This is a genomic window from Agathobaculum sp. Marseille-P7918, from assembly GCF_900625105.1.
Lineage (GTDB): Bacteria > Bacillota > Clostridia > Oscillospirales > Butyricicoccaceae > Agathobaculum.
The window spans coordinates 1-57,341 of the sequence record NZ_UYYD01000006.1; the positions used below are offsets into that span (position 1 = coordinate 1).

A 57,341-nucleotide genomic window follows, 5' to 3' on the forward strand; every position below is an offset into this window, starting at 1 on the left:
TTTTTACTGGAGTTCCGACTTCCAGCGATTTACCAAGAGTAAAAAACTCTTAGAATTTCAGGTTCGCACTACACTTGATATAAAACCAAGTTAAGCTTTCTCGTTGTTTAATTTACAAGGTACAATCTGCTGAAACAGAGAATTTTCAGAACTTTTCGAAGCTCTTAACCGTTCTCGGTGACAGCTTATTTAGTATATCAGATTCGAAGCAGTTTGTCAAGAAGTTTTTTCTTTTCTTTCCAAACTTTTTTCGATCGCGCCACCCCTCTCGGAAGCAGCTTAATTAGTATACTACCCCCACCGCCCTTTGTCAACATATTTTTACAAAAAAGTTTGATCTTTTTGTGAGAGAAAAAGCCGCCTGCTTTTGCAAGCAGACGGCTTCTATTATCTTATGTCGATTCCACTGACACTTACTTCATCAGTTCCGCCAGTACCATAACCTTATCTACGTTTCCTTCTACTTTGATCTTGCCCTCAGCCATTGCAACCTGCGGAATCAGCTTACCATTGAGGATCTTCTCCAGATTCGTAAGCGTACCGGAAACACAGGCATCACGGTCAATATACTCATAAGGCATAACGGACAGCACACCGTTCAGGATCTCGATGTAGAACACACCCGTAACCTTGCCGGTCAGATTGAACTGAACCGCTACCTTACCCTGCGTTCCAGCAATATCCGCTTTGCTAAGCTTGTTGTAAATTTTACCAATCAACTGATCCACGGTCATTGGAATCGCCCCCTGCTCGTATTTGTAATTCTATTATACTTTTTTTTGAAAAAAAGCAAGTATCTTCTAATACTTTATCATGCAAAATATATGAAATTCCTCTACTTCAGCTTTTGCGGATAAACTGATGATGACAATGCGGGCAGGTGATATTGATTTTCCCGCGGCCGCGCGGCACGCGCAGACGCTGTTTACATTGCGGGCACTTGTAGTACCGATGGGTTTTTCGATCCTGAAAACGCAGCTTCATATTGTGCAGACGGACGGAAATCGGCCCCCATTTGCGCAGGAACCACTGGTTTTCCGCATAGCGCGCCTGAATATTGCGGGAAAACATGCGGAAATAGCACAGAATAAGCAGTGCGAGAATAAATACCCCCATCCACTGCCATCTGGTGATCCACTCAACCACAATCAAAATAATGCCAAGCAGCAACAGCGCTTTGTTCAGCTGATCGCTGCCATATCGGCCGGCCATAAAACGGCGCAAAAAGTCCATTACTCGATGTCTTCCTTTCCAACATGCGCGAACATCAGCGCAAGCATTTCGTCCCGTCCGTTGCCTTTTTCCGCGGAAAACGGGATCACCGGCACTTCTTCCGGCAGCAGCAGTGTCTGACGGATTTCCGCCAGGTTTGCTTCCAGCTGACTTTTCTTGATCTTATCGAGTTTGTTCGCAATCACGACCCACGGCTTTCCGGAAGCCCGGAACCAATCCGCCATAGTTACATCGTCCCGCGTCGGCTTGTGACGAATGTCCACGATCTGCACGCCCATCGTCAGGAGATCCATGGCAAAATAGCTCTCCATCAGCGCACCCCACCGCTGCTGTTCGGCTTTGGAGACGCGTGCATAACCATACCCCGGCAGATCGACCAGATACATTTTCCGGTCGATCAGGAAGTAGTTGATGTGGATGGTCTTGCCCGGCTGCGCACTCACGCGCGCAAAGTTTTTCCGGCCCAGCAGCTTGTTGATCACCGAGCTTTTGCCGACATTGGACTTGCCCGCAAACACGATTTGCGGCAGTGCATCCCGCGGAAAATCGCTTTCCTTAACCGCCGAGCGCAAAAACTCCACGTTGTGCAGGTTGAGCACCGGTTTCTGTTTTTCCATCATTGCATCACCGCCGTTGCCGCTGTATCTGTCTGATGCGCAACCGAACCCCGCGACGACTTTTTGCGCTTACGGGGCCGGCGCGTGAAATCAATCGCGGTTTCCATCACGGTATCCATGTGCGACGCCGTGACAAACTGCAATTTCTCGCGCACCACCGGCTCGATATCCTGCAAATCCGCCTCGTTGTCCTTCGGGATCACCACCGTGCGGATGCCCGCGCGGTACGCCGCCATGGTCTTTTCGCGCAGGCCGCCGATCGGCAGCACGCGCCCGCGCAGTGTCACCTCGCCCGTCATCGCCACATCATGGCGCACCGGCGCTTCGGTCAGCGCGGAAACCAGTGCCGTCGTGATGGTAACGCCCGCCGACGGGCCATCCTTGGGCACCGCGGCTTCCGGGAAATGGATATGCAGGTCGTTGTCCTTGTAGAACATCGGGTCGATCGACAGCTCGCTTGCGCGCGAACGCACAAATGTCACCGCCGCCTTGGCGCTTTCCTGCATGACCGTGCCCAGATTGCCGGTCACCTCGATCTTGCCCGTGCCGGGCACGACCGCAACCTCTACCTCGAGCATTTCGCCGCCGACGCTCGTCCACGCAAGGCCGTTGACAATGCCGACCTCGTCCTTTTTCGTGACCACGTCGTCCTTGTACGGCGCAACGCCCAGCAATTCTTCCAAATTCTTTTCCGACACCGTCATCCGGCGTCCGCCGTCCGCGATGTGCTTGGCCGCCTTGCGGCAGATCTTGGCCAGCAGCTGTTCCAGACGGCGCACACCCGCTTCCCGCGTATACCGCGAGATCACCAGGCCAAGTGTCTTTTCGGAAATGACAAGCTGTCCCTTTTGCAGTCCGTGCTTGGCCATCTGCTTGGGCAGCAGATGATGCAGCGCGATCTGCCGCTTTTCCTCCTCGGTATAGGAGGACAGCTCAATGACCTCCATACGGTCGAGCAGCGGACGCGGCACGGTGGACAGGTCGTTCGCCGTGGTCAAAAACAGCACATCCGACAGGTCAAACGGCAGTTCGATATAGTGATCGCGGAATGCAACGTTCTGCTCGGTGTCCAGCACTTCCAGCATCGCCGAAGCCGGGTCGCCGCGGAAGTCGTTGCCCATCTTGTCGATCTCATCGAGCAGGATCAGCGGATTGGACGTGCCCGCGCGGCGCAGCGCATCGATGATGCGGCCGGGCATCGCGCCGATATAGGTCTTGCGGTGGCCGCGGATATCCGCTTCATCCCGCACGCCGCCCAGGCTCATGCGCGCGTAATTGCGCCCCATCGCCTCGGCAATCGACTTGGCGATCGAAGTCTTGCCCACGCCCGGCGGGCCGACCAGACAGAGCACCTGACCGCGCAGGTCGGGCGCCAATGTCTTGACCGCCAGAAATTCCATAATGCGCTCCTTGACCTTTTTCAGGCCGTAGTGATCGCGGTCGAGAATGGCCTGCGCTTCGGCCAGATCCAGCCGCTCTTCGCTCTTCTTGTTCCACGGCAAGTCCAACACCGTGTCCAAATAGGTGCGCACCACGCCCTGCTCCGCGGTCGAGCCGCCCAGCTTGGCAAAGCGGTCCACCTCACGGATAAGCTTGTCCTCGCACTCCTGCGGCAGGTGCATGTCCAGCACGCGCTTGCGGTAGCTTTCCGCCTCGGCGGCAGCATCCTGCTCGCCCAGCTCGGTCTGAATCACCTTGATCTGCTCGCGCAGATAGTATTCCCGCTGGTTTTTGTCGATCTGAGTTTTCAGTTCATCCTGAATTTCGTTTTCGATCTTGAGGATTTCGGTCTCCTCGCCCAGCAGGCGAATGACCATCGCCAGCCGGCGCGTGACGTTGAGTTCCTCGAGAATCTCCTGCTTGGCTTCCACCTCGACCGGCAGGTTCTGCGCGATATAGTCCGCCAGCCAGCCCGGCTCGCCGCCCTCAGCGACCGTCAGCTCCACGTCCTGCGAAATGCGGCTGGCGTTCTGCGCATATTCCGCAAAGCGCTCCTGCGCCGTGCGGACAAGCGCCTGCGCGCGCCGTTCGGTCACGCCGATGACATAGTCGCTCAGCTCTTCCACCTCGGCATAGATGCAGTCGTCGTCCTTTTCCGGCGCCGTAAACTGATGCGCCAGCGCACGGCTGCGGCCTTCCACGAGCACGCGGATATTATCGCCCGGCAGGCGAAGAATCTGCCGCACCATGCAAACCGTACCCATCTGATACAGATCGCCCGGCGAAGGCGCGTCCGTTTTCAGCTCGCGCTGCGCCGTCAAAAAGATCATCTGGCCGTTCTTCATCGACGCTTCGAGCGCACGAATCGACATCATACGCCCCACATCAAAATGAATAATCATATGGGGGAAAGCGGTCAAGCCGCGCAGCGGCAGCACCGGCAGGCGCTTCAGCTCCGCCCCAGTTGTTTCCATCATACATTCTCTCCTAACACGCGGAAAAATTTTAGATAGAGTCAGTATAGTATATTTTTTATCTTTTGTAAAGCGCCGGCATGCGCCAAACGACAAAAAACGCGGGTGAAACCAACGGTTCCCCCACGTTTTTGTCATAACTTATGCGCTTTTTGTCGGTTTTGACCGGTTTTCGCTCTTTTTGGAAGGCGCAGCCCCCGCCGGGAGCGCAGCGCGCCCGCCGTGCTCGATCAGCGGCTCCCCTTCCCCTGTCACCGTATCCCGGGTGATGACCACACGGCTGACCGTCTGATCGGACGGGATGCGGAACATGATATCGGTCATCACGCTTTCCAGCACGCCGCGCAGACCTCGCGCGCCCGTCTTTCGGGCCAGCGCGGTCTTGGCGACCTCTTCCAGCGCGTCCGGCGCAAATTCCAGCTGCACACCGTCCATGGCAAGCAGCGTCTGATACTGCTTGACAAGCGCGTTCTTGGGCTCCTGCAAAATGCGCACGAGCGCCTGCTCATCCAGCGTATCCAGCGAAACCACCGCCGGCAGACGGCCGATCAGTTCCGGAATCAAGCCGTATTTCATTAAGTCGTGCGGCTCGATCTGCGCCAGCAGCTGGTCGGTCTGATCCTCCTGCTGGCTCTTGACCTCCGAACCGAAGCCCATGCCGCGCTTACCGATGCGCTTCTGGATAATACCCTCGATCCCGTCAAATGCGCCGCCGCAAATGAACAGAATGTTGGTCGTATCGATCTGGATAAACTCCTGATGCGGGTGCTTGCGGCCGCCCTGCGGCGGCACGTTGGCCGTCGTGCCCTCAAGCATCTTGAGCAGTGCCTGCTGCACGCCCTCGCCCGATACGTCGCGTGTGATCGAGGGGTTTTCGCTCTTGCGGGCGATCTTGTCGATCTCATCGACATAGATAATGCCGTGTTCCGCCAGCTCCACATCAAAATCCGCCGCCTGAATCAGGCGTAGCAGGATATTTTCCACGTCCTCGCCCACATAACCGGCTTCGGTCAGGGTGGTGGCGTCCGCAATTGCAAACGGCACCTGCAAGGTCTTGGCAAGCGTCTGCGCAAGCAGCGTCTTGCCCGAACCGGACGGGCCAAGCATCAGGATGTTGGACTTTTGCAGTTCCACTTCGGTATCCGGATGATAAATGCGCTTATAGTGGTTATACACCGCGACGCTCAGCGCGACTTTCGCGCGCTCCTGCCCGATGACATACTCATCCAAAACCGCCTTGAGTTCCTGCGGCGTGGGCAGGTTATCCGGCTCGATGACCGCCTGCTCCGACCGATCCTCCGGCGCAAAATCCAGTTCGTCCTCCAGAATGCTGGTGCATACGCCGATGCACTCATCGCAGATATACACGCCGGGGCCCGCAATCAGCTTGCGGACACGTCCCTGCGGTTTTCCGCAAAACGAACATTTCAGCGTCTTATCATCATCAAAATTCGGCATTTCGCACCTCTACCCTACAAATCTTCAATGCTTATCGAATACCTTGTCGATCAGGCCGTACTCGGCTGCTTCCTGCGCGGTCATAAAGTTATCGCGCTCGCAATCGGCGGTGACCACTTCGACCGGTTTGCCGGTATTTTCCGACAGGATCTTATTCATGCGCTTCTTGATGGTCTCGAGGCGCTTGAGATGGATGGCCATATCGGTGATCTGGCCCTGCGTGCCGGCGGACGGCTGATGGATCATGATCTCAGCATTGGGCAGCGCAAAGCGCTTGCCCTTCGCGCCGGAGGACAGCAGGAACGCGCCCATGGAGGCCGCCATACCGATGCAGATGGTCGATACATCGCACTTGATATAGTTCATCGTGTCGTAAATCGCCATGCCTGCCGTGACCGAACCGCCGGGGCTGTTGATATACAGCGAAATGTCCTTATCCGGGTCCTGCGCTTCCAGATAGAGCAGCTGGGCCACAACCAGCGACGCGGTCGTATCATTGACCTCTTCGCACAGCATCACGATGCGGTCGTTGAGCAAACGGGAATAGATATCGAACGAACGCTCACCACGGCCGGTCTGTTCGATGACCATTGGGACTAAACTCACTTGGGAAAACTCCTTTCAAAAAAGCTCGATGGAAGCATATCGCTTCCATCGAGCAGCATATGCCGGCGCCTTACGCCGGACACATGCCCATCGCAGGAAGGCCCCGTCCTTGTCCGGGACCTTCCCTTGCTCTCAGGGTATCAACGTCATACACCGGTCGCGGCTCTGTCACATCGCGGTCATGGACACGATGGTTTTGCTTCACGCCGGAATTATTCTGCGGTCTCCTCTGCAGCTTCCTCGTCCGCCTTCTTCTTGGTTGCCTTCTTGGCCTTGGCATTCTTCTTGAGGAACTCGAGCGCGTTGGAGATCTTCAGATCGTCGCGCAGGGCGTCAGCCGCAACGATGGACTTGACCTTCTCGACGTCCATGTTGTACTGCTCCGCCATCTTAGCATATTCCTCTTCCATTTCCTTGTCGGAAACTGCGATATTCTCCAGTTCCGCAACCTTCTCGAGTACCAGACGGGACTTGACCTGACGCTCCGCCTGATCCTTGAACATTGCGCGGAACGCGCCCAGCTCGGTGCCGGTCATCTGCAGGTACTGCTCAAAGGTCATGCCCTGCATCTGTACGCGGTAACGGAAGTCCTGTACGATGGAGTCGATCTGGCTCTCGATCATGGCCTGCGGGATGTCCGCCTTCATGTTCGCGATCACAGCGTCCAGCACCTTCTCTTCAAAGGCATGGTCAGCCGCTTCCTGACGCTCCTTCTTCAGGCGATCGGAGATCTCCTTCTTCAGGTCGTCGAGGGTTTCGCAGGTCTCGGAAACGTCCTTTGCGAACTCATCGTCCATCTCAGGCAGGATGGTCTCTTCCACCTTGTGTACCTTGCACTTGAACACGGCTTCCTTGCCGGCCAGCTCCTTGGCATGGTAATCCTCCGGGAAGGTTACGACAACGTCCTTCTCGTCGCCCGCCTTGCAGCCGATCAGCTGATCCTCAAAGCCCGGGATGAACGAGCCAGAGCCCAGCGTCAGCGAATAGTTCTCCGCCTTGCCGCCTTCAAACGCTACGCCGTCCACAAAGCCCTCAAAGTCGATGTCTACGGTGTCGTTCTTCTTGGCCTTGCGGTCCACGGTCTCGGTGCGCGCGTTGCGCTGCGCCAGACGGTTGAGCTCTGCCTTGACATCCGCCGCGAGAACCTTTACGGTCTCCTTCTCGACCTCGATGCCCTTGTACTCGCCCAGTTCAACTTCCGGCTCTACCGGAACCTTGGCGATGATGGTCAGGCCGCCCTCTTCCGCCGGATCGCCCAGATCGACGTCCGCACGGCCGACCGGCTTGATGCCGGACTTCTCAACGGCCATTTCCATAGCCTCAGGATATATGATATTGAAAGCCTCTTCAAAGAACACGCCTTCGCCGTACAACTTCTCAATCATCTTGCGGGGTGCATGGCCCTTGCGGAAGCCCGGAACCGTGATGTTCTTGCCGGTCTTCTTGAACGCCTTGTCCTTGGCAGCCTCAAACTCCGCCTTGGTGATCTCGATGGTCAGAGCAATGACGCTGTGCTCCTGCTTTTCCGTGTTTTTCAGTTCCATGTTGCCAAACTCCTTACTTCAATACTTCTATTGTATCTAAAATATTCTACCAGATAATTTTACAGATTTCCATAGTTTTTTCTACTTTTTCAAAAAAACCGGGGTAAAATCCACATGATCGCCCGAAACCAGCCGCCACTCGATCCCGTCGCGCACCCCTTCGACCGCCCAGCGCAGGCTTTCCGAGTGCAGATGGCCGTAAATACAGCGCGAAACGCCGTATTTTTGCATCAGTTCGATCATCGGACCGCACCGGAAATTTGCGTAAAGCGGCGGATAATGCAGAAAACAGATGATTTCCTCGGGTTGCTGCGCCGCGCCCAGCTTTAAGGACGCTTCCAGCCGCAGCAGCTCGCGCCGGAAGATCTTTTCGTTGTGCGGGTCGGAAAAATCCTCTTCAAATGGCCAGCCGCGCGTGCCGCACAAGGCGGTGTTCCCATAGAAAAAGCAGTTATTGTGCAGGAAATCGACCGAGGCAAAGCCGTTCTCATCCAGAAAACGGTGCATTTTCGCCGCCGTTTCCCACCACAGGTCGTGGTTGCCCTTGAGGATGAGCTTGCGGCCCGGCAGCGACTCGATCAGGGCGAAATCGCCCTTGGCCTCTTCGAGGCTGATGCCCCACGAAATATCGCCGCCCAAGACAACCGTGTCCTCCGGCCCGATGAGTGCCCGCCAGTTTTTGATGATCTTTTCCGTGTAGCCCTGCCATCGTCCGCCGAAAATATCCATCGGCTTTTGCACGCCCGTCGCCAGGTGCAGGTCGGCCAGCGTATACAGTGCCATGCTTACAGATCCTTCAGCAGCTCAACGGTTTGCAGGATCTCGGACTTGTCCACCACGCGGTCAAAGCGCGGCTGCTTGCCCGCAAGTGCCGCCAGCGGCGCGGGCGCCGGCACACCGGTCAGCTTCGTCAGCACGTCCAGCTGGGTCACGTCGTCCTTTTCGAGCGTGCCGCCGAGCGCTTCGATGACCGAGCGGCAGAACTTGAACGGCGACGCCGTGGACGCGATCACGGTCGGCGTCTGGTCGCCCGTGCGTGCGCGGTAATCCTCATACACGCGCACCGCAACCGCCGTGTGCGTATCGCACAGGTAGTGCTCGTTCTCCCACAGCGCGCGGATGGTCTGCGCGGCCTGCTCGTCGTCGCAGCAGCCCGCATCAAAATCCGCCGCGATCGTTTCAAATACCGACGCCGGCGCCTGATACTTGCCGTCCTTGGTCAGGCGCTGCATCAGGTCGCCCACGAGTTTGTCGTCAAAGTCCGAGGCGAAAAACAGCAGGCGCTCCAGGTTGGACGAGATCAGGATATCCATCGAGGGCGAAGTGGTGGTGTAGAACGCGCGGTTTTTATCGTAAACGCCGTCCTTCTTGAAAAAGTCGGTCAGCACGTTGTTGCGGTTGGACGCACAGATGAACTTGTTCACCGGCAGGCCCATGCGGCCCGCAATGTAAGCCGCGAGGATGTTGCCGAAATTGCCGGTCGGCACGCAGATGTTGATTTTTTCGCCCATCTTGACCGCGCCGGACTTGACCATATCGCAGTAAGCCGAAACGTAATAGGCGATCTGCGGCGCGAGGCGGCCCCAGTTGATCGAGTTGGCCGAGGACAGCATCATGCCGTCACGGTCGAGCTTTGCGCGGGTCTCCTCATCGGTGAAAATGCGCTTGACCGCGCTCTGCGCGTCGTCAAAGTTGCCGTGAATGGCAACGACTTCAACATTTGCGCCTTCCTGCGTGACCATTTGCAGCTTCTGCATGGGCGATACGCCGTCCACCGGGTAATACACCATGATCTTGGTGCCTTCCACGTCGTGGAAGCCGTCGAGCGCCGCCTTGCCGGTGTCGCCCGAGGTCGCGACCAGGATGCAGGCCGTGCGCGTCTCGCCGGTCTTGCGCAGCGAAGCGGTCAGCAGGTGCGGCAGCATCTGCAGCGCCATGTCCTTGAACGCACAGGTCGGGCCGTGCCACAGCTCGAGCATATGCTTACCCTCGCCGAGCGAAACAACCGGCGCCGTGTCCTTGCCGCCGAACTTTTCGTCCGCATACGCCTTTGCCGCATACTGCGCCAGCTCCTCGCCCGAAAAATCGGTCAGGAACTTGCCGAGGATGCGCGCCGAGCGGCCCTTGTAGTCCAGATTCGCCAGCGCGTGCCAGTCCTCCGCCGTCAGCGTGGGGAATTCCGTCGGGCAATACAGGCCGCCGTCCGGCGCGATGCCGTTTGCGATCGCATAGGCCGCCGAAACCTTGCGGGACTTATCCCTTGTGCTTACATACTCCATTGATTTAACCTCCGCCGTATTTGATGGTATTTACAGCATTTTTTGTAAAAACGCATAGGCATTTTGATAAAACAGTCCATCGACCACGTCCTGCCGGTATCCCAGCGCCAGCATGCGGTTGGCGAGCTTATCCATATCGCCCAGACCGTCAATGCCCACGGGCAGCTGGTCGCAGCCGTCGAAATCGCAGCCGAGCGCCACGGCTTTTTCGCCGTACATGCCGAGGAAGCGCTCGATGTGGTCGATCGCGTCGTCGAGCACCGAGTCGCTCTGCCGCACCAGAAACGGGGTATACAGATTGACGCCGACCAGCCCGCCCCGCCGCACGATCTCGGCAAACTGCGGATCGGTCAGGTTGCGCGAATTGCGGCAAAGCGCACGGCTGTCGCTGTGCGAGGCGACAAACGGGCCGTCCATCGTCTCGCATACGTCCCAGAACCCACGGTCGGACAAGTGGGACACGTCTACGATGATTCCCCGATCGGCGCAGTCGCGCACCAGCTGTTTGCCCGCCTCGGTCAAGCCCTCGTCCTGATCGATCGCGGAAGAGCAGCCGAAGCGGCTGCGGTAATTCCAAGTGAGCGTAATCAGCCGCACGCCTGCATCATAAGCGACATCCAGCGCGTCCGGCCGGTCGGGCAGCAGCTCCGCCCCTTCGATCGACAGGAAGGCCGCCGCCTTGCCCGCATCCGCTGCCGCTTGCAGGTCCGCGGCCGAGCGGCAGAACATCAGCCAGTCGGCATTGGCTTCAAACTCGCGGAACGCGGTTTGCAGCATACGATCGAGCCGTTTGTCCGCCGGCGTGTCCAGCAGACAGTCCCGCCCGCGCGCCTGCGCCTGACTCGGTGCGCGCGCCCCGCAAAACAGGGCAAAAAACTGCGCGTAGTGTTGGTATTGCTGCGCCGCGGCGTAATTGACATGCAGGTCGTTCTCCCGCAGAAGCTTGCCGGTTTCACAGCATTCATACAGGGTGTCGCAGTGCAAATCAAACAGCTTCATTCTCACCCTCCAAACGCGTTTTCCAGATGGCAAATGCGCGGCGCTTGTGCCGCGCCCTGTTCGCCGTAGACCTCGACCACGTCAAAGCGCGGCTGCTTGCCGGTTGGATGCTGCCGCAGCCAGAGCGCGGCTGTCGCCGTGATGCGCTGCTGCTTTGCCGGCGTGACAAACGCGCGCGCCGGTGCAAAACGGTCGTTTTTGCGCGTCTTGACCTCGACGAAAACAATATATTCCCCGTGTTCGGCGATGATGTCGATCTCCCCGAACCGGGTGCGAAAATTGGTTTCCCGCGTGCGGTATCCCTTGCGCTCCAAGTAGATCCGCGCCGCGTTCTCCCCCCACGCGCCGTTCATCGCGGCGCCTCAGGATGTTTTTGGTAAAATTTCTTGAGAAACGTGCGCCGGTGGATCGGACACGGTCCATGCGCGAGCAGCGCCTCGTCATGGGCGCGCGTCTCGTAGCCCTTATGCTTTTCAAACCCGTAAACCGGATAGCGCTCGGCAAAACGGCGCATCAGCCGGTCACGCGTCACCTTGGCCACAATGGACGCCGCCGCAACGCTCGGGATGCGCGCATCGCCCGACACCACACATTCATACGGCAGATGCAGCCCTTCCGACCGGTTGCCGTCCACATAGACGAAATCCGCCGGGTGCGGCAGTCCCTCAACCGCCTGCTGCATGGCGCGGTAGGTCGCCTGCAAAATGTTGATCTCGTCGATCACCTTTTCGTCCACCAGCGACACCGACCACGCAATCGCGTTCTCGGTGATCTCGTCAAATAGCGCTTCGCGCTTTTTTTCCGAAAGCTTTTTGGAATCGTTCAGGCCCTCGATCACAATGCCGGCCGGCAGGATGACCGCTGCCGCGCACACCGGCCCCGCAATTGGACCGCGCCCGGCTTCATCCACACCGCACACGGCAGAATAGCCCTGCGCCCACGCTTTCTCTTCAAATTCCCATGTCATTGCGGATACTCCTCCGGCGTCTCCAGCGTGATGCGCCCCAACACACCGCCGCGGAACTCGTCGAGCAGGATGCGCGCCATGCGCTCGGTGTCGATCTCGCCGCCGCGCAGCAGGAAACCGCGCCGCCGTCCGGCCTGCATCAGCATATCATAGCCCGGGAAATCGCTTTGCTCCGGTACCGTCACGCCATACCGCTCGCGGATGGTCTGCGGCGCCTGCACGGCCAGCAGCTCCATCAGCTTGCAGCCCAGCGTTTCCACATCCAGAATATCATCGCGGATCGCACCCGTGCAGGCCAGCAGGATGCCCACGCGCTCATCGTCAAACTTGGGCCACAGAATGCCCGGCGTGTCCAGCAGGTCGATGCCACCTTCCACGCGGAACCACTGGCTGCCGCGCGTCACGCCCGGTTTGTCCGCCGCCTTGGCGGATTTGCGGCCGAGAATGCGGTTGATAAAGGTCGATTTGCCGACATTGGGAATGCCCACGACCATCACGCGCACCGCCTTGCCGACCAGGCCCTTTTCGTTCCACTGTGCAATCTTATCCGCCAGCAGCGAGCGCACCGCGTTTGCAAACGCCTGTGTGCCCTGCCCCTTGCGGCTGTCGGTCTCGATGACCGCCATCCCCTGCGCACGGAAGTGTTTGACCCACGCCGCAGTCTTTTCCGGGTCAGCCAGATCGATCCGGTTGAGGATCATCAGACGCGGTTTACCCGCGGCGATGTCGTCCATATCCGGATTGCGCGACACCTGCGGGATGCGCGCGTCCACGACCTCGCACACCGCGTCCACCTGTTTGATATATTCCGCCATCTGCCGGCGGGTTTTTGTCATATGGCCGGGATACCATTGAATATTCATCTTATCACGCTACCGATCCAAACTCACTAAACGGGAAAACCACGCTGAGCACATGTCCCAGGACATAACGCTCATCCACCATGCCGAGGCTGGACCACCGGCTATCGGTCGAGCCGTTGCGGTTGTCGCCCAGCACATAAATGCAGCCTTCCGGCACGGTCTGCGGATAACTCAGATCGCCCATGCGCTCAAGCGTGTTGATCTTCTCCAAAATATACGGCTCATCGAGCACCTCGCCGTTGACGATCACGTCGCCCGTCACCGGGTCGATATCCACCGTGTCGCCGCCGGTCGCGATCACGCGCTTAACGATCGGCTGGTCGCTGTAAAAGCCTTCCTTGCGCACAATAACAATATCGCCCTTTTCCGGCGTGTAGCCCAGATTGCTGACCAGCATGATGCTGTGATCCTGCAAGGTCGGATACATGGACGTGCCGTCCACCCCGATCAGGCGCACGAAAAAGGTGAATACCACAACAAAAAATATCAGCACAGCCATCAGGGATTCGCCCCAGCTGAACAGCTCGCTGGAAAAACGCCCCTCAGCTCTCTTTTTCTCCTCGGTCTGTACCTGCTGCATGATGATTCCTCCAAAAAGATAAACATACGGTTTTATTATAGCGGCATATTCCCCTCCGCGCAAGACCAAAAACGTACAGATGCAAAAACGGGGAGCTGACGCTCCCCGTTTTTGTTGTTCGGTTGTAAAAAGATCAAACCTTCTCGGCAACCTTGGCAGCCTTGCCTACGCGGCCGCGCAGGTAGTACAGCTTGGCGCGGCGAACCTTACCGCTGCGCACAACCTCGAACTTTGCTACGTTCGGGGAGTGTACCGGGAACGTCTTCTCAACGCCTACGCCGTAAGAAATACGGCGAACGGTAACCGTCTGGTTAACGCCGGCGTGCTTCTTGGCAATGATAATGCCCTCGAAAATCTGAATACGCTCGCGGTTGCCTTCCTTGATCTTCGCGTGTACCTTTACGGTATCACCGATCTTGAGCTCCGGCAGGTCGCTCTTGAGCTGCTGCTCGGACAGTACTTTGACCAGATCCATCTTTCTGTCATCCTTTCGTCTTAGACATTCTTGCCCTATTTTCCCTACAAATAAGCAGAGGAATGCCCGTGTTACCGAAATATAATACCACAATCCCTTGCGCTTTGCAAGTGTTTTTTCCGGATAAAAACCAATATTTTCACATGTGCTTGTATTTTCCTCAAATCATAGTATACTGGTAGTGGACTCTAATTGTAAAGGGGCAATTACCATGTGGGCTTATGAAAGTGTATTTTACCAAATTTACCCGATCGGGTTCTGCGGTGCGCCGCGTGTCAACGACGGCATCACCGTCCCGCGCATCCGCAAGGTAGCGGACTGGGCCGAGCATATTGCAAAACTCGGCTGCAACGCGGTCTATTTCTCCCCGATCTTTGAATCCGACAGCCACGGCTACGACACGCGTGACTTCCGCAAGATCGACTGCCGTCTGGGCACCAACAAGGATTTCGCTGCTGTCTGCCAGACCCTGCATGAAAACGGCATCAAGGTCGTGCTCGACGGTGTGTTCAACCACGTCGGCCGCGGCTTCTGGGCATTCCGCGATGTGCAGGAAAAGAAATGGGATTCCCCCTACAAGGACTGGTTCCACATCTCCTTCGAGGGCAACTCCAACTATAACGACGGCTTCTGGTACGAAGGCTGGGAAGGCCATTACGAGCTGGTCAAGCTCAACCTGAAAAACCCCGCGGTTGTGCAGCACATTTTCGACTGCATCCGCCTGTGGGTCGAGGAGTTTGACATCGACGGCCTGCGTCTGGACGTAGCCTACTGTCTGGACAAGGACTTCATCCGCCAGCTGCGAGCCTTCTGCGACAGCTTCGGCCGCGACTTCTTCCTCGTCGGCGAGCTGCTGCACGGCGATTACAACCAGTTCGTCGGCGACCAGATGCTGCATTCCTGCACCAACTATGAGTGCTATAAAGGCCTGTATTCCTCGATGAACAGCCTGAACCTGTTCGAGATCACGCATTCGCTGCTGCGTCAGTTCGGCCCGGAAAACTGGACGCTGTACCGCGGCAAGCATCTGCTGGACTTTGTGGACAACCATGACGTCACCCGCATCGCGTCCATTTTGCAGAACCCCAAGCACCTGCCACTGGTTTATGCGCTGCAATTCGGCATGCCGGGCATCCCCTGCGTCTATTACGGCAGCGAATGGGGCGCCAAGGGCGAAAAGCATCAGGGCGACGACGCGCTGCGTCCCTCGTTCGACCAGCCCGAGTGGAACGATCTGACCGACTGGATCGCGGCGCTGGCCAAGGCGCACCGCGAGAGCAAGGCGCTGTGCTACGGCGACTTCAAGCAGGTCGTGCTGACCAATAAGCAGTGCATCTGGGAGCGCATTGCCGAGGGCGAGCGCGTGCTGATCGCGGTCAACATCGACGACCAGCCCTATGTGGCACATTTTGACGCCAAATGCGGGCAGGCCGTTGACCTCATTACCGGCAAGCTGCACGACTTCGGCGGCGGCAGCGAGCTGCCCCCCTATTCGGCTTTCTTCTGGAAGTGCGAACGATAATCACACAAATCAAAAAGGCGGCGCCCGCAGGCGCCGCCTTTTTTCTATTGCCTCATTAAATATAGTCCACCACAAGGATGAAAACCTGCCCATCGCTCATCGTGATGGTAAACTCAACCAAGCCGCCCGTCTGACGGAACTTCTCAAGCGCCGTCTTGGTCAGGGTCAGCGTGTGGGTCGCGGTGGTGTAATCCTCTCCCGCCTGCAATGCCGTCGTCTCACCGCCCCTGGAAGCGATTACACTTTGAATCGTCAGGCTGGTCAGCGGCAGCGAAATGCTCGCCTCCACCGGCGCGAAAGTATTATACTCGGCCACCTCGGTCTGCACGCCGGACGGTGTGGAATCCGTCACGGTCAGGTTAAAGGTGCTGACCTTGCCGTTTTTCAGATCCGCCGAGACCGTATAAGTGCCCGCGCGCAGCTGCGCCAGCACGCCGCGGCGCAACACCAGCGAGCGGTTGGCACTGTCGAACGAAAAATCGACCTGCGAGAAGCCCAGCACCACGTTCAGGATATCGCTCTCCGCCGTGACGCCGTCCAGCTTGACGCGCACATCCGCAAAGCCCGCGGAACGGTAATACCGGTCAAACGAAACGGTCTGCACCTGCACATCCGATGCCGAATCGGTCACCGAAAGGGCAATGCTCTCCCGCTTGCCGTTGGACAGGGTCAGCGAAATCGTATAATTTCCTTTGGACAGCGAGGTCAGATAAGACGGCGAAAGGATGATGCCGGAGGCGGTCTTGGTGTACTCCGCAGAAGCGGAAAGCGTCTTGCCGCCGCAGGTGACGGACGAAACCGTCACGCCGGCCGGCACGCTGACCGTCACACCGGTTCCCAGCGCGGACGGATTGGCCAGATCCACCGAAATACTCTTGGGCACCACGCCGGCAGAATTGGAATCGGTCACCGTCTGTCCGCCGATGGTTGCCGACACACCGCTTGCCAGCGTATAACCGGACACGGTCACGCTGCTGGCAAAGCTGACGCCGTCCGTCTGGATATCCGCCTGATAGACCGAACCGTACCCCGTGACCGACGCCGCTTTCTGCACGGTCATATGATAGATCTGGGTGCCGGCCGTCGTGCTGACCGTGGACTCGCCGGCAAGCGTCAGCTCCTCCACATCCGCGTCCAGCGTCAGCGAAACGCGCTCGCTGCCGTTGACGACCACATTGGCAAACCCGTCATCCTCCGCGGAGGTCAGCGCTTTTTCATATAACGTCGCCGCGGACTGCACTTCGGTCTGCCCGATGCGAGCAGCGCCCGTTGCAGTGACCTGCAGCAGGCGCCCCATGGGTGACGACACGATCATGTGATCGCTCGACGTATTCATCATTGTCACCGTACCGCCGGACACGATGATAGAACCCTTGACCGTGACATTGGTCAGAGTCACCGCGTCCGATCCCAGACCTTCCGTGATGTACAGATCGCCCTCGACCGTCGCGTCGGACAGCGTGCAGCTTTCCGAAATCGTCACGTTGGTGGTATCGGTTTTGAGATCCGCGCCCGTATATGCCTTACCGGACACAGACAGGGATGTACCCATATAATAGTACAGGATTTTCGCTACTTCGCCGCGCGTTACCACGCGGTCCGGCTGGAACGAACCGTCCGTATAGCCTGCCAGGAAGCCCTTGTCCGCAGCAGCCTTGATGTAGCCTGCGCTCCATCCGGACACCTCGTTGCGGTCGGTAAACGGCAGGTCGGAGGGCGAAATGTTGCCGGGGTCCGCCTTGAATAGACGGCCGATGATGACCGCGGCCTGTTCGCGCGTCACTTTGCCTTCCGGGTCCATCTTGTTGTTTCCCACACCGTTGATGTAACCGTACTTGGCTGCAATCTGAATGGTTTCATAATACCATGCGTTAGACTTGACGTCGCTGTAAGAGATCGTCGCCTTTTCGGTAAAATGGAACGCACGGTTGATGTATCGCATGAATTCCGCCCGCGTCATATCGCGGTCCGGCTCATATTTTCCGGTTGTCGCGCTGGGATTGATCACGCCCTCCTGATCGAGGTACTCGATGTACTTTTTCGCCCAATGCCCGTCCAGATCAGACGCGGCCGAGGCGAACGGAAGCATCGTCATCAGCATGACCATGCACAGCAAAGCGGATAACAGCCGTTTTTTCATATCCATACAACCCCTTATTGATGCTGTCAATAGTATACCATACACAATTCAAATTGACAACCACCATTCTTTTCATGCGTTTTTAACAAATTCCAGAAACAGCCGTCCTTTTTTGCTTGTTCCGCCGAACGCAGTGATCCGCGCGCGGCCCAAACCGCGCACCGTCAGCTTATCCCCCTCTTCGATCAGCCGTTCGGGCTTGAGGCAGGACGCCTGATTGACGAACACCAGCCCCTTTTCGATGCGCTCCTGCGCATGCTTGCGGGACAGGCCGAACACCAGCGCGATCACGCTGTCCAGCCGCGGCGAGGCCACCGAACCGCTCCCGGCCGTTTCCTTGGCCGGTGCGAAGCGCAGCGCCTCGAGCGGCTCCCGCGTCAGCGACAGCTGCTTGCGTCCCGCTTTGGCAAAATGCAGCAGGATAAACTCCGCCATGTCCTCGAGCACCAGAATATCCGCGCCCTCGTCGTGCACCAGAATATCGCCCACGACCGACCGGTCGATCTGCAGCCCCATCAGCGCGCCCAGATAGTCCCGGTGAGTCAGCGTATCCTCCTTGCTCTTGTGCGCGCGCAGCAGCGCCAGCGGCGCCGCCTGCTTGGCGCTTTCCGCATCCAGATAGTCCGGGTAAAACAGATAGATGCCCCGCTCGGCATCTTCATACCCGCCCCAGAACAGCGCATGCCCGGTCGCGCCGCACAGCCGCACCGCGTCCGCACACAGCGCACGCTCCCCCATGCTCAGAAACTTGGTATGCGTCAAATAGCCACGCGTCATGCAGGTCTGCTCCTTGTCCAGCAGCCCAGCCAGCAGCAAACGTTCCTCGCCGGTCTTGCCCAGCGCTTTTACGATTTCACTCTTGCTTTTCAAGCCGTTTTATCCTCTCATGCCCTAAGATTTTTCCGAAACTATTGTACTATTTCCCGCTTTCGTTTACAATAGTATTATTGTTCTTCAAGGAGGCAGGTACGATGGCGGTCAAGGACGCGGTATTACAGGCACTCGAGCAGGCGCGCGGCAAGCGGCTGTCCGGCGGACAGCTGGCACAGCAGCTGGGCGTATCGCGCGCCGCGGTGCACAAAGCCATCGGCGCGCTGCGCGCAAGCGGCATGGCGATCGACGGCGTGCCCGGCGAAGGATACCGGCTCGCGCCCGAGGACGACAGCCTGACGGCTGCCGGTGTACAGGCGCTGCTGGATACGCGGTTTGTCGGCCGCGACATGGTCGTCCTGCCCAGCCTGAGTTCGACCAACACAGTCATCAAGGAACGCTATCTCGATCGGCCGCACGGCTTTGTCCTGCTGGCCGAAGAGCAGACCGGCGGGCGCGGCCGTCTGGGCCGCACCTTTGTCTCGCCCGCCGACACCGGCGTCTACGAGACCATCCTGCTGCATCCCAGCCTGCCCATCGGCCATATTCAGCTGGCAACCATCGCGGCAGCGGTCGCTGTGGCCCAAGCGGTCACGCAGACCGCAGGCTTCTCCCCGGAAATCAAATGGGTCAACGATGTGCTGCACGAGGGACGCAAGCTCAGCGGCATCCTGACCGAAGCGACCATCGAAGGCGAAAGCGGCACGGTCAGCTCGCTGCTGGTCGGCATTGGCGTCAATTTGCGGCCCAATCCCGCGTGGCCCGAGGACGTCCGCGCGATTGCCGGTGCGCTCAGTGAGTTCGGCCGCACCCCGCGCCGCGCCGAGATCGCCGCCGCCGTGCTGAGCCAGTTCGAACGCGCCTACTCCCTGCTCGAGCAGGACCGCGCGGACGAATTACTAAGCCAATACCGCAGCCGTCTGTGCTGCCTTGGCAAGCCGGTCCGCGTGATCAGCCCCGCGGAAACCTATTCGGCCGACTGCGTCGGTTTGGACGGAAACGGCTTCCTGCTCGTGCGCGACGCGGCCGGACAGATCCGCACGCTGTCGAGCGGCGAGATCAGCATTCGATTCTGATATCATTCGACACTATATTATATAATGTAAGGAGTATCCCCTATGTTTCAAACCGCCGCAGGCGTCACCGTCCCGTTTCCGGACCAGCTGCGCGAACAGTACCAGCTCGACGGCGACACCATCACCTGCAACCTGAGCTTTGAAAAGCTGTCCGACTTCATCCACGCCTTTTACGCGTCGCTGACCGAACCGCTGTTCCTCGCGATCCATCCGGACGCGGAGCAAGACGAGGTCTGGTATCTGGACAACATGACCAAAAAGCAGCTGACCATGATTCTGGACGGCTACGGCGAGCTGCTGCTGCAGGACGGCCTGTCCGCCTTTGCCATCGGCTCGCTCGCCACCGAGGAAGAGCTGTTTGTGCAGAAGTATAAGGTGCTGTCCATTTACAGCCCGGACATCCGCCGTGTGGAAAAGCTGCTGGCCCGCTTTGAAGTGCCGCGCACGGACGAAATCGTCACCGCGTGGGACACCTTTTCCGAAAAGCACCCCGGCGAAGCCCAGCGGCTGGAGATCGCAGGCATGACCGTGCCGGACGTGATCGCCGACCTGCAAAAAATCGGCATGTATAAAGGCTGACGCGACTGCGTCAGCCTTTTTCTCGGCTCACAGGAACAGGCTGACCGCCGCGCGGCGGCGGTACCCTTCCTCGAGTTCGGATTTATGATATAAGTAGCCGGGGTCATCGTAGTATTTCGCGCCCTTGGGACACTTTTTGACGCATGCCCCGCATTTGATGCAGATGCCGGTAAACTCCCGCACGTTTTCCGGATTGATTGAGCCCATCGGGCAGAGTTTTGCACACAGGCCGCAATCGTCGCACGCCTCACTCGTCTTGGGCTTGACCTTGCGGATGTCGATGGAGTTGCCCGCGCGGTCGCGCGGCTGATAGTACGTCCGCTCGTCACGCCCGCGGCCGGGAACGGTAATCGGCTGCGTATCCGCAGTAATCTCTGCGGCGCGCGCGGCAATCTCGCGCCCGAACTGTGCCGCCTTGTCCAGATCGTCCGCATCCGGCCGCCCGGCGGCAAGCGTCGTGGAAAACGAGTGCTCGCCGACAAAGGCCGCCGCGGCAAACGGCACAAAGCCGTTGTCCGACAAGATATCGCGCAGCTCGATGAGCGAATCGTCAAACGCGCGGTTGCCGAACGTCACGACCGGCACGGCTGCCGCGCCGTGTCCCTCGACCGTCGCGAGGTATTTAAGCAGCACATTGGGCACGCGCCCCGCATAGGTCGGCGTGCCGAACACCACCAAATCATCTGCCGTGAAATCCGGCGCGCCCTGCCGCGCCTGCGGCAAGGTGAAATCATATTCCTTCAGCGGCACCGCCAGCGCCTGCGCCGCCTGCTGCGCAACCGCGGTCACCACCCGTTTGGTGGTATCCGTTGCGCTCCAATACATCGCCCATACCCGTTTTGCCTGCATGTACCGCGCCTCCCTTGTTCTGTATAAGGCCAGTATAGCAGATGCGCGCGCCGCCGTCAAAGCCGGGCTGGGCAGTGCATAAAAAAACAGCCGCTTTTGCGGCTGTTTTTTTGATCCTCAGATTTCCATGATGATCGGCAGCACCATCGGGCTGCGCTTGGTCTTTTTGAACAGATAATCGCTCACATCGCCCTTGATGGCAGACTTGAGGCTGTTCCAGTCGCGCAGGTTTTCCACTGCGCAGCGGTCGAGCGCCATCTGTGAAATATTGCGCAGCTCTTCCATGAGCGCTTCGGCTTCCTTGACATACACAAAGCCGCGAGAGACAATATCCGGACCGGCGATGACCACGCCCGTGGTCGCGTCCACCGTGACCACGATGACCAGCAGACCGTCCTCAGACAAATGCTTTCTATCACGCAGCACCGCGGTGCCGACGTCGCCGATGCCCAGGCCATCGACCAGCAGGCGGCCGGACGGCACCGGATTGCCCAGACGGGCGGAATTTTCGCTGATCTCGACCGGACGGCCGATTTCCGTAATCAGCACATTTTTCGGATTGACGCCCATTTCGCGCGCCAGACCCGCGTGCCGCATCAGCATACGGTATTCGCCGTGCACCGGAATGAAGTATTTCGGCTTGCACAGGCCCAGCATGAGCTTGAGGTCCTCCTGACAAGCATGGCCGGATACATGGATGGCAGCAGAGCGGTCGTAAATGACCTCCGCGCCCTGCTTATACAGCTCATTGACCATATTGTTGATCGACTTCTCGTTGCCGGGGATGGCAGAAGCGGCGATCAAGATGCGGTCACCCGCATTGACCTCGACCTGCTTGTGGCTGCCGTAGGCCATGCGGTACAGCGCGGACATGGTCTCGCCCTGCGAACCGGTGGATACAATGATCAGCTGGCTGCGCGCATAGCGCTTGATCTCGGAAATATCGATCATCACCTTGCCGGGATCTTTAAGATAGCCCAGTTCGCCCGCCACTTTGGAGATCTTCTCCATGCTGCGGCCGCAGACTGCGACCTTACGCCCTGCCTTGGCAGCGATATCCAGAATCTGCTGCAAACGCGACACGTTGGAGGCGAAGGTGGCGATGATGATGCGCTGGTCGCTTTCCATGATGAACTTCTCCAGCGATTTGCCGACGATCTTTTCGCTCGGCGTATAGCCCGGCCGCTCGACATTGGTCGAGTCGCTCATCAGCGCAAGGATTCCCTTCTTGCCCAGCTCACCGATGCGGACCAGATCGATCATTTCGCCCGAAACCGGCGTCAGGTCGATCTTGAAGTCGCCCGTGTGCAGGATCGTGCCAAGCGGTGTGGTGATGGCGATCGCCACCGAGTCCGCGATCGAGTGGTTGGTGTGGATAAACTCGATCTTGAGACCGCCCAGCTTGATCGTATCGCCCGCGCGTACACGGTTGAGCTTGACCTTGTGCGGCATTTTATGCTCGCTCAGCTTGGTTTCGATGATGCCGCACGTCAGCCGCGTGGCATAGATCGGCGCATTGCATTCGCGCAGCACATACGGAATCGCACCAATGTGGTCCTCATGGCCGTGCGTGATGACATAGCCGCGCAGTTTGTTGAGGTTGCGCTTGAGGTAGGTGGTATCCGGAATGACCAGATCCACGCCCAGCATGTCGTCGTCCGGGAACGCAACGCCGCAGTCGATCACAACAATATCGTTTCCGTACTCGATCACGGTCATGTTCTTGCCGATCTCGTTGAGACCACCGAGCGGTATAATCTTCAGTTTTTCTTTCATAATGGTTTTATCACTTTCCTTTATTCATCAGATTTGGTCCATGTAAACAATGACGCAGGATTCTCCCTGCATTTTTCCAAGACAGACCTGCCATCCCGTTCGTCCGTCTTTTTTCACAATTCTATCTCTGCGTTGCAGTCCGGTCTCACCGTCTCAGGCGGCGCATCCCCGCGCAGGCTGCAAACACTTAGATTAATGATACCATATTCCCCATGCGGTGTAAAGTTTTTTTGCAAGACAGCAAACAGTACCCACAGCACCACACCTATATAATATAGTATTCTCCCGCGGCCGTCCGCTTATACCGCATTGGGTTTGTCTTCCCCACCCACTGCTTTGGTTACACAAAACGCGTTTCGCCCTTCCCCACCCGACATCGAAAAATGTCATTTTGTAACCGTTCCTTGTGCACAAACGAGTTGCGAGGCGTAAAAATCGACCGTTTTTTTCATAGCTCTATACAGATATTCTACGGATAAGGAAAAACAATTATGCAGATTGAACAAAAATGCAAAAAAGCGTTTGACAAATCCACGAATGTAAAGTATCATAGGTTACAGATCGGAAACAGATCGACAACAAAACAGTAACAACCTGAAAACAAATCGGTAACAACCGATGCCGCGCATCCGCGGGTTTTCACGACGATTTAGGAGTGTAACACATGTTCTTTTCTATGCGCAAGCATGCATCCAAGCTGATTGCCGCAACGCTGGCCATCGGCACGCTGGCTTCGATCAGCGCCGCAGCGCTCGATCAGCCGGTTGCGATGCTCTCTTCCAACCTGAATGCATCGGTCGGTACGGTCCTGACCTCCGACGAAATCAGCACCGCTGAGCAGGCGCTGGCCAAGGCAAAGGCGGAGGCAGAAGCCAAAGCGAAGGCAGAAGCGGAAGCCAAGAAGGCTGAGGCTGAAAAGGCGGCGGCGCAGCAGTCCGCTTACAACGATTTGCTGACCGCTCCGGTATCCGCAAAAACGGTTGCCTATTCCTCCTCTCTCCTGGCAACCGATTCCATTAAGAGCAAGGCGACTTCCCTTGGCAACTACAAGCTGACGTTCTATTGCCCGTGTGCCACCTGCAACGGCGTTGCCGGTGCCAAGACCGCTTCCGGCACGACCCCGACCGAAGGCCGCACGATCGCAGTAGATTCCTCGATCATCCCGCTGGGCAGCCGCGTTTATATTGAAGGCTACGGCGTCTTCATTGCTGAGGACACCGGCGGCGCGATCAAGAACAACAAGATCGACGTTTTTGTTTCCTCGCACAGCCGTGCATACGAACTGGGCGTCCAGTACGCAAACGTTTACCTGCTGGGCTGATCCCAAACGGATTTCAAGGACTATGCTTGCATAGTCCTTTTTCTTTTGTTATGATAGGGGTACTAAGGAGTGACTGTACCATGAACGCTGCCGAACGGCGCATCAAAATCACCCATCTGCTCACGCAGGCAGAAGGACCGCTTTCCGCTACCGCACTGGCTGCCCAATGCGGCGTCAGCCGGCAAATCATCGTCGGCGATGTTGCACTGCTGCGCGCCGGCGGACTTTCCGTGCTGGCCACGCCGCGCGGTTACATTCTGGAAAATACCGCCTCCGCCCCGGTCCATGCCGAACGGCGTGTGGTTTGCAAGCACGGCGACGACCGCCTGCATGAGGAACTCTATACCGTGGTCGATCTGGGCGGCGCACTGATCGACGTCACGGTGGAACATTCGGTCTACGGGCAGATCTGCGCCCCGCTGCATATTTTCTCCCGCTATGACGCGGATATGTTCTGCAACAAGATCAAATCCCCCGCCGCACGCCCGTTGTGTGATCTGACCGGCGGCATCCATCTGCATACGCTGCGCGCACCGGACGAGGCCACGCTCGACCGGGTGGTGCAGGGACTGAAGGACAAGGGCTTCCTGCTCACGGATGAAAAATGAGCCGCGTGCCGCGGCAAATGACCCAAAGGAAAAGGCCGGCGAAACCGCTGTGGTTTCGCCGGCCTTTTGTTATCTCTCTTCGGTATTCGCGCGATAGGCCGCAAGCTGCGCCTCGTCCCATACTTCCAGATCGCGCACGCCCGCCCGGCCTTCCACATGATGCCGGAATTCATGCCGCAATACTTTGCGCATCTCTTCGGTCAGCGCCCGCTCATCCAGCGTGCCGAACACCCGCCGGAACGAGCCGTAATACAGCACGATATAGTGTCCCATTGCCACGTCCGTGCAGTATTCCCCCATCACATACAGATCGCCGTGCCGGTCCTCGGGATGCAGTCTGGCGCCCGGCTCCACCACGATGCCGCCATTGAGCCCATCAAAAAAAGCGGGCGGCAATTCTTCCGCAAGCGAGTCCAGTATCTCTTCAAAGCGGTCAATCGAAATCATCGGGATCTTCCTTTCCTGTTCACTATATCATAAATTCCTGTTCCCAACAACCGCTTTTTTATTTAACATGTGTCTTGACACTTGTTTTATAAAGCTGTATACTCTTAACCGTTGTGAAAACAAACAGAAAGGAATCGATCTCCCATGACCAAGAGCAAAAGCCTGTACCATCTTGTTTTAGCCGGCGTATTGTGCGCCATCGGCATCATCATCCCCATGTTTTCCCCGATCAAGATCACGCTCGACCCAATGAGCTTCACGCTGGCCAGCCACGTCGCTATCTTTTTGGCGCTGTTCATCTCGCCTTCCGTCGGCATTGCCGTCTCCCTGGGCACGACGCTCGGCTTCTTCCTCGGCGGCTTTCCGCTGCCCGTTGTGCTGCGCGCGCTGACCCATGTCATCTGGGCGGGATTGGGCGCCTTCTATCTGCAAAAGCACCCCGAACTGATCGACTTCAAGCAGCTGGTTCCGGCCCGCGGTGCCAAGCTGTTCGTCTTTGGCGCAGTGCTGGGCATCATCCACGCGCTGGCCGAGGTCTGCGTCTGCATCCCGGTCTACTTCGGTCAGGGCCTGTCCGGCGCAGAAATCGTGCGCATCATCCTGCTGCTGGTATTCGTCGGCTCGTTCATCCATTCGATGGTGGATTACGCCATCTCGCTGCTGATCTGGAAACCCACCAGCGGCACCCTGCGCAAATCCGTCAAAACCGCTTGATTGCTCCCCAGTAAAAAAGCCCGCCAGATGGCGGGCTTTTTGTTTTCCTTACGACACCTGCGCGCCGCCCCATTCAACCACTGTAAACCCTTCCCTCTGAAAAGTCTCCGGAAAGGTCTGTGGCTCGATCTCCTGCGGTTCTTCCAGCGGCTCCCACGCCATGAACACACGCAGGACACTGTCCGGCTCAGGAGCAATCTCCAGCCGAGCAGCCTCCGTATAGCAACCTGTCTGGAACGAAATCAAATTATATGGGTGATTCTGCATTTTCGGCAGCCAATAAACGATAAACTCGTTATATTCCTTCGGCGTCAGACCAATGGCCGCAAGCGTTTGCCGCAGGAAGTCTGCTGTATCCTTCCCCGCCACACAAAATCCCTTGGAAAAGTCATATTCGGTGTCCGAAACGCCCTCCCAAAACAGATAGGAATACTCGTTGCCGTCCGCATCAAACAGCGTACCATCCGGATAAGCGGTCACGTTCCAACCGTCCGCATAGTCCGGATAGGTAACGGTCAGTTCACCACTGTAATCCAGCGTAATGCTGACATCGGTTTTCTCCTCCGGATAAAGATAGATGACCGGTTTGGCAGTTACTCCTTCCTCCGTATTTTCATCACAGCCGCACAGCACAACCCCGATCAATACAGCAAACACCAGAGCTGATACCGCATTTTTCCGCTTCTTCATATCGTATCCCTCCTTTTGTCTGGTTTGACGCAGCCCGCTGCCCAATGTTCCCAAACAAGCAGAAAGCCGCGCCCTGCCGGCGCGGCTTTCCACTTCTCTCTCTTTTCTCTCTCAAATGGGCTTGTTATTTTTTCAGGCGGTTGACATACTCCAAAATGATATCCGTCGAATACTCTACGCCCAGACGGCCTGCATTGATGCACAGGTCGTAATGATCGCACTTGCCCCACACCTTGCCGGTGTAGTAGTTATAATAAGTAGAGCGCTGCTTATCCATCTTCTCGAGCGCGGCCTGCGGGGTCTTACCCTCGATCTCATAGTCACCACAGGTCTGGATGCGCTTGACGCGATCCTCGATCGAGCCGTGGATGAAGAAGTCAAACTTATTCGGGAAATCACGCAGCACATGGTCCGCGCAGCGGCCGACTACGACGCAGGCGGAATCTTCCGCCATCTCGCGGATGATATTGGACTGCGCCAAATACAGCTGATCGGTCAGGCTCATGCCGTTGAGACCCACCGAACCGAACATGGTCAGCGAATACAAAAAGCTGTTGGTTGCGCGCTTGTCGAGCTGCTCGAAGAGTTTTTCGTCAAAACCGGTTTTTTTCGCCGCACGGGTGATCAGTTCCCGGTCATAAAACGGAATGCCAAGGCGGAGCGCGAGTTTCTGGCCGATTTCCCTGCCTCCGGTACCATATTCACGGCCGATCGTGATAATCAGATTGTTATTCATAACGCACCCTCCCTACTGACTTATATTATATTATACAAATTGCATAACACTTTGTGCTTTCAGTATGCACTATTTTATGCTTTTTGTCAAGGTGGTTTGAGAGTTTTTTTGCAACGGTAAGGGTTATATCTCATTTGCGAGAGAAAACGAAAAAAAGCGCTGCGAACCGGTTTTCGCAGCGCTTTTGGTTGTTATTTGATCAGCATCGGGCCCACCGCATTGATGTTGCCCGCGCCCATGGTCAGCACAAGGTCGTTCGGTCCCGCCTCCCGGCGCAGGTACGCGGCGATCTCTTCAAAGCTGTCCAGCGCGATGGCGCCCGGCACTTCCTTTGCCAGATCGGACGAGTAGATCCCGATCGTGTTCTGCTCGCGTGCCGCATAGATCGGCGCCAGCACCGCCTGATCGCACAGGCGCAGCGCTTCGACAAATTCGGGGAACAGCGCCTTGGTACGCGAATAGGTGTGCGGCTGGAACGCGCACAGGATACGGTCGAAGTGCATCTCACGCGCGGTGAGCAGCGTCGCCTTCATCTCGCTCGGATGATGCGCATAGTCATCGACCACGGTTGCGCCGTTCGGCATCTTGCCGACCAGCTGGAACCGGCGCGAAGAGCCGGTGAACTTGTTCAGGCCGCGCTCCGCCGCCGCGCCCGGAACGCCGAGGAATTCCGCCGCCGCGCAGCACGCCAGTGCGTTGAGCATGTTATGCCGTCCCGGGACGGACAGTTCCACTTTTGCATACGGTGCGCCGTCGATCAGGACGGTGAAGCGGTAATAGCCGTTGACGTCGCTGATATCGACCGCGCGCACATTTGCGCCTTCATTCAGGCCGAACGTGCGGATACGGCGATCCAGACCGTCCACGCAGCGCATGGCATGCGGGTCATCCCCGTTGACGACCACCAGACCGTTCATCGGTGTCAGTTCGACAAAGGCGCGGAAGGAATGGATGATATCATTGATATCCTTAAAGAAATCCAGGTGATCCTCCTCGACATTGAGCACCACGGCGACCGTCGGCGCAAAGGACAGGAACGAATTGCAGTACTCGCAGCTTTCCGCCACAAAGCATCCCTTGCCGCCAATACGCAGCGTGCCGCCGATGGCGGGCAGGTTGCTGCCAACCATCACGGTCGGGTCCATCTGCGCTTCCATGGTCATCAGCGTCATCATCGAAGTCGAGGTGGTCTTGCCGTGCGTGCCAGCCAAGCAAACCACGTTCTCATAGTCGCGCATCAGGTGTCCCCACGCTTCCGCGCGCTCCATCACCGGAATGCCGAGCGCATGCGCGCGCGCGATTTCCGGATTATCGTCATGCACGGCGGCGGTGCGCACGATCAGCGACGCGCCTTCCACGTTCTCCGCCTTGTGCTCATATACGATTTTGGCGCCCATCGCTTCCAGACGGGCCGTGACATCGGTTTTCAGCCGGTCCGAGCCGCTCACCGGCACATCCAGACTGAGCAGCAGTTCCGCCAGCGAACTCATCGACACGCCGCCGATGCCGATCAGATGAATTCTTTCCTTATTTTGAATATAGGGCTTGATAGACAGGGCCATTTCCCCAAAGCCTCCCATTTTGAACTTTTTGCCGCGGGCCGGCCCATCGCCGCACCCACAGCCTTGCTATTTATTCTTACCAGACAAGGTATATTATAGTATAGTTTTGTTAAAATGAAAATAGTCAAACAAACCAAAATCCCCGCGCATACCAAAAAAGGAGTGCATCATGGAAATCACCGACATCAAATTCCGCCGCATCGAACCCGCCGGCAAACTCAAAGCGCTCGTCTCCGTCACGTTTGACGGCGTTCTGGCGGTCCACGACATCAAAATCATCGCCGGGCACGACCGGCTGTTTCTTGCCATGCCGTCCCGCCGCATGCCGGACGGCCGCTTCCGCGATATCGCGCATCCGGTCGGCGGCGCGCTGCGCGAGACGCTCGAGCGGCAGGTGCTGGATGCATATCGCACGCTGCTGCTGCAATAACCGGCGTGGGAGGCGACGGTTTGGTTTGCATTTTCCTTGCCGATGCGGTAAAATAACTCTTGAACAAGGAGAGAAACCGGTTATGAGAGTTTTGATTTTATCTGTCACCGCAGGCTACGGCCACCACGCCACCGCCAAGGCGATCGGCGATATGCTGACCAGCAAGGGCGCGGAAGTGCACACGCTGGACGTATATGCCTATATCAGCAATCTGATCAAGAATACCATTGATAAGGGATATCTGTTTTCTTCCAAGCATATGCAGACGCTGTACCGTCTGGTCTACCAGCTGGCGGAAAACAACGGCGCCAGCTATTTTTCCAGCGCCCCCAGCATCATCAACATCATCAATGCGCTGGGCGCATCCAAATTCGCCAAAGTGCTCGCGGGCTATGCGCCCGACGTCATCATTTGCACGCATGTCTTTGCCGCGCAGATGGTGGACGAGCTGAAAAAGCGCAAAAAGCTGGACGATATCACCACCATCGGCATCGTCACCGACTACACCCTGCACCCCTATTGGGAGGATGTGCCCCGCGTGCAGTATATCGTCACCGCCAGTGAGCTGCTCACCTATCGCTGCATCAAGCGCGGCATTCCGGAGCGCCGCATCCTGCCGTTTGGCATCCCGGTGCATCCGAAATTCAATCAGGCCCTGTCGCGCGAGGACGCAGCCGCCCAGCTCGGCATCGACCCCAACATGCGCACCCTACTCCTGATGGGCGGCAGCATGGGCTATGCCGACCATGTCAAGATTCTGGAAAAGCTGACCTCGATCGGCATTCCGCTCCAGCTGCTGGTCGTCTGCGGCAACAACAAGAAAATGCAGCTGCGCGTCGAACAGTTTGCCTCCCGGTATGAGGGCGACTGCGTAGTCAAGCCTTACGGCTTTGTGCACAACGTGGAAGTGATGATGAGCGCATCCGACTGCATTGTTTCCAAGCCGGGCGGACTGACCGTATCCGAAGCGCTTGCCAAAAACCTGCCCATGCTGCTGGTGGACCCGATCCCCGGCCATGAAGAACGCAACGTGGAGTTTTTGGTCAACAACGGCATGGCAGCCCTGATTACCAAGCACTTCCCCATCGACGAGGCCGTCTATCAGCTGTTCCGCAACCCGGTGCGGCTGCAAACCGTGCGCCAGACCATGCAGGCGATCGCGCATCCGGATGCCACCGAACGGTTGGCCGAATTCGTGCTGCACAGCAAGTGATCGCTCAAACTTTACCGATATTAGCCAAAACGGCGAAGGACGAAAACGTCCTTCGCCGTTTTTTTTCGAACCGGTCACTGCATCAGCGGCGCCAGCACCTTGGCCATCAGCGCAATCATCTCGTTTTTCGGGACCGGCTGGGGTTCCGTGATCCATTTTTCCAGCATGCCTACCACGCCCATGGCCACAAACCGCGCCACATAGACGTCCTCTACGCTGCGGTACGGCATGCCTTCCAGACGGCATTCCTCCAGCACCCCGATCAGCTTTTTGCCGAACCCTTCCACACCGCTTCCCTTGATCAGCGCGGTGACGATTTCGCGGTTTTCCTCCAGATAGTCCACCGCCCGGCTGAGCACCGGCTGCAAGGTGGCGGTTTCACTGGGCCGTAAACCGGCAATCATGCCGCGGAAATCCGCGATCATTTCCGCCTCGATCCGCTCACGCAGATCATAAACATCCCGATAATGAGCATAAAATGTGCCGCGGTTGATGTCTGCCTCCCGCACGACGTCGGTCACGGTAATGCTTTGAAAATCCTTTTGCTGCATCAGCCGCGTCAGCGCCTGACGCAGTAATTTTTTTGTCCGCCGGATCCGCTTGTCTTCCTGTTGCGGCATAGCCGATTCCCCTCCATCCTTTTCTTGCATTAAATCAACAATAGACAGTTATCTGTCTGTTTCCAGTCATAATAACTATATTTGATTGTTGTGTATGTTATCCTTATGTCTTATACTATATCACGAAATAAAATCGTACACAATATCTATTATCAGGAAAGTTGGTGTTTATTTGAAATCCGAAGGCCACCGCCCGGTTGACCTGATCATACATAGGCGCAAAGAGATCGAAAAGATCTTCCTTGTGCTGGTGGTGCTCAGTCTGCTCTGCATCCCCATGGTCGGCGTCAACTACGATTTAACCAAATACCTGCCGGACTCTTCCCCTTCCGCGCAGGCCTTGGACATCATGCAGGAGGAATTCACCTATCCCGGTATGGGACGGGTTATGCTGCAGGATGTCACCTTATATGAAGCAAAAAACATCAAAGACCGGATCGCCGACGTAGACGGCGTAGACATGGTCATGTGGTGTGATACCACCACCAACATCTACGGATCGAGCCTGTTTATCGACTATTCCAGCATTGAGGACTATTACAAAGACGGCAACGCCTACATGGACGTCATCTTTCTGGAAAAGGACTCCTCTTCTCGGACGCACAAAGCCGTCAAAGAGATCGAGCAGATCGTCGGCGACCGCGGTCTGGTGGCAGGCTCCGCGGTATCGGACACCAACCTCGGACCTACGATCAACGCCGAAGTCGCGCGCGTGATGGTTCTGGCCGTCATCATCATTTTCCTCATTCTGACGCTGACCACCACGTCCTGGTTTGAACCTGTGCTGTTCCTGTCCGTGCTTGGCATCGCCATTATCATCAACATGGGGTCCAACATCATCTTCGGCGAGATCTCGTTTCTTTCCAATGCGGTCGGCGCGGTGCTGCAGCTTGCCTGCTCGATGGACTATTCCATCTTCCTGCTGCACGCCTTCACCGAGGAAAAAGCAAACGGCATCGCACCCGAACAGGCCATGGCCAACGCACTGCGCACCGCGTTCTCCTCGATCGGCGCCTCCGGCGCCACCACGATCGTGGGCTTTCTGGCGCTGGCGCTCATGCGGTTCGGCATCGGCCCGGATATGGGCTTTGTGCTGGCCAAGGGCATTGCCCTCAGCCTGCTGACCGTGCTGCTGCTCATGCCCGCACTGATTCTGCGCTTCCAGAACGTCATCGCCAAAACGCAGCACCGCTCGTTTATCCCGCGGCAATGGCGCGGCTTCGGCGAATTTGCCTACAAGCTGCGCAAGCCCGTGCTGGCGATCGTCGCCATCCTCATCCTCCCCTGCTATGTTGCGCAGGGCATGGCGGACTTCACCTACGGCAACGAGGCGGTCGCCAACTCCCCCGGCACAGCGGTATATGATGCCGAACAGCAGATGAACGAAACATTCGGCCAGAGCAACATGATGCTCGCACTCATCCCGCTGGACGGAAACGTCACAGAAAAAGCCATGTGCGAAGAGCTTGGCGATCTGCCCTATGTCAAATACGCGCTCGGCCTTGCGTCCGTCCTGCCGGACGGCATCCCGGAAGACTTCCTTCCGGAAAGCGTCACCAGCATGATGCACGGCGAAAACTGGGCACGCGTTATCATCAATGTCCGCTCGGCCGGCGAAAGCGACGCGGCCTTTTCCTACGCCGATGAGATCCGCGCGATCATCGACCGCTATTATCCGGACGCACAGACCTATCTGGTCGGCGTGACGCCCTCCACACAGGACATCAAGGACATCATTGTACCCGACAACCAGCTGGTCAATCTGGTGTCCCTGCTCGGCGTGGCGCTGGTCGTGGCGATCACCTACAAATCGCTGCTGCTTCCGATCGTGGTGCTCATCCCGATCGAATGTGCCGTATTCATCAACACGGCCATGCCGTATATTTACGGACAGCGCACCATGTTCCTCGGCTTCATCATCGTCAGCTGCATCCAGCTGGGCGCCACGATCGACTACTCCATCCTGCTGACCGGCAATTATCTGGATGCCCGCGCGCAGGGCGACAAAAAGGAGGCCGCGATCCGCGCGGTCACGGTCAGCGCGGAATCCATCCTGACCTCGGGCATGATCCTGATGACCGTGGCTTACGGCCTGTACTTCCTGACCTCGGTGGAAGCGGTCTCCGGTCTGGGACAGCTGATTGGCCGCGGCGCGCTCATCTCCATGATCCTGGTGCTGTTCCTGCTGCCCGGCTGCCTGATGCTGTTTGACCGCTGGATCGTCAAGCCGGACTACGCGCAGAAGAAACACGCCAAGATGAACAGCATCCGCAGCAAAAAGCTGATTCTGCCGGTGCTGAGCGAACTGCACCAGCAGCGGCAGCGGCTGGTGGCGCAGATCCGCGAAAACCGCCGCGCGCGGCACCGCGAGATGCGCCAAAAGCTGGCCCGTCTGTTCTCTTCGCACCGCGGCAAACCGCAGTCCCCGAAACAAGACCAGACGCAGCCCCATGACAAGGAGGAACCCCACGATGAAGATCAATAAAATCCACCGTCTGACGGCTGCCGCACTGGCGATCCTGTGCGTACTGCCGCAGGCGGCGCAGGCCGCCGCGCCGACCATCCAGACGGACGAAGCGGTCTATATCAATCTCGATTACTACGGCACGCCCGAAAACACCCGCATCGTCAAGGGTGTGAGCCTGAACGGCCACACAGAATTCACCGATTACGGCAATTATTCCGATGTTTATAATATGTCCACGCTGGATGAGCCGACGCTCGGCGAGGGCGAGGTTTCGTGGGCGCTCACCGACGACAGCTTGCAGCGCTTCTATTTTGAATGTGTCCCGGACAGCAGCACCTCGATCCAGCTGCCGTGGAATTTCGACGTGTCCTACAAGCTCAACGGCGTACCGGTAGAAGCGGAAAAATGCGCGGGCGCCAGCGGGCTGATCGAAATGAACATCCATGCAGTGCCCAATGACGCGGCCGGCGAATATTACAAAAACAACATGATGCTGGTCTGCGCCACCGGTATCGACATGAGCAAGATGCTCTCGATCGACGCGCCCGGCGCGCAGGTACAGTCCATCGGCACTTACAAAATCGTCATGTTCATGGGACTTCCGGGCGAAGAAAGCACCTTCACCGTGCGCATCGGCGCAAACGAGTTTGAGAGCATGGGACTGGTGTTGTTCATGGCGCCCGCCACCCTGTCCTCCCTGGATATCCTGTCGGATATGCGGGATATCAAGGACCGGCTGGGCAGCTCGGGCGACAGCTTATACGAAGGCCTGAGCAGCATGCTGAACTCCATGCAGTCCATGCAAAGCGGCCTGGGCGCACTCTCCAGCGGCATTTCCGGTATCAACTCTGTGCGCCAGCAGCTGATGGCCGACCGCGGCACAATCGATCCGCAGATCGACACTGCACTGTCCTCGCTGGAAATGCTGGCCGGAAAAACCGACTCCCTGATCCCGGAGCTGAACTCTATGAAAACCACACTGACCACGCTCAGTGCGACCATCAACAGCATGCTGGGCACGATCCAAACGTCCTCCGAAGATATCCGGGACTACCAGCAGCTGCTCAAGGATCTGAACACTACGCTGGGCAATCTGGATGATCTGGTCGAAGACTTGCAGGACACTTCCGGCGATAACCTGCTGCGCATCCACCAGCTGCAAAGCACGGTGGAAAAGGTCAAGCAGGATCTCAAGACACTGCAAACCCATCTGAGCACGCTGCGCGAAAAGGCGGATGCGCTCAGCGGACAGATCGCCGATCTGCAAAAGATTCTGGACAGCGCCAGCCTGAGCGAACCGCTGCGCTCACTGCTTTCCTCCCTGCTCGAGAGCGCGAACCGCTCGCTTTCCACCGTCAAGCAGAGCATCCGGGCGCTGGAAGACCTGATCTCCGACAGCAGCGGCCTGCTCGGCACCTCAGACGCGATTCTGGACGATCTGGAAGAGATGTGCGATGTGCTGGAGGACTACAACGGCCTGCCGCAAGATCTGATTGGCGAAGGCAAGGACCTCACGGTGCTGGCCGACCGCACACTCGAACGAGTCCATCAGCTGATTGCAGACGTCCCTGCCCTGTCCGCGTCGCTTGATGAGATGACGGAGAACGCCACCTCTGCCGCAGACAAGTGCAACGAACTCTTCACCGCGCTGACCAAAACGCTCACTTCTGCCAACGACCTGCTGCAAACCGCGACGGACAACCTGCGCGCAATGCGCGACAAGTCGGACGCCAGCCTGCAAACCTCGCTGAACGGCCTGATCGACGTGCTCGACCGCGCCTCTGCATCCGGCAGCTCCTCCAGCCTGCAAAACGCCAACGACTCGATCCACGGTGCGATCAGTGACGCGGAAAAGGATCTGGAAGAGGACACCAATGTGCTCAACATCGATGCGGAAGCCGCATTGCAATCGGTGACCTCCTCCCAAAACCCGACGCCGGCCAGCTTGCAGTTCATCCTGCGCACGCAGGAAATCTCCGCGCCCTCGGAAGAGGCATCGGCCGCCTCCGATGATGCGGATGCGGATGTGGGCGTATTCGCCCGCATCGGCAACATCTTCAAAAAGCTGTTCTCCGCCGTCTATGGTGTGTTCGCTTCAGATGAGGCATAACAAGAAAAGCGCCGCGCTCTTCCGAACGCGGCGCTTTTTGCTGCCGATCAAACGTTATGCATGTTCCGGGATCTGCTCGATCTGCGTCAGATACTTCTGCTGATAATAGCGCAGCTTTTCTGCAAACTGCGGCGTGGATTTATACTCCTGCTTTGCATAGGCATGCGTGTCAAATTCCTGCGCACCCTCGCCCAGCTGGATGGTATAAATCGCAATGTTCGAACAGTGGTCGCTGATCTTTTCCAAGTCGTGTACGATATCCAGGAAGTGAATACCGGTCTGCATGGTGCATTCGCTGCGGCTCAGACGCTCGATATGACGGCTCTTGAGGCGCTCCTTGAGCGTATCGACCACTTCTTCAATCGGCTCCACCGTACGCGCTACCGATACCGAGCGGGTCACATACCCTTCGACCGTCAGGTCGAGCGCTTCGCCGACCGCGCCGCACATCGCGTGCAGTTCCTGCAACGCCGCGGGCGAGAACGACATATCCGCCTGCCGGAATTCATCCACCCGGCCGAAAATATTCTGCGCATAGTCGCCGATCTTTTCAAAATCCGACAGCGAGTGCATCATCTCCGCCAACTGACGGCGCTGGTCCACCGAACGGATGTTGTGGATGTTGGTCAGATAACGGCCGATCTCCACCTCCGCGCGGTCGAGAAAGCTCTCATGCTCCCGGAAGATATCTTCCTTGGGCATCGCATCCTGAAACAGAGGGTCGGTCGCCAAGCGGAAATTCTGCTTGGCCGCGTCGCCCATATCCGCGATGCAGCGCTGCGCCTGCTCAAGCGCCAGCGACGGCGTGGTCAAAAAGCGCGGCTCGAGCTTGGCCAGCGGATCTTCCTGCACTTCGCCGGAAGGCACGCTCCAAGTTGCCAGCTTGACGAGCAGCTTGGTAAACGGCAGGAACAGGATCGTACAGGTGACATTGAACAGCGTGTGGAAGTTTGCAATGCCGCCCTTGTCGATCGCGCTGTCCCAGAAAGAAAATCCCACCGTATATTGGACGGCATACACTGCAACCAGGAACACAATGGAACCGATCAGATTAAAATAGAAGTGAACCATTGCGGTACGGCGCGCGTTCTTCGAGCCGCCCAACGAGGACAGAAACGCCGTGATACAGGTGCCGATATTCTGACCCAGAATAATTGGAATCGCGGCGGCATAGGTGATCGCACCCGTGGTGGACAGTGCCTGCAAAATACCGACCGACGCCGACGAGGACTGGATGATCGCGGTAACGCCCGCGCCGACCAGCACGCCCAGAACCGGGTTGGCGATGGTTGCAAACAGCTGCGCAAACTGCGGCAGATCCGCCAGCGGCGCCACCGCGCTCTCCATCACCGACATACCGATGAACAAAATACCAAAGCCGGAAAAGATATCCGCGATATCGCGGGTGCGGCGCTTCTTGGCCAGCATCATAATGATGACGCCCGCCAGCACGATGATATACGCCAGATTCTTGGGCTTGAGCATCTGCATGAACAGGTTTTCGCTGACCGCTCCGCCGCTGTCCAGACGCAGAATCTGCGCGGTGATGGTCGTGCCGATATTCGCGCCCAGAATGACGCCGACCGACTGCTGCAGCGACATGATGCCTGCGTTAACAAAGCCGACCACCATGACGGTCGTTGCCGACGAAGACTGGATCACCATCGTGACGACCAGACCCATCAGCAGCGCCTTGAACACGTTGCCGGTCATTTTTTCCAGTGTCTTTTCCAATTTGGAGCCTGCCGCACGCTCCAAGCCTTTTCCCATTGTCGTCATGCCATAGATGAACAGCGCCAAACCGCCGATCAACTGCACAATTGACAGCGCATTAAACTCCATGGGTTTCCTCCGTTTCACATCTCTCTTACAATTCTCTTACGTTCCCCATACATTTCCCAGTATACTGTTTTCACTATTCTCTGTCAACGATAAAAAAACCGAAGGGAGTCTTATTGTGTGAAAATCCCGTTAATATTAGTCTCAAGCGGACGGTTTATGGACACATTGTCCATGTGGCGCAGACAGTCTGAATTATATGCCGACTGCCTGTCCGCCGCGGGCGGCGCAGGCGTTTTGTGCAGCGGTGGCGACACCGATGCGCTTGCCGACCGCTGCGACGGCCTGCTGCTGGCCGGCGGCGGCGACCTGCATCCCGCGCGATACGGTCAGGATCGCACCTGCGATTTTCTGTCCATCGACCCGGTGCGCGACGCGGAGGAACAAGCCTTGTTCGAAGCATTTTACGCGCGCGGCAAGCCGGTGCTCGGCATCTGCCGCGGCGTGCAGGCGATCAACGTCTTTCTCGGCGGCACACTGCGGCAGCATGTGGAAGGCCACGCAAACTGCTGTCACGCCGTCCGCTGCACCGGGCAGCTTGCCGACCTGCTCGGCGATGCACTCACCGTCAACAGCTATCACCATCAGACCGTGGACCGCATCGCAGCCGGCCTGACAGCCGCCGCCTGCGCGCCGGACGGCGTGGTCGAATCGCTTGTCCACCAGTCTGCCCCGCTGCTCGGCGTGCAATGGCATCCGGAACGCATGGTGGCCTCCGTCTGTGACGACGTGACCGGCGCCGATCATCTGCCGTTGTTCCGCTGGCTGTGTGCACGCTGCTGACACCCGTATCCCAAAGCGCAAAGGAGCAGGGCCAACGCCCTGCTCCCCTTTTGTTCCATTCTGTTCAGCGGTTGAGCACCCAGACAGCGGCATTCAGATAGGCGGCAAACAACAGCCACAGCACATACGGCACCAGCAGCCAAGCCGCGGCGCGGCTCACCTGCCGGAAGGCCACGATCGTCGCCAGCACCAACACCAGCAGGAAAATCAGCCACACCAGCGAAGCGCCATACAGTCCCGCCCGGAAAAACAGCAGCGGCCAGACAAAATTGACGGCAAGCTGCACGCCGTACAGCGTCAGCGCGCGCTTTTTATCCGCCTGCGGCGCGTCCGCCCGAAAAACCAATACGCTGGCAATGCCCATCAGCAAATACAGCACCGTCCACGCCACCGGAAACACCCACGGCGGCGGCGCGAGCGGCGGCTGCACCAGCGCGCCGTATGTCGCCATGCTGCCCATGGTCAGCCAGGCGGCCAGCCCGCCGACCGCCAGCGGCAGCGCAAGCCCTGCGATCCAAATTCCAAGCAACGCTCTCCCTCCCTTTACGGTCAGGATATGGTGCTGCGTCCGTTTTTATGCATCCAAGGACGGTTACAGCAAACCCAGCGCCATCATTTCGGTGATGGTCAGCGCGTTTTCCTCATCCTCTCCATCCTGCAACGGGCGCAGCTTTGCGCCGCAGTTCGGACAGGTGTCATATTCATCGTCAAAGGCTTTGCCGCAGTATTCGCAGAATTTCATACTTACAACTCCTTTTGCTGATAGGTGTGTACACTGACGGCGTAGAAAACTACATAGACCGCAAGGCAAACCAGCAGCACCGCTGCCATCGGCAGGCCGAGCGGCATGGTTTCCAGCCGATGAATTCCCTGCCGAAGCATCTCCACCATCCCGGGAAGGATATCCAGTTTGACAATTGCCGCCATGGATAAAATCGGCACCCAGACTACCGCCACCAGAATATACCGCGACTTTTCCACGCCGAACTTAAACGTGATGACGAGCATCAGCCCCATCATCAACAGGGCGATCACCTCACCGCAAAACAAACTAATCAAATTCTCTGTCAGGGAAGCCGACGGATTGACCATCGAATAGGCTACCGTCATCGCCGCCGCCAGCACGCACAGCACAAGATTAATCAGCAGTCCCATCAGGTACTTGCTGCCGACCACCTCGCGCCGCAGAATGGGCAGCGAAAGGCTGAGCTTATCCCAGCCGTAAGCCTGGTCGGACGCACACAGCGTCGCGGGCATCATAATACTGAGCATGACGATAATCATGTTGAAAAACATGGCCCCACTCCACGCGAACCCTGCAAACGCAAACACCACCAGAATAAACAGCATCGACCGAATAGACTGCCGGAAATTCAGCCAATCGGCATACAGCATCGCTTTCATCTTGCTTCCTCCCCTCTCGTCAGGAACAGCATCACCTGTTCGATGTTGACCGGTTCGACCGGCCAGTTTGCCGGCACGCCGGTGCGGCGCACCAACGCTTCGCAGCCAAACGCGCCCATGCGCTTGCCGCGCACCGCCGCCGGGTCGAGCGCGGACAGCTGTTCCGCCGTGCAGCGCAGCACACCGTAGGTATCCAGCAATTCATCCCGCGGCTCAGACAAAACGATCTGCCCCTGATGGATGAACGTGATGTAATCCGCAATTTTGTCCAGATCGCTTGTGATATGGCTGGACAGCAAAATCGAATGGCCGTCATCCTGCATGAAATCATAAAACAGGTCGAGCACCTCATCCCGCACCACTGGGTCCAAACCGCTGGTCGGCTCATCCATCAGCAGCAATTCCGCCTCATGCGACATCGCCGCGGCAATATTGACCTTCATGCGCATGCCTTTGGAATAGTCCTTGATCTTTTTGTCCACATCAATACCAAACCGTTTGAGAAAGCCAAAGAACTGCTCGGAATGCCAGTTTTGATACGCCTTTCCCATCAGTACATCCACCTGACGGGCGTTCATCGTGTTGAGAAAGCAACCGTCCTCCAGCACCACGCCGATGCGCTCCTTGACCGCGCGCTCGTCCGCGAGATTGTCCTGCCCCAGCACGCGGATGCTGCCCGCGTCGCGGCGGATCAGGTTGAGGATCGCTTTGATCGTTGTGGTCTTGCCCGCGCCGTTTTCGCCGATGAATCCCATCACGCAGCCGCCCGGCAGCGTGAACGTAACATCCCGGAGCGCAAACCCCTCGTATTGTTTGCACAGCCCCTTGATCTCCAATGCGTTTCCCATCAGATCCCCTCCTCAAATACCGCTGCCGCGATCTCCAGAAACGCATCCTTTTCCAAATTGCCCAGATGCGCCGCCTTCGCAGCCTCTTCCAGATGCGCTTCGACCCGGCGCAGCTGTTCCTCCTTCAAAAGTTCCACGCCCACCGGTGCGACAAAACTGCCGCGCCCGGTCTGGCTGATGATAAATCCCTCGCGCTCGAGTTCTTCATAAGCGCGTTTGGTCGTGATGACGCTGATGCGCAGCTCTTTCGCCAGCAGCCGCATGGACGGCAGCGCTTCGCCCGGCTGCAGCTCGCCGCCGACAATTTTCGCCTTGATCTGCCGCACGATCTGCTCATAAATCGGTGTACCATCCACGTTCGACAGGATGATGTCCATTGCATCCTCCCCTTCCATATCGTATATACTCATTATATACAATATTTACACCATGTCAACCCTATGGCGAATTATTTTTTGCAGACAAAACGCCGGCCCGGCGTTTGCCGGGTCGGCGTTTCCTCCCACATGTTCTGTTGTTCTGCTCTTGTTACGGCTGGATGACAAAGACGATCTGCACCTTGAACAGGTCGCCGTCCACCGAAACCGCAAACGTACCGCCGCAGGCTTCGACATAGCTCTTCGCGATCGCAAGCCCAAGGCCGCTGCCCTCGGTCGAGCGCGCCGCGTCGCCGCGGACAAACCGCTCGGTAATCTCGCTTGCATCAAAGTCCATCGCATAGTTGGCAATGTTCTTTAGTTCGATCACCGCGTTGTTTCTGTCCTCCTTGACCGAAACGAACACGCGCGTGCCGGGCATTGCGTACTTGACACAGTTGCCGATCAGATTTTCCATCACGCGGGACATCTTTTTGCCGTCCGCCCAGATCGGCACCTCGTGATCGGGCATATCCACCTTGAGCGTCAGTTTGCCGTCGCCGATCGACCGATCCTGCTCACCCAGCGCCTGCCGCACGAGCGTACAGGCATCCAGCCGCTCGCACAGCATCTGCTCCGCCCCCGACTGCACCTTGGAGATATCAAACAGGTCGCTCGTCAGGTTTTTCAGCCGCATCCCTTTCTGATGGATGATTTTTGCGTAGTCGTTGGCCTCTTCCGGGGTCAGATGTTCCTGACAAAGCAGGTCGGAATAATTGAGGATGGAGGTCAGCGGGGTCTTGAGGTCGTGGCTGACGTTGGTGATGAGCTCACTTTTCATGCGCTCGGCGCGGATCTCGTTTTGCAAAGCAGCCTGCATACCGTCGCCCAGCGAGTTGATATCGTCCGCCATCGCGGCAAAAACCCCGGCAGGCATGTCGGTCAGCTTATAGGTCAGGTCGCCGCCGCGCAGACGCTTGAGTGCGTCTACCACGCGGTCAAAGCCGTCGATGCGCTTGAGTAAGAACCACGCCGATACAATGAACCATGCAATCCCAAGCAGCAGCGGCGTCCACTCGCCGTCTATGCCGAACCACGTCGCAAAGATTGCCAGAAGCGCGGTATATCCGAAGAAAACAAGCATCACATTTCGGGTCTTATAATTTGCAAACACCTTGCGCCACAGGCTGTCCTTGCCTCGCCCCACGCCATGCCGGGCATTGCGGAACAGATTGATTACCCAGCGGAACAGTCGTACCACTGTACGCCAGCACCAGCGAATCGCCCGCAGAATAAACGAACGCTGGACAAAGGAACGGTTCTTCAGGTTGCGCACGAGCGAGAGGATCAGCTCCATTACCAGGGCAAACGCGCAGACCAGCAGCACAGTCAGCAGCTTGGTCATCAGCGCCATGGTGTGACTGTCGCGGAACAAGGCCAAATCCAGGCCCAGTGCCACGAGCAACGCAGTGCCGATCGTCACGCCGATGATGATGCACACATTCAGTTCGACAAACATCCGGTCGATCAGCACCAGATGCACTTCCTCGTCCTCCGGCCGACGGCCGGTGACAAACAGCAGGTAAATAAACGCCACCAACGCTACAAAGAAAACAGCAATGCTTTTGGTCAGCGCGCCATTAACGATATCGCGCCCTTGTTCCCACGAATTCTGCATAACAGAAACCTGCTCACCAGTCAGGCGCAGCAGGATGCAGTCGTCATCCGCCAGCTTATTCCGAAGCCCCGCTTTTTCTAATCGGGTCTGATCCTCCCAATAATAATCATACGCGCTCGTCCAATCGGACAATTCATAGCTGTAATCCGAAATATCCACATTGCCGTACCAATCTCCCGGCCGGATCACCACATAATACGGCGCGGTTTTCAGCCCCGCCTCGGTCAGATTTGCATTGCTGATAACATTTCCGCCGATTTTGGCATAATAGTCACCGCAAAAATAGGCGCTCAGGGATTCCGTGACATCATCTTTTTCATAAGGATTCAAAAGCATCCGGTTCAGCGTCGAAAGTGCTTCGCCAAATTCGTTTTTGAGCGTACGCGATTCCGCAAAGCTCGACTCGAACTGGTAAAGCACCGCGCCCGGATCCCCGCTTTTTTCATAGAACCACTGTGCCGCGTTGCCCAGTGTCAATCCAGCCACCGCCACACAGACAAGGCACAGAATAAACGCCGCGCCCTTGAGGATGGGCGACCGCATCACCTTTTTCATGTTCCCTCGCTCCTCTCTATCTTATAGCCCACGCCCCACACGACCTTGAGATAGCGCGGCTCCTTAGGGTTGATCTCGATCTTTTCGCGGATATGCCGCACATGCACCGCAATCGCGTTGTCCGACACCACCTCGTCATGCCACACCTGCCGGTAAATCTCCTCGGTGGAGAACACCTTGCCCGGATGGCGGCACAGCAGCTCGAGGATTTTATACTCGAGCGGCGTCAGGCGCACCGCCTCACCATCCACCGTCACGGTTTTGCTCTCGGTGTCCAGCACCAGTCCGCGAATGGCGATCTGCTTTTCGGTCACCTGCATCGCGCCCAGCTGCGTATACCGCCGCAGCTGGCTCTTGACGCGTGCGACCAGCTCGGACGGGTTAAAGGGCTTGGTGATATAATCGTCCGCGCCCGCCGTCAGGCCGAGGATTTTATCCGCGTCCTCGCTTTTGGCCGAAATAAGGATGATCGGAATATTCTTGCTCTCCCGCACCTTGAGCAGCGTTTTGATGCCGTCCAGTTCGGGCATCATAATGTCCAGCAGCAACAGATGCACCGTCCGCGTCATTATGATATCCAACGCTTCCAGACCGTTGTATGCCTTCTCCACCGCGTAGCCGTCCGCCTGCAAAAAGATCGCGATACTGTCTACAATCTCCTTATCATCGTCTACCACCAACACGCTCAGTTTCTCCATGGTGTCCCCCCTCCTCTATGGTTCTATAATAACAAAGGATTCTGTTGATTTTCCTCATGAAATTCTTAAGATTTTCTTATGGTTTGCACATAGCAAAAAAGAGACGCCATATTGGCGTCTCTTTTCTTTTTGGAGGTACCACCCAGAATCGAACTGGGGATCAGGGAGTTGCAGTCCCACGCCTTACCGCTTGGCTATGGTACCAAATATGGAGCGGCTGACGAGGCTCGAACTCGCTACCTCCACCTTGGCAAGGTGGCGCTCTACCAGATGAGCTACAGCCGCATATTATGGTGCCTCCGGGCGGAATCGAACCACCGACACGGGGATTTTCAGTCCCCTGCTCTACCGACTGAGCTACAGAGGCAAATTTTCTTCAACCGGTTTGGATTGAAGAAATGGCGACCCGGATGGGACTTGAACCCACGGCCTCCAGCGTGACAGGCTGGCGCTCTAACCAACTGAGCTACCGGGCCGAATCGCCGCCGCTGTAATCATCAGCGGCAGGATTAATTATATCGAAACAACAGCCAAATGTCAACTGTTTTTTTACGATTTTTTTATTTTTCTGCGTGCGTCAAAAGTTGACGTAACTCTTGCCGGGTAAATGTGTAAACTTTATCGCAAAACTGGCAAGTTACCTCACTTTTTTCCTGCTCTTCCGCCATTTTGGAAAGTTCGTCTTTTCCCATGCTGATGAGCGCGCGCTCCACCTTTTCCCGGCTGCATGCGCAGCGGTAGCCGATCGGGTCGGTCTGTAAAAAGTCCACCGCGAAGCCGTCCAGCACGGTCTGGACAATCTGCTCCAGCGTCATGCCCTTATCGAGCATGGCGGTCATCGGCTCGATCTTCGCAAGATTGGCTTCCAGACGGTCGATATCCGCGTCCTTGACGCCCGGCATCAGCTGCACCAGCCAGCCGCCGGCACATTTGACCGTCCGGTCGGTGTCCACCAGCACGCCCAGCGCGCACGCGGACGGGATCTGCTCGCTCTCCGCAAAGTAACGCGTCAAGTCCTCGGCGATCTCACCGTTGACCAGCGCGACTGTGCCCGTCACCGGGTCTTTCAGGCCGATGTCCTTGATGACCATCAAATAGCCGCGGCCCACGCCGCCGCCCACATCCAGCTTGCCGTCCGCACGCAGCGGCAGCTCACAGCCCGGGTTTTGCAGATAACCGCGCACCCAGCCGTCCGCCTCGCCGACGCACACAATCGTGCCCAGCGGGCCATTGCCCTTGACCTGCACGGTCACCGAACCGTCGTCGGTCTTGAGCTGGCTGCCCATGATGGCGGTCGCGGTCAGCGTGCGGCCGAGCGCCGCGGTCGCAACCGGCGTGGTATCGTGGATCTGCCGCGCGCGCTCGACCAGTCCGGTCGTCACGGCGGCGGAAATTTGAATGCCCGCATCGCGGGCGATTGCGCGAAGCAAAGTATCGCTCATAAACTATTAATCTCTCTTTCGTGCGGTAATATAGACCCGGTCCTCCCCGCCGCGCACGGGCGAGAACGACTGGTCTCCATAGGTTTTGATTTCGGTAAAACCGGCTTTTTCCAGCATCGCGGTCAGTTCCGGAATAGTATACACCCGCTCCTCATGCGTCTCCTGCGCGCGCGTCCATGCATCGCCGTCGCGTTCAAAGATATCGAACTGATAGGCGCACAGGCCGTCCTCGACCGCCGCCTGCCAGACGCAGAACACATCCTCATCCTCGCGCACATAGCTGTTGCCGTCGATGCGCGCAAACTTTTCCGGCGTATTGATATCGAACACAAACAGCCCGGTTTTCGGCTCGAGAAACAGGTGCACCCGGTCAAACGCCTTTTGCAGCGTCTCGGGCTCGGTCACATAGTTGATGCTGTCCAGACAGCACAGGCACACGTCCACCGTGCCGTACAGGTCGAGCTGCTCCATGCGCTGATTGAGAAACAGCGGGCGCGGCGCACAGTCGATCGTGTTCTGCATGGCCTGCATGAGCATCTCGGGCGACGCGTCCACGCCGATCATGTCATAGCCGCGCTGGGCAAGCAGACGCGTCAGCGTGCCCGTGCCGCAGGCCAGATCAAGCACGAGCTTGGGCGCCACGCCTTCGCGCGCAAACAGCGCTTCAAAGAAATCCGCCCAGTGCTCATAGCCCACGTCATCGGTAAAGCGGTCATAGTATGCCGACAGGGTCTGATAACTATTCATCGTCTTCCTTCAACCGGTCGAGCATCTTGCGATAGCCATCCGAACCGTATACCAAGCATTTGTTGACGCGGCTGATCGTCGCAGTCGATGCGCCGGTTTCCTGTACGATATCGCTGTAAATCCTGCCTTCGTCCAGCATGCGCGCCACCTGAAACCGCTGCACCATGGCGCGAAGCTCCGCGATCGTGCACAGATCCTCGAAAAAGTCATAACAATCCTCTATGGTTTGGAGTTTCAAGATGCCGCGGAACAGGATATCCATATCTTCATCTTTCAGCTTTCGATTCAAAACGATCCCTCCTGCATTCCTCATTGCGCTTTGATGCATCTATTATAGCACAGCGCTTTCATAGTGTAAAGTATGAAAACAGCAATATCCCATAATTTTGGAAGGATTTCCCGCTGAAACACGAAAAAAACGGACCGCATCGCAAATGGATGCGGTCCGCTGTGCATTTGAAACTATGCCTTAGGCCTTGCCGTTGCAGCCCAGAACGTGGATCAGCTTGTGAGCGACCATGTCCTTGACAGCCTGACGTGCGGGCTTGAGGTACTGACGGGGATCGAAGTGATCCGGATGCTCGTCGAAGTACTCACGGATGGTAGCGGTGATAGCCAGACGGATATCCGAGTCGATGTTGATCTTGCAGACGGACAGCTGAGCAGCCTTGCGCAGCTCTTCCTCCGGAATGCCGATCGCATCGGGCATCTTGCCGCCGTGCGCGTTGATCATATCAACGAACTTCTGCGGAACAGAAGAGGAACCGTGCAGAACGATCGGGAAGCCCGGCAGACGCTTGGAAACTTCCTCCAGAACGTCGAAGCGCAGCGGAGGCGGAACCAGGATGCCCTGCTCGTTGCGGGTGCACTGCTCGGGGGTGAACTTGTAAGCGCCGTGGGACGTGCCGATGGCGATAGCCAGCGAGTCGCAGCCGGTGCGGGAAACGAACTCTTCTACTTCTTCCGGATGGGTGTAGGAAGAATCCTCAGCGGAAACCTTAACGTCGTCCTCAACGCCGGCCAGGGTGCCCAGCTCAGCCTCAACGACTACGCCGTGCGCATGTGCGTACTCAACGACCTTCTTGGTGATCTCAACGTTCTCGTCAAACGGCTTGCTGGAAGCGTCGATCATAACGGAGGTGAAGCCGCCGTCGATGCAGGACTTGCAGGTCTCGAAGTCCGGGCCGTGGTCAAGGTGCAGCGCGATCGGAACATCCGGGCACTCCTGAACAGCCGCTTCAACCATCTTTACCAGATAGGTGTGGTTGGCGTAAGCGCGCGCGCCCTTGGAAACCTGCAGAACAACCGGTGCATGCTGCTCCTGGCAAGCCTCGGTGATGCCCTGTACGATCTCCATGTTGTTTACGTTGAAAGCGCCGACAGCATAGCCGCCGTCATAAGCCTTCTTAAACATCTCGGTAGTAGTAACTAATGGCATAGTAAACTTCCTTTCCTAACAAACAAATTAGCCTAAGCTGAATTCTTCCTATATTTTATCAGTATGTTCCCATAAAATCAAGTCCATCATCAAAATTGGAACCATTTTTTGCTTTTCTGCCGAAAATGCCGGGCTGCATGCAAAAAATTCTGTTATGCATTGATTTTGAGGCGGTTTTATGATAACCTTATATTGCAAGAAAATGCAGTGGGCAAACCCTGTATTTGAATTTGTTAGGAGGTTTATCATTATGAGTGAACTGAAAGGCGCTTGCGTCATCGGCCAGTCGGGCGGCCCGACTTCGGTCATCAACTCTTCTGTTCTCGGCGCGCTGGAGACCGCGCTGGACAACCCGTCTATCACCCGCGTATTCGGCATGGCACACGGCATCAAGGGCCTGCTGAACGACGAACTGTACGACATCGACAAGGAAGACCGCGACGAACTCGCGCTGCTGCGTTATACCCCGTCCTCTGCGCTCGGCTCCTGCCGCTACAAGCTGGCTGACCCGGATGTGGACGACACCGATTACAAGCGCATCCTTGAAATCTTCAAGAAGTACGACATCCGCTATTTCTTCTACAATGGCGGCAACGACTCCATGGACACCTGCAACAAGGTTTCCAAGTATATGATGAAGTCCGGCTACGAGTGCCGCGTCATGGGCATTCCGAAGACCATCGACAACGACCTGTTCGGCACTGACCACTGCCCGGGCTTTGCATCCGCTGCCAAGTATATCGCCACCTCCTGCATGGAAATCTATCAGGATGCGCGCGTATATGACACCGGCATGGTCTGCATCGTCGAGATCATGGGCCGTCACGCCGGCTGGCTGGCGGGTTCCGCCGGTCTGGCAACCGCGATGGGCGCCGGCCCGGATCTGATTTACCTCCCCGAGACCGACTTCGACATGCAGAAGTTCCTCGCGGATGTAAAGCGCATCTACGAAGAGAAGGGCAACTGCCTGGTTGCGGTTTCCGAAGGCATCCACTACGCGGACGGCTCCTTCGTATCCGAGGCCAAGACCTCTGCAACCGACGGCTTCGGCCATGCACAGCTGGGCGGCCTGGCTGCGATGCTCGCAGACACCGTCAAGAACGAGCTGGGCTGCAAGGTTCGCGGCATCGAGCTCTCCCTGCTGCAGCGCTGCGCGGCTCACTGCGCTTCCAAGACCGACGTGGACGAGTCCTATATGTCCGGTAAGGCTGCGGTTGAGAACGCTGTTGCCGGCAAGACCGACTTTATGCCGGGCTTCAAGTGCACCCGCGACGAAAACGGCTACAAGTGCGAGATCGAGCTGCTGCCGCTCTCCGAAGTTGCCAACACCGAGAAGAAGGTTCCGCGCGATTGGATCAATGAGGAAGGCAACGGCGTAACCGAGAAGTTCATCGAGTACGCAATGCCGCTGATCGCCGGCGAGAACGTAGGCCCGAAGGTGAACGGCCTGCCGCGCTTCGCTCAGCTCAAGAAGATCAAGGCGGAAGCGTAATCTTTCCTTTGCATCCAACCGCGTCTTGCGGCGCATTCATGACACAAAAAACGGGCAAAGCCGCAAGGCTTTGCCCGTTTGTCTTTTATAAGGTGGGATAGACATGCGCAAACCCAGTTCGACAACCGTGCTGGTCAGCATTGCGGCCGCCGTCTGGCTGGCAGCCTGCTCGCTGATGACATGGGCGCACATCGCGTATGACGATGCGCTCAACCTCAACCCGATGTACTGGTGGGCCTATGGCGCTTTGATCCTGGTGTTCGGCGTGCTGGCCGAACCGCCGGACAAGCCGCGCACCAAAACGCCGCGTTGGAGCGCCGCACTGGTTTTGGTGCTATGCACCTTTCTGGTCTATGTGTTAGTGCAGGAGCAAGACTGGCACGCCCTTCTATACCAGCCCGTGCTTTGGGACTTTCTGCTGATGGCGCTGTGCGGCATTGCCGTCTGGCTCTATCCCCGGCTGCCCTTCCGCCGCCCGATGCGTCCCAAGCGGCCGCATCCGCCGGCGTGGAATGCTGCCGTCATGATGCTGGTCCTGTATGCGCCTATGCTGCTTGTACTGCCGCTGTATCTGGCCATCCTGCATCCGGTTTCGGTCGCGCAGATCACGCCGGTCGGTGAGGCCGAGGGCGGACAATTCATCGGCCGCATCACGGGCGACCGGTCGCAGACCCCGCTCGGCATCTACTTTTTTGCGGACAATGACCGCGAACGCTGGTATTATTACGATGTGCTGACCGGCGCGCCGGTCGAATACAGCGACCCCATCAATCCATATGTTGCTCTCACGATAGAAGGTGCCACATGATCCCGATTCAACTTGATCCATCCTTTGCCGCACGCGGCATCCCGTTCGGTCTGGCCGAAGTGACCTTTCCCGCGCGGGAAACGTGGAACGAGCCTGCGTTCCGCGCACTGGCAGAGCGCGAGCTGGCCGCGTGCCGCGAACGCTTTGTCGACTACGACCGCAAGGCGGTCTTTGGTCAAAACCCCTATTTCCGCTTTTTCCGCAAATTCAAAAAGACCTATCCGGTCATGCAGCAGTTTGAATCTGTACTGTTCAAGGGCCGTCCGTTCCCGGACGTCAATCCCGTGACCGAAGTGCCGTTTTTGCTCGAGCTTTGCACCTTTGTGCTGTCGGGCACGCACGACATCGACCGCATGGACGGCGGGCTGACCGTGTTTTCCCCGGACGCAAAGCTGCCATTTAACGGCATGCGCGCGGACAGTACGCACACCTATCCCGGCGACGTCTGCGGCCGTGATGACAACGGCATCATCTTCAGCATGATCGCGGGTGCAGACAACCGCACCTGCGTGCATCCGGACAGCCGGCATGTGTTTTATCCGGTCTTCGGCACGCCGGACACCCCGTCTTCGCTGCTCTCCTCCGCGCTCGAGCAGCTTTGCGGGTATGTCCGCACGCTCGCGCCCGATGCCGAGATCCAAACCCTGCTGCTGTGACCTCTTCCCCACCGCTTTTGGGAGGCTTTGCAAAAAGCCTCCTTTTTGTTGCAGTCTTTTGCCCGTCCCGTGCGTCTAATGGTTGAAAGGAGGGAACGCCGTGGCAACGAACCAGGAACAAGCGTCCTCGTATCTGCAGGACGAGGACGGTTTTGCGCGCCTGCTGAACGACTGGGGCGACCGCCTGCTGCGCCTGTGCACGCTCTACCTGAAAGACGTGCATCTGGCCGAAGACGCCGTGCAGGAAACCTTGCTCAAAGCATGGCGCAATGCAGACAAATTCCGCGGCGACGGCAGCGAGATCACTTGGATCACACGCATCGCGATCAACGTGTGCAAAAGCTATCTGCGCTCGCCGTGGAAACGCCGCCGCGCACCCGCCGAAGAGCTCGAGCGTCTGTTCGCGCCAACGGACGACCCCCAGGTGGACGACGCGCTGCCCCGCGCGATCCTCGCGCTGTCGCGTCCTTACCGGGAAGTGATCATCTTGTACTATTATCAGGAACTCAAAGCGCGTGAGATCGCGGATATTTTGCAGGTCGATGTCTCGACCGTCACCGCGCGTCTGTCCCGCGCCCGCAAACAGCTGCGCGAAGCCTTGAAAGGATGGTACTACGATGAATAATCCACACAATATGAGGAGGGATCTGGATATGGCAATGCAAAATATTACGCTCTCGCCCGAACGCCGTGCCGAGATCCTGCGCAGTGTCAAACCGCGCCGCCGGGCACTGCGCGGGACGGCTGCTCGCGTTACACTGGCTGCGGTGCTCGCCGTGCTGCTGACCTTTTCTGCACTCGCCGCGGCCGTGCCCGCCCTGCGGGAAGCACTGAAAAATGCGCTCGGCAGCTTTTCCCAGCAAAGCCAGCCCATTACCGGTGTCGCCGTCGAGGACAACGGCATCGAGGTGCGGCCGGTGGCTGCGCTGTCGAGCAGCAATCTGGTGCGTGTCTGGGTTGAAGTGCAGGACAAAACCGGCGACCGGCTCAGCGAAGATATGCGGGTTGGCGCATGGCTGGAATACCCGCAGGACAAGGACGCGATAGAGGTGAACGGTTGGCGCGGTGGCGCCCATGTTGTCTACTATGACGAGGCCAGCCGTACCGCACTCATCGAGATCGACAACATTGGCCGTCCGATCACAGACGGCACCGAGGTCAGTGTGTCTTTGAGCAGCTTCCAGTCCTCTGAACAGATAACGGAAACGGTCGATTTCCCGCGTGAAATGTTGTCTGCCACCGGGCTGAAAAACATGACGGAGGATATGGGCGTGATGCTTTTCGCAGAGCACATTCCGCTCGTCCCCGAACAAACACCGCGCGAGTTGGAAGGGACTAGCTACGCTCGTCTATCCTCGGTCGGCTTTGGTGAGGATGGCAAACTGCATATTCAAGTCGCTTTTCTGGGGGAAGCCAACCATTCCGGCAGCACGTTGTCCAGCCATGCGACCGACGCACGCGACACTGAGCGATATCTCGGCGGTGGCCGATGCTTCCAGTATAACGGCCAATGGTATTTTGATGAAGTATGTGACATTACCCCAGCCGACCTTCCCTATATGACATTCAGCGATTTATCTGGCAGTTATATGCTGCATGATCCGGTCGAAGGCGTCTGGAATTTCACCATCACGGTGGAAACTGCGGATGAAGTGGTTTATCACCCGAATATGCAGGTCGGCGGCGCACGGGTGGAAGAAATCCGCGTTTCCGAAATCGGCGTCTCTGCACGCTCTTCCAGTCAGGGCACCGTTCTGGGGCGTCGCCCAACCTACGCCATCACCAAAGACGGCGAAAAGCTGTATCTGACCAATAACTGTATCGACAGCGGCTGGGGCACCGTATTGGACGACAACGACAATTCCCTGCCGGACGGCTACGGCTACGCCCACGACCAGTGGACGTTTGACCAACCGCTCGACCCGACCGATATCGTTCTGCTGAACTTTGACGGCGTAGATGTCCCCCTGCAATAAGGCGAAAAATCCTCTCCTTCCCGGAGAGGATTTTTTCATGCCGCCTTGCAGGAACATTTGTTCGGTGCTATAATACAAATATCTGATTTAGGAGGTGCGCAGCATGGAACAACAAACCCTGTTCGGCGGGGACGATACCCGCCCGCTCGCGGCGCGGCTGCGCCCGCGCGACCTGTCCGAATTTGTCGGACAGACTCATCTGCTGGGCGAAGGCAAAGTGCTGCGCCGCCTGATCGAAAGCGATCGCGTCAGCTCGATGATCTTCTGGGGGCCGCCCGGTGTGGGCAAAACCACGCTCGCGCGCATCATCGCGAACCAAACCAAGGCCACATTCATCGACTTTTCGGCCGTCACCAGCGGTATCAAAGAGATTCGGCAAGTTATGCAGCAAGCCGAGGACAACCGCCGCTTCGGCGAGCGCACGATCGTGTTTGTAGACGAGATCCACCGCTTCAACAAGGCGCAGCAGGACGCCTTCCTGCCCTTTGTTGAAAAGGGCAGCATCATCCTGATCGGCGCGACCACCGAAAACCCGTCCTTCGAGGTCAACGGCGCACTTTTATCGCGCTGCAAGGTGTTTGTTTTGCAGGCGCTGACAACAGCTGACCTCACTGCCCTGCTTTCCCGCGCGCTGACCGACCCGCGCGGCTTCGGCGGGCAGAAAATCGAGATTGAGCCCGATATGCTGGAAGCGATCGCGAACTTTGCAAACGGCGACGCGCGCGCGGCGCTGTCCACCCTCGAAATGCTGGTGCTCAACAGCGACACGGACGGCAAAACCGTGCGCGTCACGCGCGAGACGCTTGAGCAGTGCATTTCGAAAAAGTCGCTGCTGTATGACAAAACCGGCGAGGAGCACTACAACCTCATTTCCGCCTTGCACAAATCCATGCGCAACTCCGACCCGGACGCTGCGGTCTACTGGCTTGCGCGCATGCTGGAGGCGGGCGAGGACCCGCTCTACATCGCGCGGCGCGTCACCCGGTTTGCCAGCGAGGACATCGGCATGGCCGACTCCCGCGCGCTCGAAGTCGCGGTTGCGGCCTATCAGGCTTGCCATTTCATCGGCATGCCCGAGTGCACGGTGCATCTGACGCATGCGGTCGTGTATATGTCGCTCGCGCCCAAGTCCAACGCCCTGTATATGGCCTACGAACACGCCAAAAAAGACGCGCTGACCCAACTCAGTGAACCCGTGCCGCTGGTCATCCGCAACGCGCCGACCCGGCTGATGAAAGAGCTGGACTACGGCAAGGGCTATCAATATGCGCATGACACCGCCGACAAGCTGACCGATATGCAATGCCTGCCCGACTCGCTCGAAGGCACGGAATACTACCGCCCGACCGACCAGGGTCTGGAAGCCAAGTACAAAGCGCGGCTCGAGCAGATCAAGGCATGGAAAGCGCAGCACCGCAAGCCAAAATGACAGAAACAAAAGCACCCTTTCGGGTGCTTTTGTTTTTACTTTTGCAGCGTCTTGGCGAAGCTGTCCTTGAGGGTAACGATGCGGTTGAAGCGGCCCTCTTCCCTGTCCTTGACATAATAGCCCATGCGGACAAACTGGAAGCGCTCGCCTTCCTTGGCGTCGGCAAGCGACGGCTCAAGCTTGCAGCCGGTCAGCTTTTTGAGCGAATCCGGATTGAGGTAATCCAGATAATCCGTGCCCTCGGGTACGTCGTTTACGTTCTCGAGCGTAAACAGATTGTCGTACAGGTACAGGTCGGCGTCGATCGCGTGCGCAGCGGAAACCCAGTGGATCGTGCCCTTGACCTTGCGGCCGTCCACCGGCATGCCGTTGCCGGTCTCGAGGTCGGCCGTGCAGCGGATCTCGACGATCTCGCCGTTTTCGTCCTTGACGACCTCGTTGCACTTTACAATATACGCGCCCATCAGGCGAACCTCGCCGTCGGGCTTTAAACGCTGGAACTTCGGAGGCGGAACCTCGGCAAAGTCGCTCTTTTCGATATACAGCTCGCGCGTAAACGGCACCTTGCGCGTACCCGCGGCCTCGTTGCGCGGGTTGTTCGGCACTTCGAACTCCTCGCACTTGTCCTCGGGATAGTTGGTGATAACGAGCTTGACCGGCTCGGTCACCGACATGCGGCGCAGCGCGGTCTCGTTCAGTTCCTCACGGATGCAGTGCTCGAGCAGCTTGATGTCCACGAGCGAATCCGCCTTCGCAACACCCGCGCGCTGGACGAAGTCCAGAATCGCGCTCGGCGTATAGCCGCGGCGGCGCAGCGCGCACAGCGTGGGCATACGCGGGTCGTCCCAACCCTCCACGTGGTGCTCAAACACCAGCTGGCGCAGGTAACGCTTGCTCATGACCGTGTGCGTCACATTCAGGCGTGCGAACTCGCGCTGCTTGGGATGGTGCGGCAGCGGGCAGTTGTCCACAACCCACTCGTACAGCGGACGATGATTCTCAAACTCGATCGAGCACATCGAGTGCGTGATGCCCTCGATCGCGTCCTGAATCGGGTGTGCAAAGTCATAGAGCGGATAAATGCACCACTTGTCACCCTGACGGTGATGATGCGCGCGCACGATGCGGTAGATTGCGGGATCGCGCAGGTTCATGTTCGGGCTTGCCATGTCGATCTTGGCGCGCAGCGTCTTGGAGCCGTCCTCGAACTTGCCCGCGCGCATATCCGCGAACAGCTGCAAATTCTCCTCGACCGAACGATTGCGATACGGGCTTTCCTTGCCCGGCTCGGTCAGCGTGCCGCGGTAGGCGCGCATTTCTTCCTGCGTCAGGTCGTCCACATAGGCCTTGCCGTCCTTGATGAGCGCGACCGCGCAGTCGTAGCAGGTTTCAAAGTAATCCGAGCCGTAGAACACGCCGCCCGACGGCTCCTCGCCGGTCAGCCACTTGATGTCCTCCCAGATCGAATCGACATATTCGGTGTCTTCCTTGACCGGGTTGGTGTCGTCATAGCGCAGGTTGAACAGGCCGTTGTATTTTTTCGCGATCGACCAGTTAATGAAGATCGCCTTGGCCGAGCCGATATGCAGATAGCCGTTCGGCTCGGGCGGGAAACGGGTGTGAATGCGCTCATTCAGGCCCGCCGCAATGTCGGCGTCGATGATCTCGGTCAGAAAGTTGTTTACATTTTCCATCATAGCGTTCGTTTTCCCCCAAAAGCCAAATTAAAGCGCATTTGCGCAGCGCTCGAGTCGCTCAAGCACCTTGTCGCGGCCGAGAATGCCCATCACGGTCTGCAAGTCGGGCGCGTTCTGCCGTCCGGCAACCGCGACACGCACCACCATGGACACATCGCCGACCGCGCCCTTATAGGCGGACTGGTCAGCCTTGTATGCCTTGGTGTCCGCGGCGTAGCCGTGCGCGGATGCGATCTGCTTCATCTTTTCAAAGAAACCGTCCGGCGTGTCGGTCTCGTCAAACACCTTTGCAAAATCCGCAAGGATGGCCTTGGCGTCCTCGGCGGAAACGCGCTCGGGCATGGTATAATCCGGCTGGAACAGCTCATCGAACATAAAGTCCATATAGCCCTTGGCGTCCGACCAGAGCGCCAGATCCTTGCGCGGCTTTTTGCCGCCGCGGCCGATGGCGAGATAAGCCTTGGAGAAGGCCGGGTCGCGGGTCAGCAGGTCATGGAACGGCTTATCGTTCTCCGCGCTCCACGCCGCGATATAATCATAGACCGTGTCGGCCGACATACGCGAAATGACGTTTTTGGAAACGTCGTGCAGCTTTTCAATATCAAACAGCGCGCCCGAACCGCTCATCTTCTTGGTCGTGAACGGGAAATCGTTCATCGGCAGGTCGGGATTGGCGCGCCGCCATTCCTCGAAGTTGGAGTTGAGCAGCGTCATCAGGTATTCGAGCACGGCCGGCACCGGATAGCCCTCCTGCTCGTAGAAGGTCAGCGCGAGCTCGGGGTCTTTGCGCTTGGACAGCTTGCGCTTGCCGCCGGTCTCGGGGTCGATCTTCATCAGCTGCGCGGTGTGCGCATACTTGGGCGCCTTCCAGCCCATTGCGCGGAACAGCTGCAAATGTACCGGCAAGGTCGCGAGCCATTCCTCGCCGCGCACGACCACGGTCGTGCCCATCAGATGATCGTCCACCACATGCGCGAAGTGGTAGGTCGGGATGCCGTCCGACTTGAGGATGACGATATCCTGATCGTTTTCGGTGACCTCCATCTTGCCCTTCACGAGATCCTCGTGGCGGATCTTGTGCTCGATGCTGCCCTCCGAGCGGAAGCGCACGACATAGGGCGTGCCCTTCTGAAGCTCCGCCTCGATATCCTCCATCGGGCGGTCACGCCAGACGGCGTACTTGCCGTAATAGCCGAAATTCTCCTTGTTTTTCTCCTGCTCGGCGTGCGCCGCTGCGAGTTCTTCCTCGGTGCAGAAGCACGGATAGGCCATGCCGCGCTGTACCAGGCTCTTGACAAAGGTCTGGTAGATCTCCGCGCGCTGGCTCTGGCGGTACGGACCGTAGGCGCCGTTGTCGCCGTCGAGCGTTGCGCCTTCGTCAAAATGCAAGCCGAACGCACGGAACACCTCGATGATGGTGCGCACGCCGCCCTCAACCTCGCGCTTTTTGTCGGTATCCTCGATGCGCAGGTAGAACACGCCGCCCGACTGGTGCGCCAGGCGCTCGTCCACCAGCGCACCGTACAGGTTGCCCAGATGCATGAAGCCCGTCGGGCTCGGTCCCATACGGGTCACCTTGGCGCCCTCGGGCAGCTGACGCTTGGGATAGCGTGCCTCGATGTCCTCCGGCGTGGTATTGATATGCGGGAACAGCAGTTCCGCCAAACGGTTATAATCCATTTTGTTCACTCCAACTTCCTGATAGGGGCATTTATGCCCACGATAGGAAT

General features: G+C 57.7%; 55 protein-coding genes and 4 tRNA genes. 17 read left to right on the forward strand and 42 right to left on the reverse strand.

Going from position 1 to position 57,341, the window contains the following annotated elements:
- Positions 1–413: 413 nt before the first annotated feature.
- The 15 genes from EJL02_RS09270 to rplS form a co-directional block, all read right to left on the reverse strand.
- On the reverse strand, positions 414–734 hold the full coding sequence (locus tag EJL02_RS09270) for an SCP2 sterol-binding domain-containing protein (protein ID WP_125116138.1): 321 nt from the start codon (positions 732–734) through the stop codon (positions 414–416).
- Between the two features lie 106 nt (positions 735–840).
- The gene (locus tag EJL02_RS09275) at positions 841–1,233 is read right to left on the reverse strand and encodes a hypothetical protein (RefSeq protein ID WP_125116139.1); all 393 of its coding nucleotides are present in this window, start codon (positions 1,231–1,233) and stop codon (positions 841–843) included.
- Positions 1,233–1,853, reverse strand: a complete 621-nt coding sequence (gene yihA, locus EJL02_RS09280; protein WP_243114444.1) for a ribosome biogenesis GTP-binding protein YihA/YsxC — start codon at positions 1,851–1,853, stop codon at positions 1,233–1,235. Before yihA ends, EJL02_RS09275 begins: the two co-directional genes overlap by 1 nt.
- On the reverse strand, positions 1,850–4,267 hold the full coding sequence (gene lon / locus EJL02_RS09285; RefSeq protein ID WP_243114445.1) for an endopeptidase La: 2,418 nt from the start codon (positions 4,265–4,267) through the stop codon (positions 1,850–1,852). Before lon ends, yihA begins: the two co-directional genes overlap by 4 nt.
- Before the next feature lie 138 nt (positions 4,268–4,405).
- Positions 4,406–5,722, reverse strand: a complete 1,317-nt coding sequence (gene clpX / locus EJL02_RS09290) for an ATP-dependent Clp protease ATP-binding subunit ClpX (RefSeq protein ID WP_125116140.1) — start codon at positions 5,720–5,722, stop codon at positions 4,406–4,408.
- Between the two features lie 24 nt (positions 5,723–5,746).
- On the reverse strand, positions 5,747–6,328 hold the full coding sequence (gene clpP, locus EJL02_RS09295; protein WP_125116141.1) for an ATP-dependent Clp endopeptidase proteolytic subunit ClpP: 582 nt from the start codon (positions 6,326–6,328) through the stop codon (positions 5,747–5,749).
- Positions 6,329–6,540: 212 nt separating this feature from the next.
- Positions 6,541–7,872 (reverse strand): trigger factor, encoded by a 1,332-nt coding sequence (gene tig / locus EJL02_RS09300; RefSeq protein ID WP_125116142.1) that lies wholly within the window; start codon positions 7,870–7,872, stop codon positions 6,541–6,543.
- A gap of 81 nt (positions 7,873–7,953) precedes the next feature.
- Positions 7,954–8,655 (reverse strand): metallophosphoesterase, encoded by a 702-nt coding sequence (locus EJL02_RS09305; protein WP_125116143.1) that lies wholly within the window; start codon positions 8,653–8,655, stop codon positions 7,954–7,956.
- Positions 8,656–8,657: 2 nt separating this feature from the next.
- A complete protein-coding gene (gene thrC / locus EJL02_RS09310) occupies positions 8,658–10,151 on the reverse strand; it encodes a threonine synthase (protein ID WP_125116144.1) in 1,494 nt (497 codons plus the stop codon).
- Between the two features lie 30 nt (positions 10,152–10,181).
- Entirely contained in the window at positions 10,182–11,150 is a 969-nt protein-coding gene (locus EJL02_RS09315; RefSeq protein WP_125116145.1) for a dipeptidase, read from the reverse strand.
- A gap of 2 nt (positions 11,151–11,152) precedes the next feature.
- Positions 11,153–11,503, reverse strand: a complete 351-nt coding sequence (locus tag EJL02_RS09320) for a YraN family protein (RefSeq protein WP_125116146.1) — start codon at positions 11,501–11,503, stop codon at positions 11,153–11,155.
- A complete protein-coding gene (locus tag EJL02_RS09325; RefSeq protein WP_125116147.1) occupies positions 11,500–12,117 on the reverse strand; it encodes a ribonuclease HII in 618 nt (205 codons plus the stop codon). The genes EJL02_RS09320 and EJL02_RS09325 overlap by 4 nt, the downstream gene beginning before the upstream one ends.
- Entirely contained in the window at positions 12,114–12,980 is an 867-nt protein-coding gene (gene ylqF / locus EJL02_RS09330; RefSeq protein ID WP_125116148.1) for a ribosome biogenesis GTPase YlqF, read from the reverse strand. Before ylqF ends, EJL02_RS09325 begins: the two co-directional genes overlap by 4 nt.
- 4 nt (positions 12,981–12,984) lie before the next feature.
- Positions 12,985–13,560: a signal peptidase I gene (gene lepB / locus EJL02_RS09335; RefSeq protein WP_125116149.1), complete on the reverse strand. Its 576-nt coding sequence runs from the start codon at positions 13,558–13,560 to the stop codon at positions 12,985–12,987.
- A gap of 133 nt (positions 13,561–13,693) precedes the next feature.
- On the reverse strand, positions 13,694–14,035 hold the full coding sequence (gene rplS, locus EJL02_RS09340) for a 50S ribosomal protein L19 (protein WP_125116150.1): 342 nt from the start codon (positions 14,033–14,035) through the stop codon (positions 13,694–13,696).
- Between the two features lie 211 nt (positions 14,036–14,246).
- On the opposite strand from rplS, the gene EJL02_RS09345 reads away from it, so the two are divergent.
- Positions 14,247–15,557, forward strand: coding sequence for an alpha-amylase family glycosyl hydrolase (locus EJL02_RS09345; RefSeq protein WP_125116151.1), 1,311 nt, complete (start codon positions 14,247–14,249; stop codon positions 15,555–15,557).
- Positions 15,558–15,612: 55 nt separating this feature from the next.
- On the opposite strand, the gene EJL02_RS09350 is transcribed toward EJL02_RS09345, so the two are convergent.
- Together EJL02_RS09350 and EJL02_RS09355 are read right to left on the reverse strand one after the other, a co-directional pair.
- Positions 15,613–17,697: an S-layer homology domain-containing protein gene (locus tag EJL02_RS09350; protein WP_164510365.1), complete on the reverse strand. Its 2,085-nt coding sequence runs from the start codon at positions 17,695–17,697 to the stop codon at positions 15,613–15,615.
- A 72-nt stretch (positions 17,698–17,769) separates the two neighbouring features.
- On the reverse strand, positions 17,770–18,567 hold the full coding sequence (locus EJL02_RS09355; protein ID WP_125116153.1) for a YlmH family RNA-binding protein: 798 nt from the start codon (positions 18,565–18,567) through the stop codon (positions 17,770–17,772).
- 101 nt (positions 18,568–18,668) lie between these two features.
- Between EJL02_RS09355 and EJL02_RS09360 the strand changes: the two genes are divergently transcribed.
- Positions 18,669–19,643 carry a biotin--[acetyl-CoA-carboxylase] ligase gene (locus tag EJL02_RS09360; protein WP_125116154.1) on the forward strand — a complete coding sequence of 325 codons (975 nt, stop codon included), beginning with the start codon at positions 18,669–18,671 and terminating at the stop codon, positions 19,641–19,643.
- Positions 19,644–19,685: 42 nt separating this feature from the next.
- Entirely contained in the window at positions 19,686–20,222 is a 537-nt protein-coding gene (locus tag EJL02_RS09365) for a hypothetical protein (protein ID WP_125116155.1), read from the forward strand.
- A gap of 27 nt (positions 20,223–20,249) precedes the next feature.
- Here the strand turns inward: EJL02_RS09365 and EJL02_RS09370 are convergent, their stop codons facing one another.
- Positions 20,250–21,071, reverse strand: a complete 822-nt coding sequence (locus EJL02_RS09370) for an EFR1 family ferrodoxin (RefSeq protein WP_125116156.1) — start codon at positions 21,069–21,071, stop codon at positions 20,250–20,252.
- 117 nt (positions 21,072–21,188) lie between these two features.
- A complete protein-coding gene (locus EJL02_RS09375; RefSeq protein WP_125116157.1) occupies positions 21,189–22,847 on the reverse strand; it encodes a ribonuclease J in 1,659 nt (552 codons plus the stop codon).
- 664 nt (positions 22,848–23,511) lie between these two features.
- Between EJL02_RS09375 and EJL02_RS14590 the strand changes: the two genes are divergently transcribed.
- Together EJL02_RS14590 and EJL02_RS09385 are read left to right on the forward strand one after the other, a co-directional pair.
- Entirely contained in the window at positions 23,512–24,168 is a 657-nt protein-coding gene (locus EJL02_RS14590; RefSeq protein ID WP_125116158.1) for a 3D domain-containing protein, read from the forward strand.
- 80 nt (positions 24,169–24,248) lie between these two features.
- Positions 24,249–24,776: a transcription repressor NadR gene (locus EJL02_RS09385; protein WP_125116159.1), complete on the forward strand. Its 528-nt coding sequence runs from the start codon at positions 24,249–24,251 to the stop codon at positions 24,774–24,776.
- A gap of 69 nt (positions 24,777–24,845) precedes the next feature.
- Here the strand turns inward: EJL02_RS09385 and EJL02_RS09390 are convergent, their stop codons facing one another.
- Positions 24,846–25,223 (reverse strand): metallopeptidase family protein, encoded by a 378-nt coding sequence (locus EJL02_RS09390; protein ID WP_125116160.1) that lies wholly within the window; start codon positions 25,221–25,223, stop codon positions 24,846–24,848.
- 144 nt (positions 25,224–25,367) lie between these two features.
- On the opposite strand from EJL02_RS09390, the gene EJL02_RS09395 reads away from it, so the two are divergent.
- The gene (locus tag EJL02_RS09395) at positions 25,368–25,937 is read left to right on the forward strand and encodes a hypothetical protein (RefSeq protein WP_125116161.1); all 570 of its coding nucleotides are present in this window, start codon (positions 25,368–25,370) and stop codon (positions 25,935–25,937) included.
- Between the two features lie 48 nt (positions 25,938–25,985).
- Here the strand turns inward: EJL02_RS09395 and EJL02_RS14470 are convergent, their stop codons facing one another.
- From EJL02_RS14470 to murC, 3 genes are all read right to left on the reverse strand, one after another.
- Positions 25,986–26,627, reverse strand: a complete 642-nt coding sequence (locus tag EJL02_RS14470; protein ID WP_243114446.1) for a hypothetical protein — start codon at positions 26,625–26,627, stop codon at positions 25,986–25,988.
- 124 nt (positions 26,628–26,751) lie between these two features.
- Positions 26,752–27,363, reverse strand: a complete 612-nt coding sequence (locus tag EJL02_RS09405) for a cytidylate kinase-like family protein (protein WP_125116162.1) — start codon at positions 27,361–27,363, stop codon at positions 26,752–26,754.
- Positions 27,364–27,554: 191 nt separating this feature from the next.
- Positions 27,555–28,925, reverse strand: coding sequence for a UDP-N-acetylmuramate--L-alanine ligase (murC, locus tag EJL02_RS09410; RefSeq protein WP_125116163.1), 1,371 nt, complete (start codon positions 28,923–28,925; stop codon positions 27,555–27,557).
- A 169-nt stretch (positions 28,926–29,094) separates the two neighbouring features.
- On the opposite strand from murC, the gene EJL02_RS09415 reads away from it, so the two are divergent.
- Together EJL02_RS09415 and EJL02_RS09420 are read left to right on the forward strand one after the other, a co-directional pair.
- Complete coding sequence (locus EJL02_RS09415; RefSeq protein ID WP_125116164.1) at positions 29,095–29,355, forward strand: SpoVG family protein; 261 nt, start codon at positions 29,095–29,097, stop codon at positions 29,353–29,355.
- Positions 29,356–29,437: 82 nt separating this feature from the next.
- Positions 29,438–30,568 (forward strand): MGDG synthase family glycosyltransferase, encoded by a 1,131-nt coding sequence (locus EJL02_RS09420; RefSeq protein WP_125116165.1) that lies wholly within the window; start codon positions 29,438–29,440, stop codon positions 30,566–30,568.
- A gap of 74 nt (positions 30,569–30,642) precedes the next feature.
- Here EJL02_RS09420 and EJL02_RS09425 read toward each other — a convergent pair whose 3' ends face one another.
- Positions 30,643–31,188, reverse strand: a complete 546-nt coding sequence (locus EJL02_RS09425) for a TetR/AcrR family transcriptional regulator (RefSeq protein ID WP_164510366.1) — start codon at positions 31,186–31,188, stop codon at positions 30,643–30,645.
- 172 nt (positions 31,189–31,360) lie between these two features.
- On the opposite strand from EJL02_RS09425, the gene EJL02_RS09430 reads away from it, so the two are divergent.
- Both EJL02_RS09430 and EJL02_RS09435 read left to right on the forward strand, forming a co-directional pair.
- A complete protein-coding gene (locus EJL02_RS09430; RefSeq protein WP_243114447.1) occupies positions 31,361–33,673 on the forward strand; it encodes an efflux RND transporter permease subunit in 2,313 nt (770 codons plus the stop codon).
- The gene (locus tag EJL02_RS09435; RefSeq protein WP_125116168.1) at positions 33,660–35,765 is read left to right on the forward strand and encodes a hypothetical protein; all 2,106 of its coding nucleotides are present in this window, start codon (positions 33,660–33,662) and stop codon (positions 35,763–35,765) included. The genes EJL02_RS09430 and EJL02_RS09435 overlap by 14 nt, the downstream gene beginning before the upstream one ends.
- Positions 35,766–35,819: 54 nt before the next feature.
- Here the strand turns inward: EJL02_RS09435 and EJL02_RS09440 are convergent, their stop codons facing one another.
- Positions 35,820–37,607 carry a Na/Pi cotransporter family protein gene (locus tag EJL02_RS09440; RefSeq protein WP_125116169.1) on the reverse strand — a complete coding sequence of 596 codons (1,788 nt, stop codon included), beginning with the start codon at positions 37,605–37,607 and terminating at the stop codon, positions 35,820–35,822.
- Between the two features lie 156 nt (positions 37,608–37,763).
- Between EJL02_RS09440 and EJL02_RS09445 the strand changes: the two genes are divergently transcribed.
- The gene (locus tag EJL02_RS09445; protein ID WP_125116170.1) at positions 37,764–38,387 is read left to right on the forward strand and encodes a gamma-glutamyl-gamma-aminobutyrate hydrolase family protein; all 624 of its coding nucleotides are present in this window, start codon (positions 37,764–37,766) and stop codon (positions 38,385–38,387) included.
- Between the two features lie 64 nt (positions 38,388–38,451).
- On the opposite strand, the gene EJL02_RS09450 is transcribed toward EJL02_RS09445, so the two are convergent.
- The 15 genes from EJL02_RS09450 to fba all read right to left on the reverse strand — a co-directional run bounded on the left by EJL02_RS09450 (position 38,452) and on the right by fba (position 47,553).
- Positions 38,452–38,916 (reverse strand): TspO/MBR family protein, encoded by a 465-nt coding sequence (locus EJL02_RS09450; protein ID WP_243114448.1) that lies wholly within the window; start codon positions 38,914–38,916, stop codon positions 38,452–38,454.
- Between the two features lie 63 nt (positions 38,917–38,979).
- Entirely contained in the window at positions 38,980–39,129 is a 150-nt protein-coding gene (locus tag EJL02_RS14195) for a hypothetical protein (RefSeq protein ID WP_164510367.1), read from the reverse strand.
- Between the two features lie 2 nt (positions 39,130–39,131).
- Positions 39,132–39,791 carry an ABC-2 transporter permease gene (locus EJL02_RS09455; protein ID WP_125116171.1) on the reverse strand — a complete coding sequence of 220 codons (660 nt, stop codon included), beginning with the start codon at positions 39,789–39,791 and terminating at the stop codon, positions 39,132–39,134.
- Positions 39,788–40,639: an ABC transporter ATP-binding protein gene (locus EJL02_RS09460; RefSeq protein ID WP_125116172.1), complete on the reverse strand. Its 852-nt coding sequence runs from the start codon at positions 40,637–40,639 to the stop codon at positions 39,788–39,790. The genes EJL02_RS09455 and EJL02_RS09460 overlap by 4 nt, the downstream gene beginning before the upstream one ends.
- Positions 40,639–41,016: a GntR family transcriptional regulator gene (locus tag EJL02_RS09465; RefSeq protein WP_125116173.1), complete on the reverse strand. Its 378-nt coding sequence runs from the start codon at positions 41,014–41,016 to the stop codon at positions 40,639–40,641. Before EJL02_RS09465 ends, EJL02_RS09460 begins: the two co-directional genes overlap by 1 nt.
- 151 nt (positions 41,017–41,167) lie before the next feature.
- Positions 41,168–43,228 (reverse strand): sensor histidine kinase, encoded by a 2,061-nt coding sequence (locus EJL02_RS09470; RefSeq protein WP_125116174.1) that lies wholly within the window; start codon positions 43,226–43,228, stop codon positions 41,168–41,170.
- A complete protein-coding gene (locus tag EJL02_RS09475) occupies positions 43,225–43,917 on the reverse strand; it encodes a response regulator transcription factor (RefSeq protein ID WP_442858011.1) in 693 nt (230 codons plus the stop codon). Before EJL02_RS09475 ends, EJL02_RS09470 begins: the two co-directional genes overlap by 4 nt.
- A gap of 139 nt (positions 43,918–44,056) precedes the next feature.
- Positions 44,057–44,130: transfer RNA gene (locus EJL02_RS09480), tRNA-Cys, on the reverse strand.
- A gap of 5 nt (positions 44,131–44,135) precedes the next feature.
- Positions 44,136–44,211: transfer RNA gene (locus EJL02_RS09485), tRNA-Gly, on the reverse strand.
- Between the two features lie 6 nt (positions 44,212–44,217).
- A tRNA-Phe gene (locus EJL02_RS09490) sits at positions 44,218–44,293 on the reverse strand.
- A gap of 32 nt (positions 44,294–44,325) precedes the next feature.
- Positions 44,326–44,402: transfer RNA gene (locus EJL02_RS09495), tRNA-Asp, on the reverse strand.
- Between the two features lie 84 nt (positions 44,403–44,486).
- Positions 44,487–45,368, reverse strand: a complete 882-nt coding sequence (gene hslO / locus EJL02_RS09500) for an Hsp33 family molecular chaperone HslO (RefSeq protein WP_125116176.1) — start codon at positions 45,366–45,368, stop codon at positions 44,487–44,489.
- Positions 45,369–45,374: 6 nt separating this feature from the next.
- A complete protein-coding gene (locus tag EJL02_RS09505) occupies positions 45,375–46,115 on the reverse strand; it encodes a class I SAM-dependent DNA methyltransferase (RefSeq protein WP_125116177.1) in 741 nt (246 codons plus the stop codon).
- Positions 46,108–46,404 carry a YerC/YecD family TrpR-related protein gene (locus EJL02_RS09510; RefSeq protein ID WP_125116178.1) on the reverse strand — a complete coding sequence of 99 codons (297 nt, stop codon included), beginning with the start codon at positions 46,402–46,404 and terminating at the stop codon, positions 46,108–46,110. Before EJL02_RS09510 ends, EJL02_RS09505 begins: the two co-directional genes overlap by 8 nt.
- A 180-nt stretch (positions 46,405–46,584) precedes the next feature.
- Positions 46,585–47,553, reverse strand: a complete 969-nt coding sequence (gene fba, locus EJL02_RS09515) for a class II fructose-1,6-bisphosphate aldolase (RefSeq protein ID WP_125116179.1) — start codon at positions 47,551–47,553, stop codon at positions 46,585–46,587.
- 250 nt (positions 47,554–47,803) lie between these two features.
- Between fba and EJL02_RS09520 the strand changes: the two genes are divergently transcribed.
- The 6 genes from EJL02_RS09520 (at position 47,804) to EJL02_RS09545 (ending at position 53,914) form a co-directional block, all read left to right on the forward strand.
- Complete coding sequence (locus EJL02_RS09520; protein ID WP_125116180.1) at positions 47,804–49,045, forward strand: 6-phosphofructokinase; 1,242 nt, start codon at positions 47,804–47,806, stop codon at positions 49,043–49,045.
- A gap of 103 nt (positions 49,046–49,148) precedes the next feature.
- A complete protein-coding gene (locus EJL02_RS09525) occupies positions 49,149–49,853 on the forward strand; it encodes a hypothetical protein (RefSeq protein WP_125116181.1) in 705 nt (234 codons plus the stop codon).
- Positions 49,850–50,509, forward strand: a complete 660-nt coding sequence (locus EJL02_RS09530) for a hypothetical protein (protein ID WP_125116182.1) — start codon at positions 49,850–49,852, stop codon at positions 50,507–50,509. The genes EJL02_RS09525 and EJL02_RS09530 overlap by 4 nt, the downstream gene beginning before the upstream one ends.
- A gap of 100 nt (positions 50,510–50,609) precedes the next feature.
- The gene (locus tag EJL02_RS09535; RefSeq protein ID WP_243114449.1) at positions 50,610–51,134 is read left to right on the forward strand and encodes an RNA polymerase sigma factor; all 525 of its coding nucleotides are present in this window, start codon (positions 50,610–50,612) and stop codon (positions 51,132–51,134) included.
- A gap of 28 nt (positions 51,135–51,162) precedes the next feature.
- On the forward strand, positions 51,163–52,485 hold the full coding sequence (locus tag EJL02_RS09540; RefSeq protein WP_125116183.1) for a hypothetical protein: 1,323 nt from the start codon (positions 51,163–51,165) through the stop codon (positions 52,483–52,485).
- Positions 52,486–52,588: 103 nt separating this feature from the next.
- Positions 52,589–53,914: a replication-associated recombination protein A gene (locus tag EJL02_RS09545; RefSeq protein ID WP_125116184.1), complete on the forward strand. Its 1,326-nt coding sequence runs from the start codon at positions 52,589–52,591 to the stop codon at positions 53,912–53,914.
- Between the two features lie 35 nt (positions 53,915–53,949).
- On the opposite strand, the gene EJL02_RS09550 is transcribed toward EJL02_RS09545, so the two are convergent.
- Both EJL02_RS09550 and gltX read right to left on the reverse strand, forming a co-directional pair.
- Positions 53,950–55,608 carry a glutamine--tRNA ligase/YqeY domain fusion protein gene (locus tag EJL02_RS09550; RefSeq protein ID WP_125116245.1) on the reverse strand — a complete coding sequence of 553 codons (1,659 nt, stop codon included), beginning with the start codon at positions 55,606–55,608 and terminating at the stop codon, positions 53,950–53,952.
- A gap of 30 nt (positions 55,609–55,638) precedes the next feature.
- Entirely contained in the window at positions 55,639–57,291 is a 1,653-nt protein-coding gene (gltX, locus tag EJL02_RS09555) for a glutamate--tRNA ligase (RefSeq protein WP_125116185.1), read from the reverse strand.
- Positions 57,292–57,341: the final 50 nt, after the last annotated feature.

Coding starts and splice junctions, on each gene's coding strand:
- EJL02_RS09465 (WP_125116173.1), bottom strand. CDS start 41,016: ATGGACATCATCCTGTCGAACGTGGATGGTACACCGATTTATGAGCAG.
- EJL02_RS09275 (WP_125116139.1), bottom strand. CDS start 1,233: ATGGACTTTTTGCGCCGTTTTATGGCCGGCCGATATGGCAGCGATCAG.
- EJL02_RS09435 (WP_125116168.1), top strand. CDS start 33,660: ATGAAGATCAATAAAATCCACCGTCTGACGGCTGCCGCACTGGCGATC.
- EJL02_RS09385 (WP_125116159.1), top strand. CDS start 24,249: ATGAACGCTGCCGAACGGCGCATCAAAATCACCCATCTGCTCACGCAG.
- EJL02_RS09365 (WP_125116155.1), top strand. CDS start 19,686: ATGTTTCAAACCGCCGCAGGCGTCACCGTCCCGTTTCCGGACCAGCTG.
- EJL02_RS09520 (WP_125116180.1), top strand. CDS start 47,804: ATGAGTGAACTGAAAGGCGCTTGCGTCATCGGCCAGTCGGGCGGCCCG.
- clpX (WP_125116140.1), bottom strand. CDS start 5,722: ATGCCGAATTTTGATGATGATAAGACGCTGAAATGTTCGTTTTGCGGA.
- EJL02_RS09445 (WP_125116170.1), top strand. CDS start 37,764: ATGGACACATTGTCCATGTGGCGCAGACAGTCTGAATTATATGCCGAC.
- EJL02_RS09550 (WP_125116245.1), bottom strand. CDS start 55,608: ATGGAAAATGTAAACAACTTTCTGACCGAGATCATCGACGCCGACATT.
- EJL02_RS09320 (WP_125116146.1), bottom strand. CDS start 11,503: ATGAACGGCGCGTGGGGGGAGAACGCGGCGCGGATCTACTTGGAGCGC.
- EJL02_RS09425 (WP_164510366.1), bottom strand. CDS start 31,188: ATGCCGCAACAGGAAGACAAGCGGATCCGGCGGACAAAAAAATTACTG.
- gltX (WP_125116185.1), bottom strand. CDS start 57,291: ATGGATTATAACCGTTTGGCGGAACTGCTGTTCCCGCATATCAATACC.
- EJL02_RS09360 (WP_125116154.1), top strand. CDS start 18,669: ATGGCGGTCAAGGACGCGGTATTACAGGCACTCGAGCAGGCGCGCGGC.
- EJL02_RS14195 (WP_164510367.1), bottom strand. CDS start 39,129: ATGAAATTCTGCGAATACTGCGGCAAAGCCTTTGACGATGAATATGAC.
- EJL02_RS09315 (WP_125116145.1), bottom strand. CDS start 11,150: ATGAAGCTGTTTGATTTGCACTGCGACACCCTGTATGAATGCTGTGAA.
- EJL02_RS09375 (WP_125116157.1), bottom strand. CDS start 22,847: ATGAAAGAAAAACTGAAGATTATACCGCTCGGTGGTCTCAACGAGATC.
- EJL02_RS09395 (WP_125116161.1), top strand. CDS start 25,368: ATGACCAAGAGCAAAAGCCTGTACCATCTTGTTTTAGCCGGCGTATTG.
- EJL02_RS09440 (WP_125116169.1), bottom strand. CDS start 37,607: ATGGAGTTTAATGCGCTGTCAATTGTGCAGTTGATCGGCGGTTTGGCG.
- thrC (WP_125116144.1), bottom strand. CDS start 10,151: ATGGAGTATGTAAGCACAAGGGATAAGTCCCGCAAGGTTTCGGCGGCC.
- EJL02_RS09390 (WP_125116160.1), bottom strand. CDS start 25,223: ATGATTTCGATTGACCGCTTTGAAGAGATACTGGACTCGCTTGCGGAA.
- lepB (WP_125116149.1), bottom strand. CDS start 13,560: ATGCAGCAGGTACAGACCGAGGAGAAAAAGAGAGCTGAGGGGCGTTTT.
- yihA (WP_243114444.1), bottom strand. CDS start 1,853: ATGATGGAAAAACAGAAACCGGTGCTCAACCTGCACAACGTGGAGTTT.
- hslO (WP_125116176.1), bottom strand. CDS start 45,368: ATGAGCGATACTTTGCTTCGCGCAATCGCCCGCGATGCGGGCATTCAA.
- EJL02_RS14590 (WP_125116158.1), top strand. CDS start 23,512: ATGTTCTTTTCTATGCGCAAGCATGCATCCAAGCTGATTGCCGCAACG.
- EJL02_RS09325 (WP_125116147.1), bottom strand. CDS start 12,117: ATGACATGGGAATTTGAAGAGAAAGCGTGGGCGCAGGGCTATTCTGCC.
- EJL02_RS09415 (WP_125116164.1), top strand. CDS start 29,095: ATGGAAATCACCGACATCAAATTCCGCCGCATCGAACCCGCCGGCAAA.
- EJL02_RS09545 (WP_125116184.1), top strand. CDS start 52,589: ATGGAACAACAAACCCTGTTCGGCGGGGACGATACCCGCCCGCTCGCG.
- ylqF (WP_125116148.1), bottom strand. CDS start 12,980: ATGAATATTCAATGGTATCCCGGCCATATGACAAAAACCCGCCGGCAG.
- fba (WP_125116179.1), bottom strand. CDS start 47,553: ATGCCATTAGTTACTACTACCGAGATGTTTAAGAAGGCTTATGACGGC.
- EJL02_RS09505 (WP_125116177.1), bottom strand. CDS start 46,115: ATGAATAGTTATCAGACCCTGTCGGCATACTATGACCGCTTTACCGAT.
- EJL02_RS09405 (WP_125116162.1), bottom strand. CDS start 27,363: ATGAATAACAATCTGATTATCACGATCGGCCGTGAATATGGTACCGGA.
- rplS (WP_125116150.1), bottom strand. CDS start 14,035: ATGGATCTGGTCAAAGTACTGTCCGAGCAGCAGCTCAAGAGCGACCTG.
- EJL02_RS09455 (WP_125116171.1), bottom strand. CDS start 39,791: ATGAAAGCGATGCTGTATGCCGATTGGCTGAATTTCCGGCAGTCTATT.
- murC (WP_125116163.1), bottom strand. CDS start 28,925: ATGGCCCTGTCTATCAAGCCCTATATTCAAAATAAGGAAAGAATTCAT.
- EJL02_RS09525 (WP_125116181.1), top strand. CDS start 49,149: ATGCGCAAACCCAGTTCGACAACCGTGCTGGTCAGCATTGCGGCCGCC.
- tig (WP_125116142.1), bottom strand. CDS start 7,872: ATGGAACTGAAAAACACGGAAAAGCAGGAGCACAGCGTCATTGCTCTG.
- EJL02_RS09470 (WP_125116174.1), bottom strand. CDS start 43,228: ATGAAAAAGGTGATGCGGTCGCCCATCCTCAAGGGCGCGGCGTTTATT.
- EJL02_RS09420 (WP_125116165.1), top strand. CDS start 29,438: ATGAGAGTTTTGATTTTATCTGTCACCGCAGGCTACGGCCACCACGCC.
- EJL02_RS09345 (WP_125116151.1), top strand. CDS start 14,247: ATGTGGGCTTATGAAAGTGTATTTTACCAAATTTACCCGATCGGGTTC.
- EJL02_RS09270 (WP_125116138.1), bottom strand. CDS start 734: ATGACCGTGGATCAGTTGATTGGTAAAATTTACAACAAGCTTAGCAAA.
- EJL02_RS09460 (WP_125116172.1), bottom strand. CDS start 40,639: ATGGGAAACGCATTGGAGATCAAGGGGCTGTGCAAACAATACGAGGGG.
- EJL02_RS09540 (WP_125116183.1), top strand. CDS start 51,163: ATGGCAATGCAAAATATTACGCTCTCGCCCGAACGCCGTGCCGAGATC.
- lon (WP_243114445.1), bottom strand. CDS start 4,267: ATGATGGAAACAACTGGGGCGGAGCTGAAGCGCCTGCCGGTGCTGCCG.
- EJL02_RS14470 (WP_243114446.1), bottom strand. CDS start 26,627: ATGAAGAAGCGGAAAAATGCGGTATCAGCTCTGGTGTTTGCTGTATTG.
- EJL02_RS09530 (WP_125116182.1), top strand. CDS start 49,850: ATGATCCCGATTCAACTTGATCCATCCTTTGCCGCACGCGGCATCCCG.
- EJL02_RS09350 (WP_164510365.1), bottom strand. CDS start 17,697: ATGAAAAAACGGCTGTTATCCGCTTTGCTGTGCATGGTCATGCTGATG.
- EJL02_RS09370 (WP_125116156.1), bottom strand. CDS start 21,071: ATGCAGGCAAAACGGGTATGGGCGATGTATTGGAGCGCAACGGATACC.
- EJL02_RS09305 (WP_125116143.1), bottom strand. CDS start 8,655: ATGGCACTGTATACGCTGGCCGACCTGCACCTGGCGACGGGCGTGCAA.